The organism is Candidatus Schekmanbacteria bacterium RIFCSPLOWO2_02_FULL_38_14 (genome assembly GCA_001790855.1).
In the GTDB taxonomy this organism is placed as follows: domain Bacteria; phylum Schekmanbacteria; class GWA2-38-11; order GWA2-38-11; family GWA2-38-11; genus 2-02-FULL-38-14-A.
The window spans coordinates 1-57671 of record MGDH01000011.1 but is presented as its reverse complement, the minus strand read 5'-3'; the positions used below and the strand labels follow the sequence as shown (position 1 = coordinate 57671).

Here is a 57671-nt window from a genome sequence, read left to right as displayed (position 1 = left end):
TCTGCTGAGACAAGTACTGATGAAGCGGTTTTGTAACGTGCCTGAGCAGCATCAAAAATAGATTTTGATATAGTTCCGTCAGAGACAAGTTTTTTTTTACGCTCATAATCCGCCCTTGCATCCTCAAGCTCAGCCTTTGCCTGATTGATGTTTGAGGAAGAGACCATAAAGTTTTCTTTTGCCCTTGCAAGTGATGCAGACATATCATCGTTTTCAAGTCGTGCAATTATATCTCCCTTCTTGACCTGACTCCCTTCTTCTACCGCAAGATATACAAGACGGCCCGTTCCTTTTGAGGCAACCGCTGCTTGACGCTGTGCAACAACATAACCGCTTGCATTCAGCACTGTTTTTGCCTGATAGGGATAAAATGAGGAGACAGTGGAAATCTCAACTTTACGAGAGGAAGAAAATATACCGGTTTTAAAAATAATAAAAATCACTATCAGCAAAAGAATAGGGACAATAATTTTTATTAAATTGCTGCGTTTCTTTTTTTCGTTGTAACTGTAAGAATCATCCCGCCTGTTGATTTTCAGCATGGAAAGGTCTGTCTTTTCTTTCTCATCACTCATCTTTGTCTTTTCCTTTCATCAATATTATTTTTATAGCAGATTTCTAAAATTTCTCCAAGATAATCTATTTGTCAAGGTTTTTATGAAAATAAAACCCTGAATCCCCCTCACCTTAAAGGCTGTGTCATAACCCCAGTTTTGGTAGGCGCAGGTTTTAGCCTGCGGTAAAAATATATTGTAAATAAAAGAGTTTCGCAACCTAAAGGTTGCGGCTACTAGTCATCTTGGCAATTTCGACACAATTTATTAGAATAGAGGGAAGGGTGAGGGGGATATTCAAATCAAAAATATTTATTGAATAAATCATATAAATTAGCAATATTGAGTTTCAAGATGTTAAAGAAAGCAAGGTTTAAAAAAGAAATATCTCCTTCCATTATTTCCATTGGGACTGCAATTCCTGATAACAGCTATACACAGAAAGAAATATATAATCTGAGCGGATATAAAAGCAGAAGAATAGAGTCGCTGTTTCTTAACAGCGAAATATCCAAAAGGCATATGTTTTTTACCGGCAACGACAATATTCCTCATGAGAATCCTGATGAACTGATTAAAAGATACAAGAGAGGGGCAGTTCAGCTTGGCAAAAAAGCAATCAGGAGATGTCTTGCAAAGAGAGGGATAAAAGCAGATGAGATAGATTTTATAATAACAGCCTCCTGCACCGGATATCTGTGTCCGGGACTATCATCAATTATGGTGAAAGAACTTAAACTGAAAAAAAATATACAGCGTACTGATATTCAGGGAATGGGATGCTGCGGGGCAATGCCGGCGCTTCAGAGGGGATATGACCATGTAAAGGCTTATCCTGAACATAAAGTTCTCGTGCTTTGTGTTGAGATATGTTCAGCAGCTTATTATATAGACAGCTCAATGGAAACAATAATAGGAAACGCAATTTGCGGGGATGGCGCAGGAGCAATGCTTATTGGAAACGGTTTTTCATGTGAGGGGATATATATTCTGGATTTCCAGTCAACTGTTGACTCTGACTATCTTGATTCCGTTGGATTTGTTTCCAAGGATGGAAGGCTGAAAATCGTGCTCGGAAAGGAGATTCAGAATATTGCTGGTCCATCGGTTAAAAAAACTGTTGATGAGCTTCTGAAAAGAAACAGGATTGAAATGAAAGAAATAAAACACTGGATAATCCATCCGGGCGGAAGAAATGTGATTGAAAATATCAAAAAAGAGCTTGGTTTGGATGAAATTGAAATACGCCATTCAAAATCGGTACTGAAAAACTACGGAAATATGTCATCACCAACAGTAATCTTTGTTCTTGAGCAAGTAATTAAAAAGGGAGCTCCTTTGAAAGGGGATTTAGGGATTATGATTGCCCTTGGTCCGGGACTTGCTGCTGAAACAGCATTGTTGAAGTGGTAGTAGAAAATTCTAAATCCTAATTTCTAAACTCTAAATAAATTCAAAAAATATAGGATTTCGAATTTAGAATTTGTTTACCTCTGCGGTTCTATGATTACCTTCATGGATTCGTTTGCCTCTGCCACGAGTTTAAAGCCGAGTGCTGTTTCTCCCAGACTCAGGCGGTGGGTTATCATATCACTGACAATAACTCTTTTTGCCCTGATTAATTCTATTGCAGAAACTGTGTCTTCAGGGGGTCCTGCATAGGACATTGCAAGGGTTATGCCGTCGCGCCAGAGATTCCACATATCAACAGGAATTTTAACCCCGGGCTCAGTTGGCGCAAAAAATAAAATTGTCCCGCCCCTGTCAGCAGATTGTAATGCCTGTTTTATTGCTGACATCGCGCCAGCGCAGAGGATAACAATATCTGCAAGTCTCCCGTTGTTTTTCTCACAAAGCTTTTTTGCAGAATACTCTTTTGCGTTGATTACTGCATCAGCTCCAAACTTTTTTGCTGATTTAAGGCGATATTCATTAATATCCATTGCAATTATTTTCCCTGCACCCAGTGCTCTGGCAAGCTTAATGTGAAGCAAGCCTGATATTCCGCTTCCAATTACAAGCACGCTGTGTCCGGGTTTTAGTTTTGCAATTCTTTGTCCGCGAAGAACGCAGGCTAATGGCTCTGCAAATGTTCCGTCTTCATATGAGACTTTATCAGGTAAAAGAAAGGTTCCGCGGTCAACATTTATCTGCGGGATTCTGAGATACTCTGAAAAGCCACCAGGGTCAAAATTTGTAGAACGCAAAGTATCGCAGACTGAATAATTCCCATTCAGACAGTAATGGCAGGTGTTGCATGGAACATGGTGGGAAACAGAAACCCTGTCTCCAACTTTAAAGCGTTTTACCCCATTGCCAACTTCAACGACTTCTCCTGCTATTTCGTGTCCGAGCACAAGAGGAGCTTTTTTGATTCGGTACCACTCCATTACATCGCTGCCACAAATACCGCTTGCTATTACCTTGACAAGAAGTTCTCCGGAAGCAATCTTTGGAATTGGCATTTCTTCAATTCTTATGTCTTTGTTGTTGTAATATTTTGCGACTCTCATAATATTGTTTTCAATAAAAGTAGTTTTAGGATTCTATTGGTCAAACGGATTGCCTCTGACCGTTCCTTTCCAAATGTAGGGACAGCCTTTACGGCTGTTCGCGGACAGGGATAAACCCTGTCCCTACGTTTTTGGACTTCTCTCGAACCATCGACTTCGAACCCTTAATTTTATTATTCTTTCCTACTCTTAAGGCTATTGAACAAGTCATTTGCTTGTTTTGCATTTGCCTTTTCGTGAATGATTGAACGCAAAGCCCTTATCATTGGAACAGGATGAGGGTTCTGCCAGATGTTTCTTCCAAGGTTTACTCCAATGGCACCTTTCTGCATTCCGTCATAAACAAACTCGAAGACCTCTTTATCTGTGTCAACTTTAGGACCACCTGCCATGACTACCGGAACAGGACAGCCATTCACGACTTTGTCGAAATCTTCGCACCAGTAGGTTTTTACAACTTTTGCCCCAAGCTCTGCAGCAATGCGGCAGCAGAGCGAAAGGTAGCGTACATTCCTTTTCTCTAGTTCCTTTCCAACTGCTGTAACTGCCATTACAGGAATCCCGTATTCCTCAGCATCATTCACAAGATTTGCAAGATTCAGCAAGGTCTGTTTTTCATAGTCGCTTCCAATAAATACAGATATCCCAACGGCTGAAACATTAAGACGAATAGCATCTTTTATTGAAGTAGTCAGTCCTTCGTCTGCCAAATCTTTTCCAACCACGCTTGTTCCGCCTGATACCCTGAGGATAATTGGCGGAGTATTTTCAGGCAGAATACAGGAGCGCAGAACCCCTCGTGTAACAAAGAGTGCGTCAGAGTAGGGGATAAGAGGTTTTATTGTTTCGCCCGGTTTTTCAAGGTTCTTTGTCGGACCCTGAAAATACCCATGGTCTATTGGCATAAACAAACAGTGTCCGTCAGATTTTATCAGTTGCGATAAACGGTTTTTCATTCCCCAGTCCATTGTATTGTTCCTCCTTTATTTTTGTAAAAGGGTTCTAGTGGTCAAGGGTTCAAGGGTTTGAGTGAAGTTTAAAATCATCTCTTGCATCACTTGAACCCTTGAATCCTCAAACCCTTGATTCCTACTTTTCCTTCCTCACAATCAGATATCCTTTCTGCATTGTCCAGTGATGAAATTCATATGTAGTATGGATGCAGGCTATTTTGCAGATGTTTCTTATTCTTTCGTATTCTTCAGAACCTTCTTTCTGCTTGTCAAGGTCAAGCTGTACAGGACATTTTATGTCCTTGCAGTATTCCCTGCGCTTATAGTCTGTATAACCTTTTATTGGCACTGTATGACTCCCAGTTCTCAGTTTACTTCTAATCTGCTTAATTAAAATATTAAAGAAGATAATATATAACAACATAATTTTTCAAGCGAAAAATTAGTCTTTCTAAGAAGCATCATTGACACCATGAATTTTTTTATATAGAATAAAAATGTTTGAAAGGGTTAGGAACGAGATGGGGAAGATCAAGCTTCCGGAAAAGGCAAAACTTTTTTTCGCAATAATGTATGCTGATGATGGCATTTATAAATCAGCCCTAAAGGATTTAAATGAAAAATTTGGTGAGATTGATAAAGAAAGCAAAGCCTTTGAGTTCAATATGACAGGGTACTATGAAGGAGAGATGGGCAGGGGATTATTGAAGAGGTTTGTTACAGCAAAGGATTTAATAGATAAAGAAAGGCTTGCAGAAATAAAAAATCTGACAAACTCAATTGAAGAAAGCTATGCAAGGGAAAACAGAAACCGCACAATCAACATAGACCCGGGCTATATAACTTCTTCAAAACTTGTTCTTGCAACAACGAAGAATTACAGCCACAGAATTTATTTAAGAGACGGAATTTTCGCTGAAGTGACATTCAATTTCAGGAAGAACAGCATTGAATTTAATCCGTGGACATATTCTGATTACAAGCTTTCCGTGACAACTGAGTTTTTTATTGAAACTCACAGGAAGTATATGGAGGCATTGAAGGGTAACTAATTGGAAAATACTAAATTCTAAGCACCAAATTCTAAACAATGATCAAAGTCCAAAATTCAAAATTTGATGACAGAAAAAATGCGGGGTTAAAAAACCCCGCCTATCGATAGGCGGGACATTCTTGTCCCACAGCGGAATGACTGACTGCTGAAAGCGAATTTGAACGGAATTAATGATGGACACAGCTAACTGGAAAATATATCCTCAAAATACTGCGCTTCAGGAAGAACTTGCAAGCACCCTTCTGATTTCAAAAATAACAGCACAGGTTCTTATAAACCGCGGCATAACAAACATCAGGGAAGCAGACTTCTTTCTAAATGGAAATTTTAATAGTATGCACGACCCATTTCTTATGAAGGGAATGGATAGGGCTGTTGAGAGGGTTTTAAGGGCAAAAAGAGATAACGAAAAAGTGCTGGTATTTGGGGATTATGATGCTGATGGAATAACTGCAACATCTGTTCTCTTAATGACATTAAGGGAACTCGGGATGGAACCTTCATTTTATATCCCAAACAGGCTGACTGAGGGATATGGGCTGAATCAGGATGTAATAAAAAAATCAAAAGAACAGGGTTTCAGCCTGTTGATTACTGTAGATACCGGTATAAGCAATTTTAAAGAGGTTTCTTTTGCAAAAGAAATAGGTTTGGACCTGATTGTTACTGACCATCATATTCCTGATAAATCAATATCAGAGGCTTTTGCTGTTTTGAATCCAAAGCAGAATGACTGCAACTATCCTTTTAAGGAACTGGCAGGTGTTGGCATAGCATACAAGTTTGCAATGGCTTGTCTTGGAAACAGTTGCTCTGAATATGTTTTAAACCAGATAATTGCTTTGGCAGCCTTTGGAACAATTGCTGATGTCTCCAGTTTGTCTGGTGAAAACAGGATACTTGTGAAAACAGGCCTTGATATAATGAAAAGGAATGAATTCCCGTGGATAAGCGAATTGATACGGGCATCAAGGCTTGGAAGGAAGGAACTTACTGCTTGGCATATAGGTTATATTCTTGCCCCGATGATTAATGCTGCAGGGAGGCTTGGAAGTGCAAATTGTGGAGTAAACCTTATGACAACAAGAAAAAGAGAGATTGCTGAAAAAATTTCAAGCTTTCTTGACAGAGAAAACCGCACAAGGCAGGCAATGGGAAAAGAGATGATGAGTGAAGCATTAGAGAGGATTGAGAAAACAATAAACCTTGAAGAAGATATGGTGATTATCCTGTCAGAAAACAAATGGCATATAGGATTGCTTGGCATTGTTGCATCAAGGATTTCTGAGCGCTATAGGAAGCCCGTGGTTTTAATAGGAAGCAATGGCAAGGGTTCTGCAAGGTCTGCAGTTGATTTTAATTTATATGAGGCTTTTAAATACTCTGAAGATTGCCTGAAGGGGTATGGAGGTCATAAGTCTGCAGCTGGTTTGACCATTGAAGAGAAGAATTTAAAAGAGTTTTCTGAAAGAATGAACCATTACGGGAGAAAAAAATTATACGGGAAGGATTTGAGCTCAACCATCTGGGCTGATTGTCAGATAAATTTCAAAGATATATCCTTTTCACTTATAGAGGAAATCCAGAAACTGGAACCTTTTGGAACATCAAATCCAGAACCAAATTTTATATCAAATGATGTTGTAGGAGAATCAAAGGTAGTTGGAGGTGGAGGTGAACACCTGAAAATGGAAATGCAACAGGAATCTTTTTCCTTTGGTTCCATATGGTTCAATTTCAAAGAGGAGGGTGGTTTTAAGATTGAAAATAATGGCAGAAATTATGATGTAATTTATTCACCTCATATTAATACATGGAACGGCAGGGAAGAGATTCAGCTTAAAATTAAAGGAATAAGGGGGAAAAGGCTTTAAATACAAAACTTTTTTCTTGCTTTTTTTATCCAGATAAATTATTTTAAATTAAACTCAAGGACTAAGCTTAAAAAGAGTGGGTTTTCCCGCTCTTTTGTTTTTTGAATTATGTTTTCAATGGTAATGTGCTGATTTTTTGTACACAATTAGAGTTTAGAAGCTGCTAATGCTTGATTTTACTGAGAAAGTCAAAGAACTTCTTGAGCCTATTCTTTTATATGAAGGGATAGAATTAGTTGAGATAGAGGTGAAAAAGCAGAAAACAGGACATCTTTTGAAAATTTTTATTGATAAAGAAGGCGGGGTAAAGCTGGATGACTGTGAGAATGTAAGCGAGCAGTTGAGCAGGATACTTGATGTTGAGGATATATTCCAGTGGAAATATGTCCTTGAAGTTTCATCTCCGGGGATTGACAGGCCATTAAAGACTCAGAAAGATTTTAAAAGATGTATGGAAAAACTGGTAAATGTTTCAATTAAGGAAAATGAAAAAATTTCAAGAGTTGTAGGAAAGGTCGTAGATGTTACTGATTCATCAGTTGTTCTTGAAACAGAGAAAAAAAGGGAATCTCTTGAAATATCATTTGAGAAAATTTTGAAAGCTTCAATAGAAATAAGGTTTTAATTTATGGCAAGTGAATTACTTCAGGTAATAGAGCAGATAGGAAGGGAGAAAGGCATTGATAGGAAAATTTTGATCAATGCCATTGAAACTGCTGTTTTATCTGCTTCGAGGAAGAAATATGGAAACGCAGAGAATATCTTTTCCAGATTTAATGAGAAATCCGGATTAGTAGAGATATTTCTTCTCAAAAAGGTGGTTTCAAAAGTACAATCTCCGAATGAAGAAATCTCAAATGAGGAAGCAAGGGCAATAAAACCTGAGGCTTGCGAGAATGACAATATAGAAGTAAAGGCAGAAACTGTTGAATTTGGAAGAATTGCTGCACAGACAGCAAAGCAGATAATTGTTCAGAAAGTAAGGGAAGCTGAAAGGGACCATTTATACACCGAGTTTATAGAAAAACAAGGTCAGATAGTAAATGGAATAGTGCAGAAAATTGAACGCGGGAACATTATTGTTGACCTTGGAAAATGTGAAGGGGTAATTCCTCCAAGGGAACAGATACTAAAGGAAAGATACAACAAAGGAGAAACTATACGAGGTTATGTTTTAGAGGTTAAAAGTGGCTCAAGAGGAGTTCAGATACTTCTTTCAAGAAGCCATACTAACTTCTTGATAAAGCTGTTTGAAATGGAGGTCCCTGAGATACACGATGGGGTTGTTGAGATAAAAGGTGCATCAAGGGATCCTGGTTGGCGTGGGAAGATTGCTGTTTTATCACACGACCCAGATGTTGACCCGGTAGGGGCATGTGTTGGAATGAAGGGCTCAAGGGTTCAGTCAATTGTCAGAGAGCTTAGTGGAGAGAAGATTGATATTGTGAGATGGTCACAAAAATATCAGGATTTTATAACCAATGCCCTGAGCCCAGCGCAGATAACCAGCATAAAAATCAATGATAGTAATAAAACTGCTGAGGTCATTGTTCCTGATGAACAGCTTTCTTTAGCAATAGGAAGAAAAGGGCAAAATGTAAGGCTTGCGTCAAAACTTACAGGGTTGCAGATTGATATTTTCTGTAAGAGTGAGAGGGAAAAAGAAAAAAATGAAGGTGTAAAGAGTGAAGATTCAGAAACAGATAATTCTCAAAAACAGGAAAGTGTGCAGGGAAATACTAGAGAGGAGAACAAGTAATTGAAGGGAACAAGGGTATATCAATTAGCTAAAGAGCTGAACATATCAAGCAATGATTTAATGGAAAAGCTTAAGGCTAAGGGTGTTGAAATCTCCAGCCATATGAACGTTCTTGATGAGAAAACCTGTAAGCTTGTAGCTGATATATTTGGAAAAGAGAAAAAAACAAAAGTAAAAAAGCCAAAGGCTGAAAAGGCTGAGAAACCGGAAAAGGGAGAAAAGCCTGTTACTGTTGCTCCAAAGAAGAAGCTTGCTGAGAAGAAAAAAGCAAAAGAAAAAGCCGGGGTTAAAGCAGAGGTTAAAAAGGTAGAGGAGCCAGAACTTCATAAGCCAAAGAAAGAAGCAAAAAAGGAAGCAAAGCCTGAAGTAAAACAACAACCAAAACTGGAACCGAAACCTGAGCAAAAAAAAGAGGTAACACCTGTTGAAGTTAAAAAGCCTGACAAGTCTGCTCCAGCACTGGTTGCTGATGTTAAGGAAAAGCCAGCACCAGTTCCAGAGAAAAAAGAAAATTTAATAGAGCTAACTGATTCTATAACGGTAAAAGAATTGTCTGAAAAAATAAAAAAGGAGCCTAAAGATATTATAAAAAGATTGATAACAATGGGAGTTATGGCATCAATTAACCAGATTATTGACCTTGAAACAGCTAAGGGCCTTGCAAAAGAGTTCGGATATGAGGTTGAAGTAAGTTTAGCAGAGAGCGAACTTTTTGAATACGAGACTAAAGATGATGAAAGCAAACTCCTGCCAAGACCTCCTGTTGTAACAATAATGGGGCATGTTGACCATGGAAAGACATCGCTTCTTGATGCTATAAGGCAGACAAATGTAATTGATAAAGAATCAGGCGGAATAACCCAGCATATTGGTGCCTACCACGTAGAGCTTTCTAAGGGAAATATAGTTTTCCTTGATACACCGGGTCATCAGGCTTTTACAGCAATGAGAGCAAGAGGGGCTCAGGTTACAGATATAGTGGTTCTTGTTGTTGCTGCAGATGACGGAGTAATGCCTCAGGCTGTTGAAGCAATTGATCACGCTAAAGCTGCAAATGTTCCAATAATAGTTGCAGTTAATAAAATTGATAAACCCAATGCAGACCCGACAAAAGTCAGGCAGGCATTGACTGAATACAATATCATTCCTGAGGAATGGGGGGGGGAGAATATATTTGTGGATGTTTCAGCCAAAAAGAAAACAGGGATTGATGACCTTCTTGAAATGATTTTACTTCAGGCAGAAATGCTCGAGCTAAAAGCAAATCCAAGCAGAAAGGCAGTTGGAACCGTAATAGAGGCAAAACTTGACAGGGGCCGGGGACCTGTTGCGACAATTCTTATCAGGGCAGGAACACTGAAAATAAGCGATCCCTTTGTAACAGGTGTTCACTGGGGCAAAGTGAGGGCAATGATTAACGATGAAGGAAAAAAAGTTCACTTTGCCACACCATCAATACCTGTAGAGGTATTAGGGTTTTCAGGAGTCCCTCATTCAGGAGACTCATTCATAGTAGTTGAAGATGAGAGAAAGGCAAGACAGATAAGTCTTTTGAGGGAACAGAAACAGAGAGAGGCATCGCTGGCAAAATCAAGCAAAATAACCCTTGAAGACCTCTATAACCAGATAAAGCAGGGTTCTGTTAAAGAACTTAAGATAATATTAAAAGCTGATGTCCAGGGTTCTGTTCAGGCTTTGAGAGATTCTCTTGAGAAACTGTCAACAAGCAGCGTTAAGTTAGAGGTTATCCATGCCGGAACAGGCGGCGTTACTGAAACAGATGTTATCCTTGCTTCAGCATCAAATGCCGTAATAATTGGTTTTCACGTAAGGCCTGAGACAAAGGCTTCACAACTTGCAGAAAAGGAAGGCATTAATATACGCTTTTACTCAATTATTTATGATGTTGTTAATGACATAAAAGCTGCAATGGAAGGTTTGCTTGATCCTGTTTATAAGGAAAAGGTTATTGGAAGAGCAGAGGTAAGAGAGCTTTTTTACATACCTAAGATTGGAACAATTTCAGGAGCATATGTTATAGACGGAAATATTGCAAGAAGTTCTCAGGTCAGGCTTATAAGGGACAATGTTGTTATATATGAAGGGAAGATTTCCTCTCTTAGGCGTTTCAAGGATGATGCCAAAGAAGTGCTTACAGGCTACGAATGCGGAATAGGAATTGAAAATTTCAACGATATTAAGCTAAATGATATCATTGAATCATATATACAGGAAAAATTTGCAGGAAAACTCTAAACCGGTTTTTATTGGTAAACCATTAGCAATTTTGACCTTTGCCTGTGTTTTAACGTACCAGAAATAGGCGAGCTTATTGATTACACTGTAGAGATTTTATAAATCTTCCAAAAATTCCTTTAGAATTCACTCATATTTTTTTATATATTCGCTCTATAAAAATCAGGAAAAACAGCAAACTGCTGGGAAAAAACAATTTTAATTTAATATTTTAGTTTGAAATTTCTTTAAAATTTAGTATTCAAAAAATTGATTATTTATTATTTTTAGAGATTACTGTATGAATTACAAACGTGTTGATAGAATAAACGAACTGATTCTTGAAGAAATATCAGATATTCTTTTGAAAGAAATTAAAGACCCAAGAATCGGATTCGTTACCATAACCGGAGTTGAAACAAGCGTTGACTTGTCTTATGCAAAGGTTTCAGTGAGTATTATTGGAGAACAGGAGAAAAGGGAATCAGGAATAGAGGGGTTAAAAAGCGCAAGCGGTTATATAAGGCTTTTGCTTAAGAAGAGAATAAGCGTAAGAAGGATTCCTGAGATAGAATTTGTATATGATTCTTCTATTGAGTATGGTGATAGGATAAATAAGATTTTGCAGAAGCTAAAAAACGAAGAGGAATGGGAAAAATGAAAAAAGCTGTAGAAGCGATTAATACATCCAGAAACTTCCTCATAACAACCCACCGTAATCCTGACGGTGATGCAATCGGTTCAGAGCTGGCGCTTGCAAACGCATTGCTGAAACTTGGAAAAAATGTAAGCGTGAAGAATCTGCACACTGTTCCTGAGAATCTTATGTTTCTGCCAAATACAGAAAATATTATTCAGTGCAATAGAATCAATGAAACATATGATGTGGTAATACTCCTTGACTGCGAAAATTTGGAAAGGTGCGGGAATATCTTTAACAATGAGAATTATAAAACAGTATTGATAAACATTGACCACCATCTCTCCAATCAGAATGGAACAGACTATGACATTGTCAACCATAATTCTTCTTCAACAGCTGAAATGGTTTATGAACTGATTAATGAATTGAATGTAGAGCTTGACCATGACATTTCATTGTGCTTGTTTACAGGAATTTTCTCGGATACAGGAGGATTCAGGTATTCTAATTCAACACAGAGAGCTTTTGAGATTGCATGCGACTTAATGAAACACAATATCAGCCCGTGGGAAGTTTCTCTTAACCTTTTTGAAAGCAAATCCTTCAGGTCTCAGCAGCTTCTCGGACTTGCGCTAAACAGCCTTGAAATAAGCAATGATAACAGAATATCATGGTTAACTCTTAAAAAAAATATCTTCAAGAAAACCGGTACATCGCCTGCTGATGCAGAGGGTTTTATTAATTTTGCAAGGGAAATAAAGGGTATTGAGGTTGCTCTGATGTTCAGGGAAATGGGAGACTGCAAGGTTAAGGTAAGTTTCAGGTCAAAGGGAAGGGTCAATGTTGCTGAGATTGCAAAGCTCTTTGGAGGAGGGGGACACAGAAATGCCTCTGGATGCGTTATGAACGGAACTTTGAATGAAGTACAGGACATGGTATTAAATTCTATAAAATTGTCTGATTCCAAAATCTGATTTTTTAATCCTGCCGTTAACAATGAATAAATTTCATTTTCAATCCTCATTTAAACCATCAGGTGACCAGCCAAAGGCAATCAGACGCTTGAGCCTTGGACTAAGGGAAAATAAAAAGCATCAGGTTTTGCTTGGAGTTACTGGTTCAGGTAAAACCTTTACTATAGCAAAAGTAATAGAAGAGGTTCAAAAACCAACCTTGGTAATTGCCCATAATAAAACCCTTGCAGCACAGCTTTATGCTGAGTTTACCGAATTTTTTCCTGAAAATGCTGTTGAGTACTTTGTCAGTTACTATGATTACTATCAGCCGGAGGCTTATGTCCCTCAGACTGATACTTATATAGAAAAAGAGACATCAATAAATGAAGACATTGACAGGCTTCGTCACAGAGCAACTAAATCTCTTTTTGACAGGAGAGATGTAATAGTTGTTGCAAGCGTTTCCTGTATCTATGGGCTGGGCTCTCCTGAAAGTTATTATAAGATGCATCTGTTCATTGAAATAGGGAAGAGAATAGAAAGAAGTGAAATATTAAAAAAGCTTGTTGAGATGCAGTATTCTCGAAATGATATAAATTTTAGCAGGGGAACATTCAGGGTTCGCGGGGATATAATTGAAGTTTTTCCTGCGTATGAGGACAGCCCTCTCAGAATTGAACTTTTTGGCGATGAAGTAGAAAGAATTGTTAAGCTTGACCCGATTAGGGCAAAACCAAAAGAAGAGATAAGAGAAGTCGCAGTCCATCCAAACAGCCATTATGTAACATCTCCTGAAAGGATGAAGATTGCCCAGAGAGAAATCTTGAAAGAGACGGATGAGAGGATTGAATGGTTCAAGAATCAGAATAAATTTCTTGAAGCACAGAGACTCTATCAGAGGACAATGTTTGACATAGAGATGATTAAAGAGATTGGGTTTTGCCAGGGCATTGAAAATTATTCCCGTTATATAGATGGAAGGAAACCCGGAGAACCTCCCTATACTCTGCTGGAATATTTTCCTGAAGATGCATTGTTTATCATAGACGAGAGCCACGTCACAATACCTCAAATAGGTGGAATGTACTGGGGTGACAGATCAAGAAAAACAACCCTTGTTGATTATGGCTTCCGCCTCACCTCTGCCCTTGATAACAGACCATTGAACTTTGAGGAATTTGAAGACAGAATAACACAGGCAATATATGTTTCTGCAACCCCGGGACCATATGAGCTTGAAAAATCAGGAAATGATGTGATTGAGCAGATAGTAAGACCAACTGGTTTAACGGATCCGGAGATTATTGTGAGGCCTGTCGCTTCACAGGTTGATGATCTTTTAAATGAGGTAAGAGAGCACGCAGAAAGAAAAGAAAGGGTTCTTGTAACCACCCTTACAAAAAAATCAGCCGAGGATTTGACAGATTATTACAAGGAAATGGGTGTGAGAGTGATGTACCTTCATTCAGAAATAGAGACACTTGAAAGAATAGAGATTATAAGAGATCTGAGGCTTGGAAGGTTCGATGTTCTAATAGGAATAAATCTTCTGAGAGAAGGACTTGATATCCCTGAAGTAACACTTGTTGCAATACTTGATGCTGACAAGGAAGGTTTCCTGCGTTCCACCACTTCCCTGATTCAAACTGCCGGAAGAGCTTCAAGAAACATATCAGGGAAAGTCATAATATATGCAGATACACTTACAAACTCTATAAAAAGGGCTATAGAGGAAACAGGAAGAAGGAGAGAAATTCAGAAACTTTACAATAAAGAAAATAAGATTACTCCTGAATCTATCAAAAAATCTATTTCCGATGTTTTCACAAGTATTTATGAAGCAGACTACTATACAGTTCCTCTTGAAGTTGAAGAAGATGAGAAACCTGTTTATGGAGACATTGAAACACAGATTATAGTCCTTGAAGAAAGCATGAAAAAGGCTGCAAAAAAGCTCGAGTTTGAAAAGGCAGCCATAATAAGAGACAAAATCAAAGAGCTAAGAAAAACTTAGGAGATTTTACTTGACGATACCCTGTTTTTTCATTAATTTATTAGTAATTATAGTGAACGACACAAGTAACATCCCATACGATAGGCGGGACATTCTTGTCCCGCCGAGACGGGGTTAGAAAACCCCGTCTATCGGGATTTAGATATGTCAATTTATTTATGTCGCTCACTATAGATGGAGGTAAAAAATTTGGATGACTCATCAATAGACTGGGGGATGCCTTTCGGGATAATCATCTGTTTGATACTCTCAATAATATTTTCAGCTTGTGAAACTGTTCTGACTTCATTAGGGCATTCAAAAATTAATCATCTCATAAAAAGCGGAAAAAAAAGAGCAGAATTATTACAACTATGGCTTGATAACCCTAACTTAATTCTTGCGACGGTTTTAGTCGGCAATACTATTAGTAATATACTGGCTTCTTTCTTAACAGCCATATATGCATTTAAGTATTACGGTAAAATAGGTGAAAGTATAGGTTTTGGATTGCTGACATTCGTTATTCTTGTGTTCTGTGAAATATCTCCAAAAACCTATGCAAAGCATCACGCGGAGAAACTGGCTATAGTTGCAATAATTTTAATGAAAATGTTTGTATGGCTTCTGTATCCAGTAACAATGGTTATGATGAGAATTTCAAGAGGCTTTATAAAGATGCTTGGAGGAAAGGTTTCAAAAGAGGGACCTTTTATAACCCAGGAAGAGATTGAATACTTAATTGATGTAAGTGATAAAGAGGGTGTAATTGAATCTGAAAAAAAAGAGATGCTCAGCAGTATTTTTGAACTCAGTGAAATATCTGTAAAAGAGATAATGGTTCCAAGGACTGATATGGTAAGCATAAGCAGAAAAACCAATTTTGATGAAATGATTAAACAGGTTGTTGAATTTCAATATTCCAGGTTTCCAGTCTATGACAACAAAATTGATGATATAATAGGAATTCTTCATGCCAAAGACCTTTTGCAGTACTGGTATAAGGGTGAAAAACCTACAGATATCAGAGAAATAATGCGTAAGCCATGTTTTGTTCCGGAATCAAAAAAAATTGATGAACTTCTCAGAGAGTTTCAGCAAAATAAAATTCAGTTGGCGATTGTTGTTGACGAATATGGAGTTACTGCGGGTCTTGTGACAATAGAAGATATTCTGGAAGAGATAGTAGGAGAAATTAGAGATGAGTATGATGAGGAGATTGAACTCATATCAAACCCGGAAAAAGGAGTTTATGTGGTTGATGCAAAAATTAATCTGAATGAACTTGAAGAAAAGATAGGAGTACAGTTTCCTAAAAATGATTACGAAACTCTTGGTGGTTTTGTGTCTGACCTGATGGGCAGGATTCCCAAAAGGGGAGATGAGACACGATTTGAAAATTTAAAAATTACCGTTCAGGAAGCAGACCACAGAAGAATACTTAAACTGAAAATCCTAAAAGAAGAAAAGAAAAAGGAAGATGAAAACAGTCAGCAAACGTAAAATATTTGAAAAATCAGAAAAAATAAAATATTGAGTAGACAAAGGAGAATATAATGTTAGAAATGAAAGTAAACGGATTGATGTTGGACCCCGTCTCAAAAACTCCAGTCGTTATATTAAAGGACATTGAAAAAAAGACAACGCTTCCAATATGGGTTGGATACTTTGAGGCTACAGCAATTGCCCTGGAGATGGAAAAAACTGTTACACCAAGGCCAATGACGCACGACCTTCTGAAAAATATGATTTTAAATCTCGGTGGCACTGTACACAAAATAGTAATAAACGACTTGAAGGACAACACATTTTATGCGCTGATAAGCATCCATGTTCCTTCAGGAAACATGGAAATAGATTCAAGGCCAAGTGATGCAATAGCTCTTGCTCTAAGAGTTAATGCTCCAATATTTGTAGAAGAAGAGGTTTTGCAAAAAGCAAAATCTTTTGATATGTACAAAGACTCTGTTGATAAAAACGACAAGTTAAGGGAAATTCTTGAAAACTTAAAACCCGAGGATTTTGGAAAATACAAAATGTAATCTGCGATGAATTTCCAGCATATTTTTATTAAAAAGTTCTTCACTGAAAATCTTCCTTTATAAAAACTTCTTGTTATGGAAATAGAGAAAAAAGTTAAAATTGCCCCGGATACCCCAGGTGTTTATCTTTTAAGGGACAAAAACGGAAATATAATCTACATTGGTAAAGCAAAATCTTTATCAAAAAGAGTTAAGTCTTATTTTACTCAAAGAGATGGAAAACCTCTAAAGACTCATGCACTTTTAAAAAAAATTGAAGACATACAGTACATTACGACTCATAACGAACTGGAGGCGCTCCTGCTGGAAAATAATCTGATAAAACAGCATAAACCTATTTATAATATACGTTTAAAAGATGATAAAACATATCCATACCTGAAACTCACAGTAAAGGAAAAATTCCCAAGGCTTGTTATAACAAGAAAAATCAAGAAAGACGGCAGTCTCTTTTTTGGACCCTTTGCACCTGTTTGGGAAGTAAAAGATAATTTGAAGACATTGTCAAAAATATTTCAGGTATGCACATGCAAAAAGCCAATCAAAGAAAAATCATCAAGGCCATGCCTGAATTATCAGATAGGTTTATGTTCTGCACCTTGTTCAGGTTTTATTTCAACGGATAAATATATGGATTTTGTGGGCAAATTAAAATCATTTTTAGAAGGCAGGGTTGAGGAGGTTTTAAAATATTTCCGGAGCGAGATGGAAATAAGCGCAGATTCCCTGATGTTTGAAGTTGCTTCGCGCTACAGAGATGCAATTAACTCCATACAAAGAATGGTTCAGAAACAGAAGGTGATTGGATTGGGAGGCAAAGACAAGGATGCCGTAGGATGGAAAATCGCTAATAACAGAATTGCATTCTGCGTTCTGAAAATACGAGACGGGAGATTGGTCGGACATGTAGAATACTCATTTGAAAGCATAGCATATATTGATGATATAGATGCGTGTGAATCGTTTTTAAGACGTTATTATGAGCGTGAAACATCGATACCAGAAGAAATTCTTGTCTCGAGAGATATCAGAGATAAAGAGGTGATACAGAACTGGATAAAGGATAAAAAGACAGCAGGCGTTAAAATTATTAATCCAAAGACTGGTAAAAGATTTGAGCTTATTAAAATGGCTCAGGAAAATGCTGCCGTTGCATTGAAACAATACGAGGATAAGTCTGCAGATACCATGAACAAACTTGAGAAAATGAAGGATATCCTGCGGCTTGAGAAAATCCCTCAAAGAATTGAGGGTATTGACATATCAAATATTTCAGGAAAAATGGGAGTTGGGTCAGTTGTCGTATGGGAAGAAGGAAAATTAATCAAGGATAACTACAGGAAATTCAAGATAAAGACTATATCAGCACAAAATGACTACCAGATGATTTCTGAAGTGGTTACAAGAAGATACAAAAGGCTTCTCGAAGAGAAGAAACCCCTGCCTGAGCTTGTTTTGATTGATGGCGGAAAAGGTCAATTGAATATTGCAATAAAGGCGTTTAATGAATTAGGAATTGATGGAGTGAACATCATATCAATTGCAAAAGGGAAAAGCATTTTAAAGAGAACAGGAAGAGAAGGTTTGAGAGAATATTCACAAGAAGAAGTTTATACACCTTCAAGCGATACTCCCCTGAAGTTCAAAAAAGATTCTCCTGTTCTTCATGTGCTACAGAGTATAAGAGATGAAGCTCACAGGTTTGCCATAAGATACCACAAAACCCTCAGGGAAAAGAAACTGCGTTATTCGGTTTTGGATGAAATCCCAGGAATAGGGAAAAAAATAAAAAAAGAGTTGCTGAAATACTTTGGGAGTGTTGAAAAAATCAGGAAAAGCTCTGTTGATGAACTATGTAAGATTAAATACATTAAAAGTAAAACTGCCATTCAGATAATGGACTATCTTGAAACAGGCCAAAACTGAAGAAAAAAATTTTTATAGAATTCGACGATAAGAGACTTTGACTGCTTGACAATAATTTATTATTATTATTTAATGTATTGAGAGATATTGACAGGTGGAGAAATGAGAAAAACAGAAATAAAAATAATTTTTGTACTAATCTGCGCAGTTTTATTAATGATTGCTTCTTACAGTGAAGGCGCAAAAAAAGCTACAATAACTTTAATTCCAAAGACAGCAGCAGTTGAATCAGGAAAAACCAAAAAATTTGTTGTAAAGAAAACCGGAGGAATAAGCAAGAATGTGAAGTGGTATGTAAAGATTGATGAATCATTAGGAAGCGGAGACGGGATAACTACAGGCTTTACTCTTGGGAATCAGAACATTCAGGAAAACAGTGAAGTGATAAGTGTTGGAGGAGTAAAACAAATACAGAATACAGATTATACTATTGACTATGTTCTGGGGACTGTTAATTTTATTATTACTGCACCTCCTAATGGTATTGAAATTACTGCAAGTTATTTTGCAGAGGGCGGCAGCACAAATGTAGGAATCATTGACGGGACCGGGATTTATACTGCTCCTGATAAGGCAGTGCTTACCTCCAATCCAATGAGAGTTGTAATAAAAGCAGTCAGCGTTGACAATCCGGAAATTTCAAAAAAGGCTTTTGTAAAGGTCTACACTCCTCCTGTTATACTTTCTCTTAAAATTTCACCAAATGAAACCAGCATTGCGGTTTCTGATAAGTTTATAAAGGAAAAAATGGATTTTACGCTTAAGGCAGTAAAAAAAGGTAAAAAAAATGTCACTGTTGAATGGTATATAAATGATGTTGAAGGAGGAAACAGCACGGTTGGAACTATTGTAGGAACTGGACTTATAAAGGGAACTTACACAGCTCCTTTAAAAGTCCTTGCAAAGCCTGTAACAATCAAAGTTGTGAGCAGTTTAAATGAAAACATCTTTGCAAAAGCTACAGTAACTGTAAATGACCAGTTAATTGCAAACGGTATTCCCACAAGCGTATATTTTGGAGAAGTTATAATAGGAAAAGATATAACTAATCCAATACAGGAAATATTTACAATCACAACAAGAACAGAGGAAGCTGTAGGTTGGCAGGCTACAAGTGTTCCTCAATGGCTGGAAATCATTCCACGTTCAGGAACAACCCCTGACCAGGTGGTTATGCAAGTAACTGATACAGGACGACTAAATGATGGACTTCATACAGGAACTCTTATATTCCAGTCAACAAAAAAGGGAGTCAATCCTCTTACTTTTTCTGTATCGATAAATGCGAGATCTGAATTTTAATTAGTATGTTTTTCCGATAGTTAGCTGCTATTGTTTAAAGTAAAGTTAAAGCACTCCGTTATACCTTGTCAAAATCAATCCTGTTTAGTCTTTTAGCAAAAAATGATTTCCCTTGACAATCAGGATGGTCTGATATAGAAAAGTGTAAAAAATTAGTCGGGCAAGTGGACTAATGAAGTCCACTTTTTTCTTTTATTAACAACATCTTGAAAGAAAATATCACTTCAAGATTAGTTTTATGATAAATGGCGCTTTAAACATTTACAAGGAAAAGGGGGTTACCTCTTTTTATGTTGTCAAAGAAATAAGAAAAATCCTTGGTGTTAAGAAATGCGGCCATGCAGGTACTCTTGACCTTTCTGCTGAGGGTGTATTACAGGTCTGTATCGGAAAAGGAACAAAAATGGTACCCTTTCTTCAGGAAGAAGAAAAAACATACGAAGCAGGAATAAGGCTCGGAATTTCTACAGACACTCAGGACTCTGAAGGAAAAATAATAAGACAGTGTGATGATATAAAAGTTGACAGAGAGAATATATTAGCAGTACTGAACCGCTTTACAGGGGTTCAGGAACAAATACCCCCGATGTTTTCTGCACTGCGATTCCACGGCAAAAGATTATATGACCTCGCAAGGCAGGGGATTGAGGTCCCGAGAAAGCCAAGATTAATTAAAATATACGAGATAAATCTTCTTGATTTTAGTGTTCCTTATTTCAAAATCCTTGTAAAATGCTCAAAGGGAACATATATAAGGACGCTGGCATCAGATATTGGAGAATTCCTTGGATGCGGTGCTTATCTTCATTCCCTTAAAAGGATTAAAATTGGAAAATTTATGATAGAAAATTCCCTCACAATTGAAGAGGTTAAAAAACTTGCCAGAGAGGGAAAAATTGAGGAAAAAATCTATTCATCTGAAGAAATGTTAAACGAAGCAAAATCATTTTGTCTGAATAACCAAAAAAACTAAAGGAGGTGAGATTTTGGTATTAACAAAGGATAAAAAGTCTGAACTAATAAACAAGCATCAGCATCGTGATGGCGATACCGGGTCTACAGAGGTTCAGATTGCGCTCTTTACTGAAAGGATTAACTATTTAACTGAACATTTTAAAACTCATAAAAAAGACCACCACTCAAGAAGGGGACTCCTTCAACTAGTTGGTAAAAGAAGAAGACTTCTTGATTATCTAAAAGATAAAGATTTTCAAAGATACAAGAACATTGTTGAAAAATTAAATCTGAGAAAATAAGACCACTGAACATATAGACCAAAGGTTATTAATTAATGATTAAAAAAGAGATAAATCTAAATGACTTGATGCTAAGTATTGAAACCGGAAGATTGGCAAAACAGGCTGATGGCGCAGTGCTTGTCAGATATGGCGATGTAATGGTGCTTGTCACAGCAGTTGCCGCAGACACTCCGAGAGAGAATATAGATTTCCTCCCTTTTACTGTAGACTACCGAGAAAAGGCATATGCCGCAGGTAAAATACCGGGCGGGTTTTTTAAGCGCGAGGGAAGACCTCAGGAAAAAGAAATTCTTACCTCAAGGCTGATTGACAGGCCTTTAAGACCTCTTTTCCCTGATGAGTACTACTATGAAGTACAGGTGATTGCCACAGTCCTTTCAGCAGACCAGCAAAACGACCCTGATGTTGTAGCAGTAATAGGGGCTTCTTCTGCTCTTTTGATTTCAAAAATACCTTTCACCACGCCTGTTGGAGCTGTAAGGGTTGGAAGAATCAACGGAGAATTTATTATTAATCCATCCTACAAACAGATTGAAGAGAGTGATGTCAACATAGTAGTGGCGGGGACAAAAGAAGCAATAATGATGGTTGAAGGCGGAGCTAATGAGATAAGTGAAAAAGATATGCTTGATGCTATTCTGTTCGGTCATGAGCAGATTAAAAAAATAATTGCTTTACAGGAAGAGTTTGCGTCAGCAGCCAACCCGCAAAAATCTGAGACAATTGTAATACCGGATGACCCGGATTTGAAAGTTAAGGTTAAAGAACTTTCTCTTGAGAAAATCAACAGGGCGGTGAGGATTGGGAGAAAACAGCACAGAGAGGAAGCGCTTGGCAAGATTCTGGAAGAATTACTTGCAATAGCAGGAGAGGACAAGCAGAAAGGACTTCTGATAAAAAAATATTATCATGAAGCAGAAAGAGAAGAAATGAGAAGGGTAATTCTCGAGGAAGGGATTAGAGCTGACGGAAGAAGCGTAACAGATATAAGACCAATAACCTGCGAGGTTGGGGTGCTTCCGCGAACACACGGCTCAGCTGTATTTACAAGGGGTGAAACGCAGGCGCTGGTTGTTACAACCCTGGGCACATCACAGGACGAGCAAAGAGTTGATGCCCTTGAGGGTGAAAGCAGAAAAACATTTATGCTTCACTATAATTTTCCTGCATTCAGTGTTGGTGAAACAGCCTCTATGAGAAATCCCGGAAGAAGGGAAATAGGTCATGGAAACCTTGCTGAAAGGTCATTGCTTGCAGTGCTTCCAAAAGATAAATTTCCTTATACGATCAGGATAGTGTCAGATATTCTGGAATCAAACGGGTCTTCTTCTATGGCTACAGTATGCGGTGCGACTTTATCTCTGATGGACGCAGGTGTTCCTATAAAGGACCCTGTTGCAGGAATCGCAATGGGTCTTATAAAGGAAGGAGAGAAAGTTTCAATACTGTCAGATATCCTGGGAATTGAAGATCATCTTGGCGATATGGATTTTAAGGTTGCAGGAACAAAAAAAGGCATAACAGCATTTCAGATGGATATAAAAATATTTGGTGTAACAAAAGAGATTATGGAAAAATCCTTGGAGCAGGCAAGGGTTGGAAGAATACATATACTTGATGAAATGGAAAAAGCAATATCAAAACCCAGAGAAAACCTTTCAGTCTATGCACCAAGAATACTTACCCATTATGTAAGACCTGATAAAATTGGTGAAATCATAGGTCCCGGCGGTAAGATGATAAGAAGTATCATAGAAAAAACAGGTGCAAAAATTGAAATAGACGATAGCGGAAGGGTAAACATTTCTTCAGTCAGCGAAGAATCAGCAAACAAAGCATTAGAGATAATAAAAGATATAAGCCAGGAACCTGAAATAGGCAAGATATACTTTGGAAAAGTAAAAAAGATTATGGATTTCGGGGCTTTCGTTGAAATATTTCCAAAAACAGAAGGGCTTGTTCATATCTCACAGCTTGCTGATTACCGGGTAAATAATGTTTCTGATGAAGTCAGGGAAGGTGAAGAAATTGCTGTCAAATTAATTGATATAGATGAACAGGGAAGACTGAAACTGAGCAGGAAGGAAGCATTAAAAGAAGGAAAGAAGAGTTGATTGAATACAAAAAAGAACAATTTCAAAATGGATTAAGGGTCATTTCTGAAGTTGTTCCAAATGTTCACTCAGTTTCTGTTGGAATCTGGGTGATGAATGGCTCAAGAGACGAACAGAAGGAAATAAGCGGGGTTTCACATTTCATTGAACACCTTCTGTTCAAGGGCACAGAGAACAGGGATGCAAAAAATATTGCCTTTACAATAGACAGCATAGGAGGACAGTTTGATGCATTTACCACCCGTGAATATACCTGCCTTTATGTAAAGGCGTTAACCCAGTACCTTGACGTTGTCATGGAACTTCTTTCGGACATTCTGCTGAACTCAACTTTTGATGGTGAGGAATTTTGCAAAGAAAAGCAGGTAATTATGGAAGAAATCAAAATGTCTGAGGATATGCCTGATGATAATGTACATGACATGTTTTTTAAAACTTTCTGGGAAGACCATGGCCTTGGAAGACCTATCCTCGGGACATTGGAGACCATAGGGGCTCTCACGACTGATGTTCTGAAAAATTACTTTAAAATATCCTATCAGCCTCAGAGAATGATAATCTGTATTGCTGGAGATTTCAAGCACGAAAACCTCATGGATTTGATAAAAAAGAATTTCATATTCAAATCTTCAGAGCAGAATAATTTTCCAAAAAGAGAAAAGCCGGTTTATAAATCCGGAAGCTCGCTTAAAGCAAGAAAACTTGAGCAGGTACACTTCTGCATAGGAATGCCCGGATTGAGGCAGACCAGCGAAAAAAGATTTGTAAAATACGCCCTCAACCTTATTCTTGGCGGAAGCATAAGCTCAAGGCTTTTCCAGAAAATAAGAGAGGAAAAGGGGCTTGTCTATGCTATATGTTCTTTTTTTTCTTCATTCAGTGATGCCGGGATTCTCGGGATTTACGGAGGAGCAAGCCCCGGAAATATTGAAGAGATACTAAAATTAGTTATGAATGAATTTGATGAAATAATAAACAAAGGGATTTCTTCAAAGGAAATGAAGATAGCTAAAACCCATTTAAAGGCTAATTTCCTTCTGGCGCTTGAAAACACAAGCAACAGAATGAGCAAGCTTGCAAAACAGGAAATCTATTTCAACAAGTTTTTTACAATAGAAGAAACACTGAAGGGAATAGATATTGTGAAGAAAGAAGATGTTCAGGAACTGAGCAAAAAGCTCTTCAGAAAAGAATCAATAGTTTTTGCAGCCACGGGTCCGTTAAAAGAGGACCTTGATATCAGGCAGTTTTATTAAAATAATTGAAAATCAAAAGTAAAACATAAAAAATAAAATTAAATTTTCATAGATATCTTTTTGTGGAGACTTAAGATGATCCCTCGCTATTCGAGAAAAGAAATGAGCAGAATCTGGGAGCCAGAGAGCAAGTTTTCGAAATGGCTGGAGATAGAAATTCTGGTGTGTGAAGCGCTCGAAACATCAGGAGAGATTCCAGAAGGAACCACAAAAAAAATCAGAGAAAAAGCAAAATTTAATGTAGCCCGTATAGACGAAATAGAGAAAAAAACAAAACACGATGTAATTGCTTTTCTTACAAATGTAGCAGAGAATGTCGGTGAGGAGTCAAGATTCATTCATTTAGGCATGACTTCTTCAGACATTCTTGATACATCCCTTGCCCTCCAGCTCAAAGAAGCCTCTGAACTGATAATTGCTGATATAAATGATCTCCTTCCCCTTCTTAAAAGAAAAGCCTTTGAACATAGGGATACTGTTATGATAGGGAGGTCTCACGGCATCCACGCTGAACCAATAACCTTTGGACTGAAAATAGCGCTCTGGTACAGCGAGATGAAAAGAAACCTTGATAGGATGGAAAGAGCAAAGGAGAATATAAGCTACGGAATGATTTCCGGGGCTGTCGGAACGTTTGCACATATAAAACCCCGGGTCGAGGAATATGTGTGTGAAAAATTGGGATTAAAACCTGATCCTATAACTACTCAGGTAATCCAGAGAGACCGTCATGCAGAATTCATGCTTGCTCTTGCAATTATTGCAAGTTCTCTTGATAAGTTTTCAACAGAACTGAGGCATCTGCAACGCACTGAAGTGCTTGAAGCTGAGGAATATTTTTCAGAAGGGCAGAAGGGGTCATCTGCAATGCCACATAAAAGGAATCCCATCACAGGTGAGCAGATATCAGGACTGGCAAGGGTGATAAGAGGAAATTCCCTTGCAGCGCTTGAAAACATACCGCTGTGGCATGAGAGAGATATCAGCCATTCTTCTGTTGAAAGAGTTATTTTCCCGGACAGCACAGTTCTTATTGATTATTTGCTGGTAAAATTTAAAAATCTTGTTGAAAACCTGTTTGTGTACCCAGAAAAAATGAAAGAGAACCTTGAGAAAACAAAAGGGTTAATATTTTCCGAAGGGGTTTTGCTTTCACTTGCAAAAAACGGAGTATCAAGAGAAGATGCCTATGTAATGGTTCAAAGAAATGCAATGAGGGTATGGAAAGAGGGTTTAGATTTTAAAAATCTGCTTATGTGTGATGGAGAGATAAGAAAATATTTATCAGAAAAAGAAGTTGAAGAATGTTTTAACTTAGGGCACCATTTAAAAAATGTTGATATTATTTTTGAGCGTGTATTTGGCAGGTAATTTCCGGAGGAATATGAATTGTCACAAGCCAGAGTTTATGTAACATTGAAACCGAGTGTCCTTGACCCGCAGGGAAAGGCAGTCAAAAGTGCGCTTGTCTCTCTTGGGTTTCAGGGGTTGAAAGATATACGGGTTGGTAAATACTTTGAAATAAATATTGATGAGATTTCAAAAGAGACTGCTATAGAAAAAATAAAAGAGATGTGTGAAAAATTGCTTGCTAATACTGTTATTGAAAACTATAGGTTGGAAATAGTAGAATAAACTTTAAGAAGAAAACTTTTTTTATTATGTCATTGCGAGCAAAGCGAAGCAATCTCATTCAAATATGAGATTGCCACGTCGCTAACGCTCCTCGCAATGACTGATAAATGAATTGCATAAAGATGGGTAAAAAGGAGTTATATAAATGTCTTCTGAAGAATGCGTGCTAAAAACAAATTTTGCAGACTTAAAGCTTTTTAAAAGAGGGAAAGTAAGGGATGTTTATGATTTTGGCGACAGGTTGCTGATAGTTGCAACAGACAGAATATCTGCTTTTGATGTTATCCTGCCAAACGGAATTCCATGCAAGGGAAAGGTCTTGACTCATATAACAAAATTCTGGTTTGACCAGCTAAAAGATATAGTTCCGACACATTTTATTACAATGAATGTTGACGAGTATCCGGAAGAATGCAGAGTGTACAGGGATATTCTTGAGGGCAGAAGCATGATAGTTGAAAAATCAGAGCCTCTTCCTGTTGAGTGCGTTGTCAGAGGTTATCTCGCAGGCTCAGGGTATTTTGAATACAAAGAATGCGGTTCAATATGCGGAATACCTCTTCCAAAGAATTTACTTGAATCAGGCAAACTTGAAACTCCCGTATTCACTCCTTCAACTAAAAGCGAAACAGGCCATGATGAAAATATTTCATTTAACAGGGTTGTGGAAATTCTTGGGACTGAGCTGGCTGAGAAGATAAGGGAGATAAGCATAAAAATATATATGAGGGCAAGGAACATTGCAGAGAAAAAAGGAATAATCATAGCTGATACTAAATTTGAATTTGGAATACGCGGAGGCAAATTATTCCTTATAGATGAAGTCCTTACCCCCGATTCTTCAAGGTTTTGGCCAAAGGATGACTACAGGCAGGGAAGGGCACAAAAGAGTTTTGACAAGCAGTTTGTGAGAGATTATCTTCTGACTCTTGACTGGGATAAAACTCCTCCTGGGCCTGAATTGCCGGAAGAAGTTGTCAAAAAAACTAGTGAAAAGTATCTTGAAGCAATTAAAAAACTTGCTGATATAACACTGAGATAGATGTAATTGTCATTTAATAAAGTTCAAAAACCAAAGTTCAAAGCTCAAAAGAAAAAAGTCAAAGAGTTGAAATTTTGAATTCCTCAAATCCGGAACTCTTAAACTTATTCTGATGTTTGGATTTTGATATTTGAACTTTTTATATTTTCAGAAGGTAATTTGGCATTGAAGAATTCTTAATTTTATTCAGTTCAAAGTTTTAATGATATGAAGTTTGGAATTATTGTTTTCCCAGGTTCAAATTGTGACCACGATTGCTATCATGTAATCAGGCATATTGTCAAAGAAGATGCAGAATACATATGGCACAAGAACGAAAAATTAAGCAACTATGACTGCATTATTGTTCCCGGAGGATTTTCTTATGGAGATTATCTCCGAACCGGAGCAATTGCACGCTTTTCTAAAATTATGAAGCCCGTAGAAGAATTTGCAGGAAGAGGCGGATTTGTAATCGGAATCTGTAACGGTTTCCAGATTCTTCTTGAAGCAGGACTTCTTCCGGGAGCAATGATAAAAAACAAAACACTGAAATTCATTTGCAAGCATGTGCACGTAAGGGTTGAAGATATTGATACACCGTTTACCAATAGTTATAAAAAAGGTGATGTTCTTAAAATTCCAATTGCCCATGCTGATGGAAATTATTTTGCTGATCCGGAGACAATCAAAATATTAAAACGTGACAATCAGATTATCTTCAGATACTGCAATCCTCAAGGTGAGATTACAGAGGAGTCAAATCCAAATGGTTCTCTTGAAAATATTGCAGGCATCTGCAACAAAAAACGGAATGTAGTCGGAATGATGCCGCACCCTGAAAGAGCATCTGAAAAGGTTCTTGGGAGTGATGACGGGATTAAAATATGGGAATCAATTGTGAGGTTAGTTAAGGATAATAAATAAACAAAGGGTTACAGGCTAACCGAGAATGTCATTGCGAGGAGCAAAGCGACGAAGCAATCTCATCTTTTAGCTGTTAGCTGTCAGCTTTTTAATGAGATTGCCACGCTCCCTTAGGTCGCTCGCAATGACAAAATGGAATTTTCGGTCGGCCTGGTTAATCTGATTGCAAAGATTGAATAAAACATCTGCGTAATTAAGATACAATCCCAAGGAGAACATATTTTGCGTGAGCCAAAAGTAACAAAAGAGCTTATAGAAGCGCACGGCCTGACTGAAGACGAATACAAAAGGATATGTGAAATTCTCGGAAGAGATCCAAATTACACTGAACTCGGAATATTTGCTGTAATGTGGAGCGAACACTGCAGTTACAAAAGCTCCAGAGTGCATCTGAAAAAATTTCCAACAAAAGCTCCTTGTGTGTTGCAAGGTCCCGGAGAAAATGCAGGAGCAGTCGACATCGGTGACGGGCTTGCAGCAGTGTTCAAGATTGAAAGCCATAATCATCCCTCATTCATAGAACCATATCAGGGAGCCGGTACGGGAGTTGGAGGAATCCTGAGGGATATATTCACAATGGGCGCAAGACCCATTGTGAATATGAATTCCCTGAGGTTTGGAAGACTTGATAAGCCTAAGAACAGGTACCTTCTTGAGGGTGTTGTTGGAGGCATTGCCGGATATGGAAACTGCATGGGTATTCCAACAACTGGCGGAGAAATATATTTTGAAGAATGCTATGACGGGAATCCTCTTGTTAATGCCTTTTCTCTCGGCATTGTGAAAAAGGATAAAATATTTTTAGGAACTGCAAGAGGAATCAATAACCCTGTTATCTATGTTGGCTCGAGAACAGGGAAAGACGGCATTCATGGCGTAACAATGGCTTCAGAGGAATTCAGTGAGGAAGCACAGGAAAAAAGACCAACAGTTCAGGTAGGAGACCCTTTTACAGAAAAGCTCCTTCTTGAAGCCTGCCTTGAGCTGATGAAAAAAGACTACATAGTCGGAATCCAGGATATGGGAGGTGCGGGGTTGACTTGTTCATCCTGTGAAACAGCAGCAAGGGCTGGAAACGGCATAGAGATAGATATCGATTTGGTGCCTCTCAGGGAAGAGGGTATGTCACCATATGAAATAATGCTTTCAGAATCACAGGAGAGAATGCTGATTATAGCAAAGGCTGGAAGGGAAAAAGAGGTTAAGGAGATATTTGACAAGTGGGATTTGGAGGCTGCTGTGATTGGCAGGGTAACAGGGGATGGAAATATGAGAGTTATGAAAAGTGGTAAAGTAGTTGCTGAAATCCCGGCAAAAGCCCTTGCTGATGAAGCACCCCTGTATAGCAGACCTGTTAAAAGACCTGAGTATCAGGACGAGCTGAACAGCCTTGCAATTGAAAAAATACCAGAACCTGAAAACTTCAATGAAGTTTTTCTTAAAATCCTTTCTTCATTAAATATTTCAAGCAAAGCCTGGGTTTATGAGCAGTATGACCATATGGTCAGGGTAAACTCAGTAGTTCTGCCTGGTTCTGATTCGTCTGTAATAAGAATTATAGAGAGCGGTAAGGCTTTAGCCATGACCCTTGATGGAAACAGCAGATACTGCTTTCTTGACCCATTTGAAGGGGGAAAAATAGCAGTTGCAGAGGCTGCAAGAAATATTTCCTGTTCAGGGGCAAAGCCTCTTGCAGTAACAAACTGTCTGAATTTCGGAAATCCTGAAAAACCTGAAATAATGTGGCAGTTTTCTAAATGCGTAGAAGGTATGGTTTCTGCATGCGAAGCCTTTCAGGTTCCGGTTATAAGCGGGAATGTGAGCCTGTATAATGAAACAATGGGAGAAGCAATATACCCGACACCGGTTATTGGAATGGTTGGCATCATTAATAAATCAAAACCATATTGTACCCAGTGGTTTAAGGATGAGGGAGATTTAATACTTCTTCTTGGTGATAACAGGGAAGAACTTGGCGGGACAGAGTATCTGAAAATAGTTCATAAAATGGTAAAAGGATTTCCTCCAAGATGTGATTTGGAAGCTGAAAAAAATATCCAGAATGCATGCATGTCAGGGATAGAAAAGGGGTTTATAAAATCAGCCCACGATTGCTCGGACGGAGGCATAGCGATTGCGCTTGCTGAAAGTTGCATAACAGATCCTGAAAAATCTCTTGGAGCTTCTGTTTCACTTGAGGATGAGATAAGGCTTGACAGTTTGCTTTTTGGAGAAACTCAGGGGAGAATAGTTGTAAGCCTTGAGCAAAGAAATCTTGACAAATTTACAGAAATTTCTAAACAGTTTGGTATAAAACCAAAAATCATTGGCAGGGTTGGAGGAAAAAATTTTAATATAGAGGCAAAAGGAAGAAATAACAAGAAAGTAAATATTGAACAACCCATTGATATGATAAAAAATATCTGGAAATCATCTCTAAAAAATGCTCTGCAAGTGAAAAATGTTTGATAAATTTCACGAAGAATGCGGTGTATTTGGCATCTATGGCCATTCTGAAGCATCAAATTTAACCTATCTCGGCCTTTATGCCCTACAGCACAGGGGACAGGAGGGCGCCGGAATCTGTTCTTCTGACGGAAAGATTCTTTACACTTCCAAGTCAAGAGGCCTTATAGCTGACATATTTACAATTGAGAAACTGAAAAAACTGCAGGGGCACATAGCCATTGGTCACAACCGCTATTCTACAACAGGGACAAGCCAGCTTAAAAATGTTCAGCCTTTTTATGCGCGGTATTCATTCGGGCAGATTGCAGTTGCTCACAATGGTAATCTTATTAATGCCGGAGTTATCAGAGAAGAACTTCAGAAAAACGGAGCCATTTTTCTTTCAACAAGTGATACTGAGGTTATCATCCACCTTATGGCTCAGTCAAAAGAACACAATCTTATTGACAGGATTGTTGATTCTTTAAAGCAGGTAAAGGGAGCCTACTCAATACTCTTCTTGACTGAAAAAAAGCTCATAGGAGTCAGAGACCCTAACGGATTCAGGCCATTGATTCTTGGAAAATTAAAAGACAGCTTTGTCCTTGCTTCTGAGACCTGTGCGCTTGACCTTATCGAAGCTGAATATATCAGGGATATTGAGCCCGGGGAAGTGGTTATCATTGATGAGAATGGATTGCAGAGTATTAATCCTTTTAAAAAAACACACCTTTCACAGTGCATATTTGAATTTATATATTTTGCAAGACCTGACAGTAATATTTTTAAAAGAAATGTCCACATGGTGAGAAAGGAATTTGGACGGATACTTGCAAGAGAATCTCCATGCAAGGCAGATTTTGTCATTCCTGTTCCGGATTCAGGTGTTGTTGCAGCCATTGGTTTTTCAGAGGTTTCAGGGATTCCTTTTGAAGCCGGACTTATCAGGAACCATTATGTCGGAAGAACCTTTATAGAGCCGCAGCAGTCAATCAGGCATTTTGGAGTAAAAGTAAAACTGAACCCCGTTAAAAAAGTTATTGAAGGCAAAAAGGTGGTAATAATAGATGATTCAATTGTAAGGGGAACAACAAGCCAGAAAATAATCAAGATGATTAGAGATGCAGGAGCAAGGGAGGTTCATATGAGAATCAGCTCGCCTCCGACAGCTTACCCTTGCTTTTACGGAATTGATACTCCAACAAGAAAAGAGCTCATAGCATCATCCAAAAGCATATCAGAAATAAAGGACTTTATAGGAGCAGATAGTCTGGCTTATCTCAGCCTTGAAGCATTAAACAGAGCTGTTGAAGCCCTTGACCATGAATTCTGCAATGCCTGCTTTACGGGGAACTATCCTGTCCCGATTCTCAAAGAGCAGATGGACCAGATGGAACTGTTTCAAAAAGGCTGTTGAAAAACGGGCTTTTCAACTTAAGACTTTAATTTTCCACCATTGCTTTTTATATATTCATAGGTAAATTCCGCCTTAATTATTTAAATGTTACTATAAAAACTATGAAATTACCAGATGACTACCTGAGTATAGTCCAGAAGCCTTCAAGGTATATTGGAAATGAGATAGGAAGTGTAAGAAAAAATCCTGAAGAGGTAGACCTTTTCTTTGCCCTTGTTTTCCCTGATGTATATGAAATAGGAATTTCCAATCTCGGATTGAGAATTCTCTATCACATTCTTAACAGGATGAAGGGAGTGCAGGCTGAAAGGGTATATTCTCCGTGGATCGACCTTGAAGAAATACTTGTGAAGGAAAAGATTCCTCTTACAAGCATCGAGAGCAAAAAGCCTTTAAAGGAATTTGACATAGTAGGCATTACCCTTCAGTATGAGATGAGCTACACAAATATTCTGAATATTCTAAGATTGGGTTCAATACCTTTAAAATCTGAAGAAAGGGAAGAGGGAATGCCTCTTGTGATTGGTGGAGGTCCCTGTGCCTTTAACCCTGAACCTCTTTCTCAGTTTTTTGATGCTTTTGTGATAGGCGATGGAGAAGATGTCATAATTGAAATAGTAGAGGTATACAGGAGATGGAAAGTCTCAAAGGCAAAAAAAAATGATTTGTTGAAATTCTTAAGTGAAGTTGAAGGTGTTTATGTCCCTCGCTTTTTTGATGTGTTGTACAGAGATGACAGAAGGATAAAAAGCATAAGCAATGTAAATCTTAAGGGAAAAGATTTTGTATGCAAAAGGGCTGCTGAAAGTCTGGAGAAAAATGATTTTCCAGTCCAGCCCATCATTCCTTACATTGAAGCTGTACATGACAGAGTAAATATTGAAATAGCAAGGGGCTGTCTGAGCGGATGCAGGTTCTGTCAGGCGGGAATAATTTACAGGCCATTAAGGGAAAGAAAAGCTGATGAGATAAAGGAGCTCATAAAGCTATCACTGAAAAATTCAGGATACAAAGAGGTTTCGCTCACTTCCCTCAATACCGGAGAATATTCAGGAATAGATCTCCTTATCCCGCAACTGATGGATTATTTTACTGCAAACAAGGTATCTCTTTCCCTTCCATCACTAAGGCCTGATAGCCTCAATCAAATCATAGCGTCAGAGATTAAAAGGTTTAAAAAAACAGGATTTACGATTGCTCCTGAAGCAGGTTCTCAGAGGCTGAGGGATGTCATAAACAAACAAATAACAGAGGATGAGATACTCCGAGCAGCTGAGATAGTTTTTAAAGAAGGGTGGGGAGCTTTAAAACTTTATTTTATGATAGGGCTTCCAACGGAAAAAATGGAAGATATTGAAGAAATAATAAACCTTGTAAGAAAAATAAGAAAATTATCATTTAAATCAACAGGAAGATTTAAGCGTCTTTCAGTATCAATCTCTCCTTTTGTTCCGAAATCCCACACCCCGTTCCAGTGGGCTTCACAGCATCCACATGATGAGATGAATGAAAAAATAAGATTCATAACAGGAAGCGTTAGAGACAGAAGAATTGATTTTGAATGGCACAATCCGCAATTAAGTTTTCTTGAGGCAACAATTGCAAGGGGAGACAGAAGGGTTGGGGATATTATTGAAAGGGCTTTTAATAAGGGATGCAGGTTTGACGGATGGAGCGAGCAGTTTGATTTCAATAAATGGATGGAGGCTTTTTCTGAAGGGGGAATTAATCCCGCTTTCTATTCCACAAGAAAAAGAGAAATCGATGAAATATTCCCGTGGGAGCACATACACACAGGAGTAAGCAGGAAATTTCTTGAAGAGGAATACATAAAGGCAACGCAGGAAGTGATTACGAGAAGTTGCAGAGAAAAGGGATGCAATTTCTGCGGGCTTGAAACACGCGGTTGTCATCCTCTTCCTGGTAACAGCAAATACAGCTGTGTTCTGAAAGAGGAATCAACGGATGGCAAAGAAAGTGTTGAAACTGACGATGCCGTAAAAACCAGAACAAGATTCAGGGTAAAATTCAGCAAAACAGGACTTTCAAAATATCTGTCTCATCTTGAGTTCCAGAATCTCCTCATTCGTTCTCTGTCAAGGGCAGATATCCCTGTTGCCTACTCAAAGGGATTTCATCCCCATCCTGCGTTTTCATTTTCTTTTCCGCTTCCTGTTGGATGCGAAGGTTTGGAAGAGTATTTCGATATAGAAGCAGAATGCGCAATAGAGCCGGAGACTTTCTGTATGAGAATTAATGAGCAGTTACCTCTTGGCATAAAGTTTCTTGAAGCACATCTTTTAAAACAAGGGGACAAATCACTGATGAAAGCAATTTCATCCTTTGAATATGAAATTGATGTTCCCAAAAAATTGATTAACGCCAATGATGAACAAAAAAAATGGAATGATGAAATAAAAGACGGGGAGTTAAAGGAACTAATCAAATGGATTCAGGTTAAAGAAGAGGAGGAATCTGTAAAAATAAAATATGAAGCAAAAATGACTGACAACAACTTTTTGAAACCAAAAGAGGTTCTAATGAGATTTTCTGGTTTGAATTGTGATGATTTCAAAAAGTTTAATCTGAAAAGGACAAGGATAATACTTGGTGAAGGATGAGATGATGTTATCTGAAAATAATCTTAGTGCTGAAATCTGTTGTCTTCATGCAATGAAACTGATAAGCTTGGTTCAAATAGCCGGAGGTTCATTTTATGTCTCGTGAAATAATTATAAATTCAACTTCTCAGGAAACCCGCATTGCAGTTCTTGAGAATAATCTTTTGTCAGAAATATTTACAGAAAGGAAAAAAGAAAAGGGGATTAACGGAAACATTTACAAGGGAAAAGTAAGCAAGGTTCTTCCGGGAATGCAGGCTGCTTTCATTGACATAGGAATGGACAAGGCTGGTTTCCTTCATGCAAGTGACATAGCTGATGATGCAAGGGCATATGAAAAGTTGCTGGACGAGGATAAGGATATATCTCAGGATAAACTTGATGATGAGATTTTTGAAAACGAAGAAGAAGTTTCCATTAGCAAAGACAGTTCTCTTCAGATTGAAGACCTTCTGAAAAAAGGGCAGGAGATTCTTGTTCAGGTTTCAAGAGAGCCAATTGGTTCAAAGGGGCCACGTCTGACTTCATATATAACTCTGCCGGGAAGATACCTTGTGTTTATGCCGACTGTTAACCACATGGGAATCTCAAGAAGGATAGAGGATAAGGGAGAAAGGGCAAGGCTTAAGGGCATAATGAATGATTTGAGAACTCCAAACTCAGGATTTATAGTAAGAACTGCCAGTGAGGGAAAATCACACGAAGATTTTATGTCTGACATGAACTTTTTAAAAAAACTATGGGGAACAGTTCAGGAAAGACACGATAAACGTCAGGCTCCCTGCCTTGTTCATGCTGATATGGATTTGGTTTTCAGAATCCTCAGAGACCTTTTCACATCAGATATTGAAAGGATTCTTGTTGATTTCAAGGCTGATTTCGAGAGGTGCCTTGATTTTGCTGAAAAATATCTTCCCCAGCATTCTGGCAGGATTGAATTCTATGAAGGGAAAGAACCTATCTTTGATCTCTTTGGAATAGAGATAGAGATTGACAAGGCTCTCGGTAGAAAAATCTGGCTCAAGTCAGGAGGTTACATAGTGATTGACCAGACTGAAGCCCTTGTTGCAATTGATGTCAATACCGGAAAGTATGTTGGAAAGAGAAATCTTGAGGAAACAATACTGAAAACAAATCTTGAAGCGGTAAAAGAGATTGTTTACCAGATAAGGCTGAGGAACCTTGGAGGAATAATCATAATTGATTTTATAGACATGGAAAAGGAAGAGAGCAGGGAAAAGGTTTTTCATGCGCTGGAAAATGCAATAAAGGGAGATCGCTTAAGAACAAATATCCTTAAAATCTCCGAGCTTGGTCTTGTTCAGATGTCAAGAAAGAGGATGAGGGAAAGCCTTAGCCAGTCATTATGCCAGCAGTGTATTTATTGCGATGGCAAGGGATTGATAAAATCATCAACCACCATCTGTTATGAGATTTTCAGAGAGATTGCAAGGGTTGCCATTTCAGAACCCGGAAAGAAAATTATGGTAAGCGTTCATCCTGATGTTGCTGATATGCTTTATGATGAAGAAAGTGCAGGAATTGAAGAGCTGGAAAAAATCTGCCAGAAAAAAGTAATAATAAAAACTGATTTTGACAATCATATTGAGCAGTATGACATTGTGGCGATGTAGAATTTATATTACAAGGAATTGACTTTTCTAAAGATTCTTTACCTTACATATCCTGAGTTTTTGAACCATTAAACCACTTAATCTATATAGACATCTGTCCAAAAGGGTTTTAAAATGAAGCCTTAATCAGATTCGATTTATTTTAAACAGCAGTGTATGAGGGTTGATTGACTTTGTTAAAATGGTGTAAAATTTAAGCTTTAATCTTGAGAAAAATGTTAAAAAGGAATAAATTTTAAGAGGAGAATTTTGTGTTTGATATTGCTGAAGAGATAAAAATCCCTGTGAGAATACTTATGGGTCCTGGTCCAAGCAATGTTCATCCACGGGTATTAAAGGCAATGTCCATGCCAATGATAGGACATCTTGATCCTGTTTTCCTGAAAATAATGGATCAGACCATGGAGCTTTTAAGAAAGGTATTTCAGACAAAAAACTGCCTGACAATTCCTGTTTCAGGAACAGGAAGCGCCGGAATGGAAGCCGCGTTTGTAAATTTTGTTGAAGAAGGGGACAGGGTTGTTGTTGGAATAAAAGGAGTATTTGGTGAAAGGATTGCAGACCTTTTAAGACGCTTAAAAGCTGAAGTCGTAGAGGTCAGGGAAGAATGGGGAAAGCCAATTGACATAAGCAGAATCGCAAATGAATTAAAGAAAAATAAAGCAAAAGCTGTTGCCATAGTCCACGCTGAAACTTCTACAGGAGTGCTTCAGCCAATAGAAGAACTCGGAAAATTTGTGAGAGAGAGTGGTTCGCTGTTTATAGTTGATACAGTGACATCTTTGGGTGGCGTCCCTGTTAAAGTTGATGAGTGGCTTATAGATGTGTGCTACAGCGGAACACAGAAATGCCTTAGCTGTCCCCCCGGAATCTCACCACTTACCGTAAATGAAAGAGCAATAAATGTTATGAAAAGCAGGCGCACAAGAATACCGAGCTGGTATCTTGACCTTACAATGATTGAAAAATACTGGGGCTCAGAAAGGGTATATCACCATACAGCTCCTGTATCCATGATTTATGCCCTGAGAGAAGCTCTCAAACTGATAATTGAAGAAGGGCTTGAAGAGCGGTTCAGCCGTCACAAGGAGAACTACAGATACCTTGCAGAAAAACTTGAAGGCATTGGGATTAAATATCTCGTAGAAGAAAAATACAGGCTTCCAACATTAAATTCCGTACTGATTCCTCAGGGAACAGATGATAAGGATGTAAGGAAAAAACTCATTGAGGAGTATGGTATTGAAATTGGAGGAGGACTTGGGAATCTTTCAGGAAAGATATGGAGAATAGGTCTGATGGGTTACTCGTCAAATAAAGATAATATCAATCTTCTTATAAGTGCCTTAAAAAAAATACTGTCAAAGCAATAAGGTATAGGCTTTAAGTTTTTATGTTATAAGTTATCAATTGTTAGTCATTAATTAATTTTTTGGAGGGAAAAATGCCTAAAAGTTCTGATTGTATTCTTGGAATTGATATTGGAACATCCATGGCAAAAGCAGCTTTGTACACTGTGGGCGGAAAACTTCTGATTGAAAACTCTGTAAGTTATTCCTTCACCTCTTCTTCAAAAGGATGTGTTGAGGAAGACCCGGAAACACAGTGGTGGAAGGCAACTATTGAAAACATAAAAAAGATTACAAAAAATAAGGTTGCAAAAGGAAAAAGAATTCTGGGAATAGGGGTTTCCTGCACAAATGCACTCGTATGCGTTGACAGGGACGGGAAATCTATTGCTCCTGCAATTATGCAAATGGATAAGAGGTCTCAGCATGAGGTTAAGTACATAAGCGATAAGATAGGTGATGAAGAAGTGTTCTCTATCACCGGTAACAGAATTGCTCCGGGTGCTTTTTCCCTGCCATCAATTCTCTGGCTTAAAGAAAACAGAAGCAGTGTTTTTAAAGGTACATATAAATTTCTTTCCCCTTCAGGGTTTATTGTTGGCAAATTAACAGGCAAATTCAGCATTGATACAACAAGAGCCTGTACAACACTTTTATATGATGTAAGACAGAAAAAATGGTCAGTGGAAATATTGACAGGGCTTGGAATACCTCATGAAAAACTTCCTGATGTTTACAAATCCTCTGAAGTGGTTGGAGAGACAGATGACAGAGCATCAAAAGTTACAGGACTGAAGCAAGGAATACCTGTGATTTCCGGAGCTATGAATAGTGTTGCCGCAGGCATTGCTTTGAATGTAAAAGTAAGGGATGAGGGCTTTATTATCCTTGGGACTGTTGGAAGGCTTTGCAGAATTGTTGCAAACCAGGCGCTTTTAAAGAAAGAGTTTTTGAATACTCTTTATTCAGATGACGGGAAATATCTTTCTGTTGCCTGTATGGATGGGACAGGTATGTCCGCAGAATTGTTTGCCAGGGAATTTGGGACAAAGCCTGCAGGAAAGAATCTGTTTGAAGAGCTTGAAAAGGAAGCTCAAAAATCCTTGCCATGTGCAGGGGGATTGATTTACCTCCCATACCTTATGGGTGAGAGGTCTCCTGTATGGGACCCCTATGCAAAAGGAGTGTTTTTTGGAATATCGCCATCATCTACCAAGGGTGATTTTTACAGGGCTATGTTTGAAGGGATAGCATATTCTTTAAGGACAAATCTGGAAGTTTTTGAAAAAGATATGGTTTCTGATATAAGAGTTTTAAAAATATTTGAAAGCGGATTAGGTAAGAGCAGATTCCTTCAGCAGATAATCTCAAATGTTCTGAAAAAGGAGATTGTGCCTTGCAGTGTTGAATCTCCTGAAACTTTTGGCATCAGCGCGCTTGCAGCGCTTGGAATCGGAGCCATAAAGAATACTGAAAAGTTTGTTAAGAGCGGGATAAAAGTTGGAAAACCTCTTAAGCCTGACAAAGAGAACGGAAAAAAATATGACAACTGCTTTTTGATGTTTAATAAACTCTATGATGATTTAAAAGGCGACTTCAGAATAATGTATGAAATCCAGTAATTTCAAATACCCCATCAGCACTTTCAACCCAGATTAAGAATAATCTGTTTTATCTTTTTAAAGTCGTTATTCCCAAGCCCAAGGCTTGCAGCAGAAGCAATATGTGTTGCCTGCGGTGAAACTGAATTCAATCCCTTCTCTTTTCTTTTGCTTTCAACTATATTCAGCCCGCATGTATCTAATGCCACCATATCAGAGCTTATGATTATCTTGTTTTCAATCCATTGCGGAGGGCCATAGGGACCTCCATCATAAATTCCAAGAATTGCGTCACAAATACTTATTTTTGTTTTCTTCCTTATAACAGGAGATGCATTGAGTTCTGCAATCTGCGGATTACAGTTGTTGACGTGCATTGCTTTCATATTCTCCATTGCAGTAAAGAACTTGAATTGCCAGAACTGGTCATTAAGAGGAATATACCCATAAGCATTTTTCAGCGCCAGGGTTACACCGGCAAAAGCCTTGAACCCGCTTTCTTTCGAAGGGGTTGCATTCTTCAAAACAGGAGCATTGATGATATAATCGCAGTGCTGGGTAAGAATTTTGCTAAAAGGCAGTTCAATGTTCGCTGATGGTATCTTAACTTTAACTGAGTCATCATATCCTGCCCCCCATCGGCTTGTACCAAAACAGAGATAGCTGAATTCTTTATCATTTATGTTATAACCTGATTTAATAAGATTTTTTTCATAACAGTCCCATATCAAAATATAATTCTCCTTGTAGCCATTGTCCCTGAGGCTGTCTGCAACCGAGTAGGTGAATTCAGGATGGGTAGGAAGCTGGTAGTTGGCAGAATTGACTTTTATACCTATAATCTCACTGTCAAGATGCTCAGGGAATATTTTCTCCCACGCCTCTTCAACAGTCTTTGAATTAGTAACTGCTTTAAGTCCCTCATCAATCATAAGGCGTACTATTTTTCTGTTGATTTTACCATTCTGGTATGATGCCTTGCTGTGGGAAACTATTGCTACTGTGGAAAAGCTCTCATCCGCACCATTCAGGTCTTTATTGAAATCCTCTCTTATTTCTAACGCTGAAAGCGCAGAGGGATTGAGGCAGAAAGTTCCTGCGCAGATTCCTGCTGCTTTAATAAAATTTCTTCTTTTCATTGCAATATTTCCCTGCGAAGAATTCTCAGGCTAAAGAAAACCAGAATTTCTGTAATGGCAAGCAGAGTAAAAATAGCCAAGGCATAAGATATTGCTGATAGATTTATAAGTCCGGAGATTGAATCAGGAAAAAAATCTTTAAGAATAACTACTCCTATAAACAGCATATAAAGGATTGGGGCAGATTTTCTGAAAATGCTTATCTCCGGAATGATATTCTCTGCTGTATTTATTTTAGACATCAGAATAAACTCAATGAAAAATATTGAATAAACAACAACCAGAGCAAAAGGGATAATCTTTAGAAAACAGAAAAGCAAGAAAGATGAGAACCTGAAAAAGAAATCTGCAGAAACATCAAAATACATTCCAAAGGTACTTGCAACTCCTTTTTTCCTTGCCATATATCCATCAAGTATATCAGTCAGGCAGATAACAATAAACAAAAATATTGCAAAAATCCCAAAGAAATTTTTTTCTGCTGAAAAAAAGTAGATGCAGAAAAAAATTAGAAATAGCGGAGTAAGAATGAATCTCAGAAAAGTTAAAATGTTTGGAAGATTAACTGCTATTTGAGATTTTATTATCATTTTATCTTTATTTAAAAGCTAAAAATCCTATACATTGAATACTATCATCTTTATATCTGTCATCTCTTCAATGGCATATTTTAATCCCTCTCTTCCTATTCCGCTGCTCTTAACTCCTCCATAGGGCATTTGGTCAACACGAAAGGTTGGAACATCATTGATTATAACACCGCCAACCTTTATTTCTTTTGCTGCCATAATGGCATTCCTTAAGTTGTTTGTATAAACTCCTGCATTCAAGCCGTATATTGAGTTATTGACCATTGAAACTGCTTCCTCGAAATTTTTGAATGGGATAATTGATACCACAGGGGCAAATGTTTCATCCTTTATAACTTTCATATCAGCAGTTACATCAGTTAGAACTGTTGCCTGAACAATTGAGCCGTTTCTTTTACCGCCTGTCAGAACCTTTGCTCCCTGTTTAACTGCCTCATCAATCCATTCTTCTATTCTTCTCGCTTCTTTCTCATCAATCATTGGTCCAAACTCGACATCGCTGTCAAGGGGATTTCCAACATTTAATTTTTTTATAGAGGCTACAAATTCTTCAGTGAATTTTTTCTCAATGCTCTGGTGCACATAGATTCTCTGGACAGAAATGCAAACCTGACCAGAGTTTGCAAAACCTCCCATAATGCATCTTGGGACTGCCTGCCCGGGATTTACTCCCTCATCAATTATTACTGCCGAATTGGAGCCAAGTTCAAGGGTAACAGGCTTTATTCCTGCCATGGATTTAATCCTTTTTCCTACTTCAAGGCTTCCTGTGAAAGTTATCATCGCTATTCTGTCGTCAGTCACAATCCAGTCCCCTAATTCAGAACCCCTGCCTGTAACAATATTTAAAACTCCTTTTGGGAGACCTGCCTCAATCATTATTTCACCGAGTTTTATTGACGTGATTGGAGTTGCAGTAGCAGGCTTTAAAACTACGGAATTTCCTGCTGCAATTGCAGGCGCAACCTTGTGCGCTACAAGATTGAGAGGAAAGTTGAATGGCGTTATTGCTCCAATAACTCCTTTTGGAACCCTGAGAAAAAATCCCATTCTGCCTTCCCCTGCCTTTGATGCGTCCATTGGAACAGTTTCTCCGTGAATCTGCTTTGCTTCTTCAGAGGCAAACTTAAAGGTTTCAACAGATCTGCTAACTTCCATCCTTGAATATTTTATTGATTTTCCTGCTTCAAGGGATATGGTTCTTGCAATCTCCTCCTGCTGTTCTTCTATCAGCCTTGCGGTATTTTCAAGTATTTTTGAACGCTGGTATGCCGGCATTTTAGAAATGACTTTAAAGCCTTCTTCAGCAGCTTTTATCGCATTATCCAAATCACTCTTTGTGGCTTTTGGAACTGTTCCAAGGACTGTTCCGTTGTATGGATTTAATACTTCTATTTTCTCGTCACTGCTTACCCATTCACCGTTAATAAGCATTTTATAGTCTTTAGACAACTTTGCACTCCTCAACAAAAATAAATTCTAAATCCTAATATCTAAATCGTTCGACTGATACTTTAAGATTTTTCTGCCTTACAGCTATAATCTTATATTGAAAAAATCACTTTAGTCAAATTTTTTGATTAAAAAGAATTCCTCGATGCTTTGCCTGCCTACCGTCAGGCAGGCATCGGGGTAAAAAATAATATTAACGGTCGTCATTGACCCGAAAATCCCATCGGACAGGCGAGGCGCCTGCCTGCTCTGGCTTTGTTGACAGAATTTTCTCTGTGTGCTAATAAAAAAACGAGGTATGGGTTCCTCCATCACTTCCGGGAAGTTATTAAAAGAAGTTGAGATAAGGGATAAGGTTTACTTATGGTTTATGACCTAATTGTAATCGGTGCGGGACCTGCAGGGCTTGTTGCAGCAAAAACCGCTTCTGAAAAAGGCTTGAAAGTTTTGCTTCTTGAAAGAAAGCCTGATCCAAAGGTTTTTAAAAGATCTAATACCTGCATGCTTGTTGCTACACCGGGTTTTAACGGAGAAGAGGTTAGGGTAGAAAAAAAATCTGAAAATTCTTATCTGTTTAAATTCCCGAGAAATGGATTTTCAGTAAATTATAATGGCCCTTTATATGAAGTACCCGACCTTATAAGTTTCTCTCCCTGCGGCAACAAGGTCCATGTCCATAATACAAAACAGCCGCTTTATTATCTTTTTGACAACAAAGCCCTTCTCTCAGGATTGATTGATGAAACAGTAAGGACAGGAGTAACACTGAGAAGCGGTTCTCTTGCAATTAAAGCTGAGAACAGGGAAAACAGTGTCAGAATATGTGTCAGGGAAAATAATGGGGAATCGTGGATTGAAGGTAAAAAGGCAATAGTTGCAGAGGGACTGAAATCAGGGATTGCAAAAAATATAGGATTAAACAACAGCAGGAAAATTTTCGGAAGAGGTCCAAGCCTTCAATACATTATGGAGGGTGTAAAACTGCCTTATAAAAATAAGGCATTCATGAGCTTTTATGGTTCTTCGTATTCAAAAGGCGGCGGCTTGGTTTACGTTGCTCCCTGCGCAGAAGGAAAAGATTATTTTTATGCAGGAATTAGCGGGGTTAACCCGGGCAAATACTGCAAGATTTTTCTTGATGAATTCATTCATAAAGGAAAATTCAGCGACTGGTTCAAAGACGCAAGGATTGTCGAGTATACCGGTGCTGTTGTCCATCTGATATCCCCTTCTCAAGAACCGTTTTCAGGAAATATTCTCTTTGCGGGTGATTCAATAGGTTTTGCAGAGACAATGTATCAGGGGGCTTTTATGTGCGGCTATAATGCTGCAAAGGCAGTTTGCGATGAGTTGAACGGTAAAAGCGGTCTGAAAAATTATTCAGATTTCTGGAAGGGTTCTTTTAAATGGAATAAAACTGCGCAGGCAATGGCGGATTATTTAAAAATTGGTCTTCTCTTTCCCTTTTTCTCAGATGAAGAGCTTGATTATATGTTTGGCCTTGTGGACGGGAAGACCTTTGAAGGCGCCATGAATCCCTATGAGCAGATAAATGCGCTTTTTGGCATTATTGCAAAGACTCCTGAGATAAAGCCTGAAATGGCACAGAAAATAGCAATGTTTCAGAAAATCACAATGGAAGACATAGAAAAAATGATAATCCAGAAAAGGCAGTTTGCGAAAAATAGCCAGAGTTAGACGTGAAATTCCTTGCAAAAATATTAAGGAGTTTGTATTTATAAAAAATAGAGATTTAATTGAGCGGTTTACGATATTTGTAGAAACAGACCTTTAGGTCTGTTATTAACAGGTCTAAACAGGCTGACCGAGAATGTCATTGCGAGGAGCAAAGCGACGAAGCAATCCGACCCGAAGGGTCGTTACGAGAGCCGATTTATCGGCTCGTGGTAATCTCATTAGATTGCTTCGCTTAAGCTCGCAACGACTTCGTCGGATTGCCACGCTCCCTTCGGTCGCTCGCAATGACAAAAAGGGAATTCTCGGTCAGCCTATAAAGACCTGTTTCTACATCTTTCAGAGAAGAACAGAGTAGGGAGGTGGTCACGTAAAAAAAATTAATTGATAAAGTTAATTCAAGCATAAATTAATAATTAAATAAATAATTTAGGAGGCAAAAAAATGGCTGATGATTTTGGTTTTCCACCGGAGGTAGTTGAGTTTGCAAAAGAGGCTGTCCGGAAAGACGGAAGATGGATGGCTTTGATGGTAAAGGCAGTCCATGAGAAATGGGGAAGAGAAGCAATAGATGTTCTCTGCAAGGCTTTTTATGAATTTGGAATAGAAGAGGGAAAAAGGTATAAAAAGGAGTATGGCTATGAGGGAAGGGAAAATGAGATTGATGTAGCAGTTGCCTTAAGAGATATCTACCCCAATGTCCATAAGCATTTGGGAGCTGCAGGGCTTGCGATTGAGAGAATAAAATTCTGTCCCACAGAGAGTGAATCTCACATTCCAGAGTGCTCAATATTTGATGCATGGAAATCTATCTGGGATAAACCCTGGTTTATGTGCGAGATAATGTCAAAATCCCATGATGAAGGTTTTATGAAGGGACTTAATCCAAAGCTTGAGTGGACCCATCATGCAGAGAAGAATGGGCAGGAAGGGCTTGCAAGAGGTGCAGGGTATTGTAAGATGAGGCTGATTCTGAAGAAGTAAGAACTTCCAGATTCAAATAGATAGGGTTCAAGGAGTCTTGGATTCGAGGATTCGAGGGCTTATTAATCCCCCCACAGCCCCCCTTTATCCCTCAAACCCTTTTAACAATCCTCTTTAGAAAAGATGCAAAAAGAGGCTTTGGGAGGAGGAAAATAAATGCCGGTTAAAATTAATATACCAGAATGCATAGGATGCGGAACTTGTGTTGATGAATGCAAGGAAGGGGCTCTCTTCCTTTCAGGAAATGTCGTTATCCTCAAGGAAGAGGATTGCACAAACTGCGGTGACTGCGTTATGATATGCGTCACAGGCGCGCTTTCGCTATAGCCTCTATGCTCGTTGTTTAAATAACATATCACTCTTAATAAGATTCCTCTCTTTGCCTGTTATGTTTCCCTGTGAAGATATAAATAAAATAAAGCGCAAGAACTCCAGTGAAGGATAGAATATCAGCAACCCATCTGATAAATGTATTCGTGAATATTACATCTATCAGAGGAAAACCTGAAAAAGTTATCTTTAATTTTAAAAATTCATTTTTCCTGAATATGATTTCTGAAATCAGAATTGATACATTTATTTTATAAAAAATGATATAAATAAAGTTGAAATAACGATTTTTAAACTCCTTGACAGTTTAACCCTTATATGGCAAATGTTAAAGTGTCAGATTAAGAGTGTTGCAATTAACTTGATATCCCAAAACTAAAACAAAACTTTAAAACTTACTCTTCTGGAGGTTCAAATGGCAGAGTTTGACTTAACGCAACTGCGCAATATCTGTGTTCTGGGACATGGAGGTGACGGAAAAACCTCCTGCTGTGATGCAATTCTGTTTTCCGCCAAAGCTGTTGACAGGTTTGGAAGAGTTGACAACGGAACTTCAAAATTTGATTTTGACCCGGATGAAATCAAGAAGAAACATACAATCAACTCCTCGCTTGGATTCTGTGAATGGAAAAAACATAAAATCAACATAATTGATACTCCCGGAGATGCAAATTTTGTCGGAGAAACAAAAAGCTCAGCAAAAGCCTCTGATGCTGCAGTGATTGTTCTTGATGCGCATTCAGGCGTGAAAGTACAGACAGTAAGGACATGGGAATTTGCTGATGAATTCCGTTTGCCAAAAATTGTCTTTATAAATATGATGGATAAAGAGAGGGCTGATTTCAACCGTGTGCTGGATAGCCTGAAAAAAACCTTTAAAGCATCATTCATACCTCTCACCTACCCAATAGGTGCTGAACAAACATTCAGGGGAGTTGTTGACCTTCTCGCTGGCAAAGCACACATTTACAAGGGAGGAGAAACCGGAGATTTTTCCACTGAAAATATTCCTGATGATATCAAAAGAGAATGCCAGAAGCTGAAGGAAAAGCTTATTGAGTCATCCGTGGAACAGGATGAGAAGATGATGGAAAAATATCTTGAGGGAGGAGAGATAAAGGAAGAAGATTTACTACCGCTTCTCCGCAAAGGAATAGTTGATGGAGATGTGGTTCCTGTTCTCTGCGGTTCTGCAATAAAAAACATAGGGATGAAAGAGCTTCTCGATGCAGTGGTCTCTTTATTGCCATCGCCATCAGAAAGACCCGCTGTAAAAGGGAAATCTGCTGACAATAAGGAAATAGAAAGAAAGCCGGATTTAAAAGACCCGTTTTCTGCTCTTATCTTTAAAACAATAGCTGACCCCTTTGCCGGCAAATTAACCCTTTTCAGGGTTTATTCAGGAAAACTCGATTCTGACTCTCAGTTCTACAACTCAAAAAAACAAAGGATAGAAAAATTCGGACAGATATTTTTTATGCAGGGAAAAGACCATATTCCAGTAAAGCAGGTAAAGACTGGAGACATTGCGGCATTTGCAAAATTAAAGGAAACAGCAACAGGAGACAGTATCTGCGATAGTGATAAAAATGCAATTGTTTATGATTTCATAACACTTCCGGCTCCTATGATTTCTTTTGCCATTGAACCAAAAACAATGGGGGATGATGAAAAAGCAAGTTCAAGTCTTGCGAGGCTTTGCGAAGAAGACCTTACGCTGAAACTCAAAAGGGAATCTCAGACAAAGGAGCTTCTTCTCTCAGGAATGGGAGTTTCCCACATTGAGCTTGCTGTCGAGAAACTCAAAAGAAAATTTGGAGTAGAAGTTGTAATGAAAACACCAAAGATACCATACAGGGAAACAATCAAAGCATCTGCACAGGCTCAGGGAAGATACAAGCGTCAGTCAGGAGGACGGGGACAGTACGGCGACACACATATAAAAATCGAACCTCTTCCCCACGGCAAGGGATTTGAATTTATTGATGAGATTAAGGGGGGATCAATACCTAAAAACTACATTCCATCAGTAGAAAAGGGAATTGTTGAAACAATGCACTCAGGAGAACTTGCTGGATTTCCTGTGGTAGATATCCGTGTCAGACTCTTTGATGGTTCCTTCCACGAAGTGGATTCATCTGATATGGCTTTTAAAATCGCAGGTTCAATGGGTTTCAAGAAAGCCTTTATGGAAGCGAAACCTGTGCTTCTTGAACCGATTATGAATATTGATGTGATTGTTCCTGATGACTGTATGGGAGATATAATAGGAGACATTAACAGCAGGAGAGGAAAAATGAAAGGTGTTGAACCAATGGGGAAAACACAGGTTATTAAGGCATCAATACCTCTTGCTGAAGTCCTTAGCTATGCCCCGGACCTAAAGTCAATCTCAGGCGGAAGGGGATACTTTACAATGGAACCTTCTCATTACGAGGAAGTTCCGGCTCATTTGTGCGAAAAAATAATTGCTGAAAACAAGAAAGAAAAACAAACCGAGGAATAATTAATGTCAGACAGAACCGAAGAACTGCCTCTTTTAAAAGATAAAGCAGAAACAACTATTCCTGACAAAATGTTTTTTAAAATCGGTGAAGTGGGTAACATTGCAGGTGTTGAAACACACGTTTTGCGGTTCTGGGAATCTGAATTCAAGCAGTTAAAGCCGACAAAAAACAGAAAAGGTCAGAGAGTTTACCAGAAAAAAGATATTGAAACTGTACTTCATATCAAAAAACTTTTATATGAAAAAGGATATACTATTGCAGGCGCAAAAAAGTGGCTCAAAGAAAACTCTCTTGAGAGCAAAAGGGGTGAGAAGGAAAATGTTGTTACTGGTAACAGAGAAGAATTGCTTGCAATAAAAAAAGACCTGCAGGATATTCTCTCTGTGCTGAAAAAGAGAGTGTAATGAAATTAACTCGGGGCGTGGCGCAGCCTGGCTAGCGCACTTGCATGGGGTGCAAGGGGTCGGAGGTTCAAATCCTCTCGCCCCGACTAAAATAAAAGTTTACATACACATCAGTAAAAATAATACCACAAAGTTGAGTTTTGCGTAATTCTCAGGTTAAAAATAAATTGAATATTCTTATTTCCAATGATGATGGAATAGAAGCTCTTGGTTTGAAGAGTTTAATAAAGGCTTTTTCAAAATCACATAAAGTAACTATAGTTGCTCCAGACAGGGAACAAAGCGCAACATCTCACTCATTAACTCTCCAAAGGCCCCTGAGGGTAAAAAAAATCAATAAGAACATCTACAGTGTTGACGGCACTCCGACTGACTGCATCAATCTTGCAGTAAACGGCATCCTTGACAAGAAGCCTGACCTTGTCGTATCCGGGATAAACCATGGGCCAAACTTAGGTGATGACATAACCTATTCAGGGACTGTTTCAGCAGCAATGGAAGGAACGCTTTTAGGAATTCCGTCAATTGCTGTATCTGTTGTTGCGAGGGAAAAGTTCAACTTTAACGTTGCCGCAGAGTTTGCTGTCTATCTTGCTAAAATTATTTTCAAGAAAGGTCTGCCGCCTGATACGCTTCTGAATGTCAATGTTCCAAACCTTCCAAAAAAGATGATAAAGGGAATGGCAATCACACATCAGGGAAAAAGGATATACGAAGACCTTGTTTTCAAAAAACACGACCCGAGAGGAGTAGAATATTACTGGATTGGAGGAGGAGAGGCAAAATGGGAAAAGAGTATTGGCACAGACTTTGAAGCAATAGAAAACGGGATGATATCAATAACCCCTCTGCATCTTGACCTAACAAATTACCGAGCGTTAAACATCATAAAAAACTGGGATATGGAGTTTTGACAGAGTAAAGAAAAAATCAGCGTCAGGATTAATAGCCGCAACAGAGATTTTGAGAAGAGTAGGGGATGAATGAAAAACTATAATGCAGCAAGAGAAAGAATGGTTGAGACACAGTTAGAGGGAAGAGGCATTACTGATATAAAAGTCCTCTATGCAATGAGAAAAGTCCCTAGGCACCTCTTTGTGCCAGAGCCTTTGAGGTCAAGGGCATACGAGGACTGTCCTCTGCCTATTGGAGAAAACCAGACTATATCTCAACCCTATATGGTGGCCTTGATGACACAGTCGCTTGGGGTTAAGAACACAGATATTGTGCTTGAAATCGGTACAGGTTCGGGTTACCAGTCTGCAGTTCTTGCAGAGATAGTAAAGCAGGTCTATTCAATAGAAAGGATTAAGGAGTTATTAATTCAGGCAAGAAAATCTTTTGATGAATGGGGATACACTAACATAGCCACAAAAAACTTTGACGGCACTTACGGCTGGAAAGAAAAATCACCATTTGATGCTATAATCGTTACTGCAGGCGCTCCAGAGATTCCCCAGCCTCTTGTCGAACAGTTAGCAGTTGGCGGAAGGCTTATCATACCAGTAGGAGACAGTTCATCACAGATTTTAAAAAGAGTCAGAAAAAAAGAGAATGAAGTAGAGATTGAAGAATTATGTGGTTGCGTTTTTGTAAAGTTGATTGGAAAATACGGATGGACTGAAAAAAATGGAAATTGTGAAATGTAAAACTATTTTATATCCTATGAATCCGTCTGGAAACTTTTTTTTGTCATTGCGAGCCACCGAAGGTGGCGTGGCAATCTCAATTAGAGCTGACATTTTTAAATTTGCATTTTTAAATTTTAAATTTACAATTCCATTTACGGGGCGTGGCTCAGCCTGGCAGAGCGCACGGTTCGGGACCGTGATGTCGCTGGTTCAAATCCAGTCGCCCCGACTTTTTTAAACAATTAAGAGTCCTCAGATGAATACAGACTACTGCTCTTACCTCGATATTGAGACAACAGGTTTAAATCCCTGTTCTGAAAATTTAACTGTCATTGGATTATATCTGGAAAATGGCAGGGAAAACAGGTTTATTCAATTAGTTGGAAATGAAATATCTTCTTTAAAATTGTCTGAGACAATGGAGGATGTAAAGGTAGTTTATACCTATAATGGTTCACGCTTTGACCTTCCTTTTATCAAGACAAAATTGGGTATCAACCTTTCAAAACTTTTTAAACATAAGGACTTGATGTTTGATTGCTGGAAAAGGAATCTCTTTGGCGGGTTGAAAAATGTTGAAAGGGTTTTGAGAATAAACAGAGAACTTAAAAATGTAGACGGGAAGATGGCTGTATTACTCTGGCAGAATTATAAACTTTACGGCGATAAAAAATCTCTGACAACTTTGCTGGAATACAACAGGGAAGATGTCTTGAACCTACGAGTTCTCAGAGAAAAATTGCAAGTCTGAAAAGAGAACCGTCCTGTAGATTATTATAGAGGCAACCCTGAAGATATCAAAGAACTCAGGGATGAGAAACTGGCAATTGCCAAAGAAAGAAGGAGGCAAGACAATAGCTTTGATTAAGAATTTTAAAATGTCAGGAAAATTCCATCCAATTGCTTTCTTAATCATCCTTCTAATTGGAATAATAGTTTATAAAAACTCCTTTAATGTTCCTTTTATATACGATGATAAAGATACGATTGAGTTAAATTATCATATTAAAGGGTTAAAGAACTTCTTAAAAGATTTCTCATTTAATAGCAATAGGCCAATCCTTATGCTTTCCTTTGCTCTAAATTATGAGTTTGGGGGTTTAAAGCTTTTTGGATATCATTTAGTTAATATAGTTCTTCATATTTTCACCTCCTTCCTTGTGTATTTGATTATATCTATAAGCATAAGAAATTCCTTATATCATAAAACCATATTATTGAGTTACCTTATACCCTTAATTGCTTCATTGTTTTATTTAACCCATCCCCTTACAACTGAATCTGTAACCTATCTCTCAAGCCGCTCTTCAATATTAAGCGCCTTCTTCTATGTCCTTGCTCTTTTTCTTTTTATTAAGGGTAATGAGGAAGGTAAAAACTATATAATTTATTCACCACTCTGCCTTATCTTTTATCTTTTATCAATCTGGAGCAAGCAGATAGGAATTACACTTCCGGCCATGGTATTTTTTTATGATTATTTTTTTATAGCAAGAGGGAACTTACAGGATATCAAAAAAAGATTTGCCCAGTATTATTTTCCCTTAATTGTTGCGTCATTCCTAATTGTACTTATGAGTTTAAGTTTTGCCATAACCCTTAAAAGCCCTGATTCTGCTCAGAGGGAATTTTATCCACATATTTTAACAGAAGTTACTATAGCCTTCTACTATTTGAAACATTTTCTGTTTCCAATTAATTTAAATTTCGACCCGTATTTTCCTTTAATTGCATCATTGCTTCAGAGTAAATTTATTCTTTCTCTCTTTTTCATTCTTTTGCTTATCTTCATAGCAAAAAAGTTGTTTAGAGACTCTAAGCTTATATCATTTGGCATAGTTTGGTTTCTCATAACAATTTCTCCACATCTTCTTATTCGCTTGCAGGATTTGATGTGTGAACGCTGGCTTTATCTTCCTCTTATAGGCATTACCTTTTTTGTAGCAGGGATATTGATTAAGGTTATGGAGTTTGGTTCTGGTAAACATTCCTTTTTGCTTTTTTGTTCAATTCTACTGATATTGATTTTTCTCTCAGCAGGGACAATAAAAAGAAACGAGGTTTATAATGATGAAGCCCTGCTTTGGAGTGATGCTATGAAGAAATCTCCTGATAAAGCCCGACCCTATCACAACTTGGGGGTTGTATATTTAGGCAGGAATAAAAATGATGAGGCTATTGAGCTTTACAAAAAGTCAATTTCTATTGAGCCAAACTTTCCTCAAAGTTATAATAATCTTGGAGCAGCTTATATTAGAAAGGGAAAAACCGAAAAAGCCTTAAAGTTTTTTAAGATAGCAGTGAAGATGGCGCCAGATTATACTGATGCGATTAATAATTTAATTAACTCCTATTTTAGAAAAAATCAGATTGATGAGGCATTGAAAATCTATAAAGATGCTATTAAAATAGTTGCTAATCCAGCAGAGATTCATAATATGCTTGGAATGACTTACTATGAAGTAGGTTTATTAGATAATGCAATTGAGATGTTTGGTAGAACTATCCAGTCTGCGCCGGTCTATGCTCAGCCCTATAATAATATGGGAATGGCTTATGATGCAAAAGAGTTATCTGGTAAAGCAATTATCCTTTATAAAAAAGCAATTGAAGTAGATCCTTATTATGCGAAGGCTTATAATAATTTGGCAAGACTTTATGCAAGCAAGGGTAAAGTCAATGAAGCTATAGAACTATATAAAAAAGCAATCAAGATAGACCCGACCTATACAACACCCTATAATAATCTTGGCATTGCTTTCCATGCCTTAGGCAAATACGATGAAGCTATTAGATTATTTAAAGAAGCTATCCAGAAAAAGCCTGATTATACAAAGGCATATAATAATTTGGGAACAACATATTATAGAAAAGGTCAAACAGACTTAGCAATAATGTTCTATAAGAAAGCAATTGGGTTAGACCCATATTATCCAAATGCTTATAATAATTTAGGGGAGGCATATTCTTCAATTGGAAAGCATGATAATGCCATAAGGGTTTTAAAGAAGGCAATTATGATAGCACCATCTTATGCTAATGCCCATAATAACCTATCAAGGGCATATATGAAAAAGGGATTGGAAAAGGAGGCAAAAGATGAAATGAGTTTATATTTAAAATATGGCAAAAAACAGGTGAAAGAGGATTAAGTAGAATTTTAAAAATACATCAAAATATTTAATTGACAATATATATTTTATTGAATATTATTTATAAATTATGTAAAATGGTTTATAAAAAAATAAAACAGGAGTTGGAAAAATGGATGATGGAAAGAAAAAACTAAGCAATCATGTAGAAGGAAAGGGCTGGAAGGGAAGCATGAATGAGTCAGAGAATAAAGAAATCCCTACATACATTCCTCCTGAAGTCATAACATATTCAAGTGATGAAATCTTAGAAGAGCTTGGAACGGTTCAGGCATGTAATAGTTATGATTCCTCTTGCGGTGTCCTTTATAACATGCAACAGGACAATGCAGGATTTTGAAATAGATTCCAGAAAATTTAACAAAAACAATTTATGAAAGAATTTCTTCCAACATATGTTCCCAGGATTAGTGGGAATTTTTATCATGAGAAAAAGGAGGAATTCCATATTTTGCTCCATCGAAAAAATCCACTCTGGGCAGTGGTCAATGATAGAGGATTTGAGATTATAAAGCATTGCAATGGAACTAACTCTTTAAAGGATATCGAAAGAATAATTGCATCAAAATACAGGATAAGCTCTGAAAATATATGTAATGATATAATACATTATCTAAACAAGCTAAAGAGGAGCTTTTCAGCTAAGGGTGAGGAGCTTTATGAACAGGCTACTGATATAAAAAGTCTCTTTCTTCATATTACAAATGGCTGCAATCTTAAATGCAAACATTGCTATTCCTTTGATAACAAAAAAACCACAGGTAATCTTAAAAAGAAAGAGATTATTAAATTAATTGATGAATTTAGAGAATTGGGGGGTAAAAAATTAACTATAAGCGGTGGAGAGCCTTTGCTTCGGAAAGATATCTTATCAATTTTAAAATATGCATCCCATAGTTTAGAAGTAATGCTATTGACAAATGGGACATTGATTAACGAGAAAATAGCTAATTTCCTTTCAGAGAATCGGATTTCTGTGCAAGTTAGTCTCGATGGATCTGAGGCTATGGTTAACGATAAAATTAGAGGCAATGGCTCTTTTAATGCAACTATGAAGGGGATTTCTCTTTTAAAGCGATATGGCTTAAAAGATAAGCTAATAATATGCACAACCATAACAAACCATAACATAGAAGATATTCCCAAGCTCATTAAGCTTGTAAAGGAGCTTGAGATTCCTGTGCTCCGTTTTCTTCCATTGCATAGGGTAGGCTCTGCCCTGCGAAATTGGAACAAAGTAAATGGAGATATTTCAGCTGATGATTATATAAGGCTTTATAGATTTCTTTTTTCTCAGAGGAATGAGAATATAAAGATAACAAGTGGCTTGAACGGGTTAGTTTTAAGAATGAGAAACAATAGAACATGGTGCCCAATTGGCAGGACAGCTGCAATAACTTCAAATGGCGATATCTATCCCTGCGCTCTTTTAATGGAGGATAAATTCTACTTAGGGAACATTAGAAAAGATTCTCTATCTGAGGTGCGAAATTCCACAAGATTTAAATCAATTATAGAAATATCTCTTTCAAGAAGAGAGAAAATTGAGAAATGTAAAAATTGTTCCTGGAAGAATCTATGCCAAGCAGGATGCCCGGGCATAAGTTTGATGTCCAAAGGAACTATATGGGCAACGGATGATTTTTGTGATTTGCGAAGAGAGCTCTACAAGGAAATAATCTTTAACATTTCTGCTAAAAAATACGGAGAGAAAGCCCTCCCTGCATGGCAAGAGTGTTAGAGAATTGGCTTACCTGCCTGCGGTAGGCAGGTAGCTTATAGCAATTTAAAAGTTTTTTAGAGACATTAAAGAAAGAGATAAAGGGAATTTTAAAATATGTTGCAAGAACCAATTAAAGAAACTATACCTTATAAAAACGAAGCTTCTTTTGAGGAAAAATATAGTTTTTTTGATACTAAATTCAAAATCACCACTGACTCTATGGAGCTAATTGATAGATTCAGCCAGATTTACAGGCGCTTTAGAATTCCATTAGAGGAAAAGACAGACCTTTGTATTTCTGTAATCACAAGTAAATACCAAGCAGACACCCCTTTTCTCGCAATAGGGGAAGAAAAATACAGGCTAATGGATGAAGAGCTTATAGCTGAGAATGCTTTTATGGCTATAATTGAAAAAATAGTGAATAAAGTGAAAAGCCATTATATATTCCATGGGTGCGCAGTATCCTTTAATGAAAAGGGAATTATGATTATTGCTCCTTCTTCTTATGGCAAGACCTCATTAGCTTCAAAATTGGTTGAAAAAGGATTTAATTTTATAGCAGAAGAATTTGTAGGGTTAAATAGAGTTACAGGAATGATTGACCCATTCCCAAGAGCTCTTGGAATCAGGACAAATAATAAGGGTTCTTTTGAAAAAAGCTTCATTGATGTTGCAGATATCTATGACCATATAGGTAAATCCTGTTTTCCTCAGTATGTAATTTTTTTGGGTAATCCATTAAGAGCAGGGGAACAAAAAAATTACAGGAGGAACTTAGTAGAGGTCATATTAAAAGAGCCTGATAAAGAGTTTGTATCAGGTTTAAATAAACTTAAAGATGTAAGAATTATCTCAACTGCGTTGCTCAAAGAGCATCCTGTGTTCACCCTCTCTATTAAAAGAGATAAAGGGTTGATTAATGAATTTCAACTTTTTTCTAAAAGATTTAAAAACCTCATTCTCTTTATGGGGAAAATACCTGATGGCCCACCTGATTTTAATGGTCCTGCTTTTTTAAGCCCCGTTACAAAATCAGAGGCTTGTGGCTTACTTTTAGAAAATTTAAGAAATATGAATCCCCAGAGTCATTTACTCCAAGATTTTGAGAATAAACCATCTTTGCTTTTATTTAAATTGATAGAGATAATCTCTGAAACCGAGTGCTATAAATTAAAGCAGGGGAATCTGGATGAGATGGCAGAGCTTGTTTACAGTTTATTTAGAAATTAAAATGCTATATATAAGGAAAACGGACATGAAGCATAAAATAATAATAAATAAAGGACTTAATCTTCTTTTTATAATATCAATAATCTTTTTCTTGTTTCTTGTGGTTTTTACAAAGAGAACTTATAGTATAAGCTTTGAAACTCCAGCAACAAGTTTTGGTAGCCCTGACCAAACTGGAAAGGGAATTGCTATTGGAGATTTTGATAGCGATGGTAATAGAGACATTGTTGCATTAGCAAATTCTTCTCTTCAGAATATTCGTATATGGAAGAATCCAGGCTCTACTACCGCATTTAGCGTTTTATGGGCAAGTAGAAGTGTAGGAGCTATGGCTATAACCCTAAGTGCTGTGGCATTAGCTGACCTTGATAATGACGGCTCTATTGATATCGTCACAGGGAATTCTAATGCAGCAAATTCAACTGTTTATGCATGGAAAAACCCTGGTCCATCTGTAGCTTTTCTTACAACAACTGTTTGGGCGTCAAGTTTAATACTTTCGACGAATACGGGTGTGAATGCTTTATTCATGGCAGACCTTGACAGCACTACTAATAAATTCCCTGATATCATAATAGGTGGAGCAAGTAAAAATTTGCAAATAGTTAGAAATCCAGAAACCAATGTTTTTAGCACATCGCCATGGCCCTCAGCTACAATAATCTACTCTAAAACTGGTGCTGACATAGTTGGTGTATGGGCAGGTAGGATTGATAGTGATAATACACCTGATATTGTAACTGGAGCAGGGGCTGCAACAGCGGGACCTGTTCAAGAAGTACATATTTTTAAAAATCCAGGCTTTGCTTCTGCTTTTGACTCTCCAAGCGTGTGGGATAGCAATCCTGTAGCTAACCTCTCTGTTAATGTATTTCCAGTTGCCTTAGCTGATTTAGACAAAGATGGCTCAAAGGATATAGCTGTCGGAATGGCAGCTAGTACGCTTATGAACAGTGCGGTTGTCAGGATATATAGAAATCCAGGCTCAACTATTGCCTTTACAGCTACTTGGGTTTCATCAAACGCTGTAGGATATAGTCTATCATCGGAATCTATAGGTGGGGGACAGCAATCACTAAAAATTGCAGCCCTTGACGGGGATGGAGATATAGATATAGCTATAACAATGGACTATAATAGTAAAAGAATTACAGTATATAACAATCCTCTTAATCCCCCTACTAATAATGACCCCTTTACAACAGCATGGGTAACTGACTTTTCACTTATTTTTTCCAACACTCCAAATTATTTAGCTCTTCAGGATATAAATAGTGATAACAAGGTTGATATTGTTTCAAACCATACTTTCACCACTCCTTTTTATGTGGTTAAGGGATTGAAGAATACTACTGCAGAGACAAGAATTGAGCTTCTTTATTTTATGGCAATTCCTTCGGATGGGAAAGTTACTCTTAAATGGAAGACAGAGACAGAGATTAATAATTACGGGTTCAATATTTACAGAAGCGAAGATAAAAATGGTGGAGATGAAAAGATTCACTATAAATCAGCAAGTGGAAACTTAGGAGGTGAACTTTACAGCTTTGCAGACACAGATGTAGTTAACGGAAAGAGATATTACTATAAGCTTGAGGATGTTGATACTAATGGAGAGACTGAAATCCATGGTCCTGCTTCAGCAGTGCCAGATAAAATTGCCCTGATAGAGCTTGAGTATGGAGGAAAACTGAGCAAACAAAGCAGGTTTAAATGGAATTCAAATGAATATACCGGGTTTAAAC

At 37.9% G+C, this 57671-nt stretch carries 45 protein-coding genes, 2 tRNA genes and 1 pseudogene (1 of these 48 running past the window's edge); 41 read left to right on the top strand and 7 right to left on the bottom strand.

The features are described from left to right. Positions 1-575, bottom strand: the beginning of a protein-coding gene (locus A3H37_02810) for a hypothetical protein (protein OGL50761.1). It extends 667 nt beyond the left edge of the window; only the first 575 of its 1242 coding nucleotides appear in the window; its start codon is at positions 573-575; the stop codon falls past the left edge of the window. A 333-nt stretch (positions 576-908) separates the two neighbouring features. Between A3H37_02810 and A3H37_02805 the strand changes: the two genes are divergently transcribed. Then, the gene (locus A3H37_02805; protein OGL50760.1) at positions 909-1967 is read left to right on the top strand and encodes a hypothetical protein; all 1059 of its coding nucleotides are present in this window, start codon (positions 909-911) and stop codon (positions 1965-1967) included. 74 nt (positions 1968-2041) lie between these two features. On the opposite strand, the gene A3H37_02800 is transcribed toward A3H37_02805, so the two are convergent. The 3 genes from A3H37_02800 to A3H37_02790 all read right to left on the bottom strand — a co-directional run bounded on the left by A3H37_02800 (position 2042) and on the right by A3H37_02790 (position 4369). Next, positions 2042-3067: an alcohol dehydrogenase gene (locus A3H37_02800; GenBank protein ID OGL50759.1), complete on the bottom strand. Its 1026-nt coding sequence runs from the start codon at positions 3065-3067 to the stop codon at positions 2042-2044. Positions 3068-3240: 173 nt separating this feature from the next. After that, positions 3241-4035 carry an autoinducer 2 aldolase gene (locus A3H37_02795; GenBank protein OGL50758.1) on the bottom strand — a complete coding sequence of 265 codons (795 nt, stop codon included), beginning with the start codon at positions 4033-4035 and terminating at the stop codon, positions 3241-3243. A gap of 121 nt (positions 4036-4156) precedes the next feature. After that, complete coding sequence (locus A3H37_02790; GenBank protein ID OGL50757.1) at positions 4157-4369, bottom strand: hypothetical protein; 213 nt, start codon at positions 4367-4369, stop codon at positions 4157-4159. Positions 4370-4517: 148 nt separating this feature from the next. On the opposite strand from A3H37_02790, the gene A3H37_02785 reads away from it, so the two are divergent. The 26 genes from A3H37_02785 to A3H37_02660 all read left to right on the top strand — a co-directional run bounded on the left by A3H37_02785 (position 4518) and on the right by A3H37_02660 (position 39107). Beyond that, positions 4518-5072, top strand: a complete 555-nt coding sequence (locus tag A3H37_02785; GenBank protein ID OGL50756.1) for a hypothetical protein — start codon at positions 4518-4520, stop codon at positions 5070-5072. Positions 5073-5244: 172 nt separating this feature from the next. After that, positions 5245-6948 (top strand): single-stranded-DNA-specific exonuclease RecJ, encoded by a 1704-nt coding sequence (locus A3H37_02780; protein ID OGL50755.1) that lies wholly within the window; start codon positions 5245-5247, stop codon positions 6946-6948. 166 nt (positions 6949-7114) lie between these two features. Then, entirely contained in the window at positions 7115-7573 is a 459-nt protein-coding gene (locus A3H37_02775; protein OGL50754.1) for a hypothetical protein, read from the top strand. 3 nt (positions 7574-7576) lie between these two features. Beyond that, complete coding sequence (locus A3H37_02770; GenBank protein OGL50753.1) at positions 7577-8707, top strand: hypothetical protein; 1131 nt, start codon at positions 7577-7579, stop codon at positions 8705-8707. Positions 8708-8767: 60 nt separating this feature from the next. Next, positions 8768-10963 (top strand): translation initiation factor IF-2, encoded by a 2196-nt coding sequence (locus A3H37_02765; GenBank protein OGL50936.1) that lies wholly within the window; start codon positions 8768-8770, stop codon positions 10961-10963. A 280-nt stretch (positions 10964-11243) separates the two neighbouring features. Continuing rightward, positions 11244-11603, top strand: a complete 360-nt coding sequence (locus tag A3H37_02760) for a ribosome-binding factor A (protein OGL50752.1) — start codon at positions 11244-11246, stop codon at positions 11601-11603. After that, the gene (locus A3H37_02755; protein OGL50751.1) at positions 11591-12559 is read left to right on the top strand and encodes a hypothetical protein; all 969 of its coding nucleotides are present in this window, start codon (positions 11591-11593) and stop codon (positions 12557-12559) included. The genes A3H37_02760 and A3H37_02755 overlap by 13 nt, the downstream gene beginning before the upstream one ends. 22 nt (positions 12560-12581) lie before the next feature. Beyond that, a complete protein-coding gene (locus A3H37_02750) occupies positions 12582-14555 on the top strand; it encodes an excinuclease ABC subunit B (GenBank protein OGL50750.1) in 1974 nt (657 codons plus the stop codon). 174 nt (positions 14556-14729) lie between these two features. After that, positions 14730-16037 carry a hypothetical protein gene (locus A3H37_02745; protein OGL50749.1) on the top strand — a complete coding sequence of 436 codons (1308 nt, stop codon included), beginning with the start codon at positions 14730-14732 and terminating at the stop codon, positions 16035-16037. 53 nt (positions 16038-16090) lie between these two features. Beyond that, positions 16091-16576, top strand: coding sequence for a hypothetical protein (locus A3H37_02740; protein OGL50748.1), 486 nt, complete (start codon positions 16091-16093; stop codon positions 16574-16576). A gap of 75 nt (positions 16577-16651) precedes the next feature. Further along, positions 16652-18502, top strand: coding sequence for an excinuclease ABC subunit C (locus tag A3H37_02735; GenBank protein ID OGL50747.1), 1851 nt, complete (start codon positions 16652-16654; stop codon positions 18500-18502). An 87-nt stretch (positions 18503-18589) separates the two neighbouring features. Then, positions 18590-19804, top strand: a complete 1215-nt coding sequence (locus A3H37_02730; GenBank protein ID OGL50746.1) for a hypothetical protein — start codon at positions 18590-18592, stop codon at positions 19802-19804. Positions 19805-20042: 238 nt separating this feature from the next. Continuing rightward, on the top strand, positions 20043-20777 hold the full coding sequence (locus tag A3H37_02725) for a tRNA pseudouridine(55) synthase TruB (GenBank protein OGL50745.1): 735 nt from the start codon (positions 20043-20045) through the stop codon (positions 20775-20777). A 13-nt stretch (positions 20778-20790) separates the two neighbouring features. After that, a complete protein-coding gene (locus A3H37_02720; protein ID OGL50744.1) occupies positions 20791-21060 on the top strand; it encodes a 30S ribosomal protein S15 in 270 nt (89 codons plus the stop codon). A gap of 35 nt (positions 21061-21095) precedes the next feature. After that, the gene (locus tag A3H37_02715) at positions 21096-23177 is read left to right on the top strand and encodes a polyribonucleotide nucleotidyltransferase (protein ID OGL50743.1); all 2082 of its coding nucleotides are present in this window, start codon (positions 21096-21098) and stop codon (positions 23175-23177) included. Further along, positions 23177-24433 (top strand): hypothetical protein, encoded by a 1257-nt coding sequence (locus A3H37_02710; GenBank protein ID OGL50935.1) that lies wholly within the window; start codon positions 23177-23179, stop codon positions 24431-24433. Before A3H37_02715 ends, A3H37_02710 begins: the two co-directional genes overlap by 1 nt. A gap of 75 nt (positions 24434-24508) precedes the next feature. Then, positions 24509-25804: an adenylosuccinate lyase gene (locus tag A3H37_02705; GenBank protein OGL50742.1), complete on the top strand. Its 1296-nt coding sequence runs from the start codon at positions 24509-24511 to the stop codon at positions 25802-25804. A gap of 18 nt (positions 25805-25822) precedes the next feature. Beyond that, positions 25823-26068: a phosphoribosylformylglycinamidine synthase gene (locus A3H37_02700; protein ID OGL50741.1), complete on the top strand. Its 246-nt coding sequence runs from the start codon at positions 25823-25825 to the stop codon at positions 26066-26068. A 145-nt stretch (positions 26069-26213) separates the two neighbouring features. Next, positions 26214-27110: a phosphoribosylaminoimidazolesuccinocarboxamide synthase gene (locus A3H37_02695; GenBank protein OGL50740.1), complete on the top strand. Its 897-nt coding sequence runs from the start codon at positions 26214-26216 to the stop codon at positions 27108-27110. Between the two features lie 207 nt (positions 27111-27317). Beyond that, positions 27318-28016, top strand: a complete 699-nt coding sequence (locus A3H37_02690) for a phosphoribosylformylglycinamidine synthase I (protein ID OGL50739.1) — start codon at positions 27318-27320, stop codon at positions 28014-28016. Between the two features lie 222 nt (positions 28017-28238). Continuing rightward, positions 28239-30485 (top strand): phosphoribosylformylglycinamidine synthase II, encoded by a 2247-nt coding sequence (locus A3H37_02685; GenBank protein OGL50738.1) that lies wholly within the window; start codon positions 28239-28241, stop codon positions 30483-30485. Further along, positions 30478-31881: an amidophosphoribosyltransferase gene (locus tag A3H37_02680; protein ID OGL50737.1), complete on the top strand. Its 1404-nt coding sequence runs from the start codon at positions 30478-30480 to the stop codon at positions 31879-31881. The genes A3H37_02685 and A3H37_02680 overlap by 8 nt, the downstream gene beginning before the upstream one ends. 101 nt (positions 31882-31982) lie before the next feature. Further along, on the top strand, positions 31983-34502 hold the full coding sequence (locus tag A3H37_02675) for a hypothetical protein (GenBank protein ID OGL50736.1): 2520 nt from the start codon (positions 31983-31985) through the stop codon (positions 34500-34502). A gap of 95 nt (positions 34503-34597) precedes the next feature. After that, positions 34598-36136: a ribonuclease G gene (locus A3H37_02670; GenBank protein ID OGL50735.1), complete on the top strand. Its 1539-nt coding sequence runs from the start codon at positions 34598-34600 to the stop codon at positions 36134-36136. Between the two features lie 251 nt (positions 36137-36387). Next, positions 36388-37509, top strand: a complete 1122-nt coding sequence (locus A3H37_02665; protein OGL50734.1) for an alanine--glyoxylate aminotransferase — start codon at positions 36388-36390, stop codon at positions 37507-37509. Positions 37510-37580: 71 nt separating this feature from the next. After that, complete coding sequence (locus tag A3H37_02660; GenBank protein OGL50733.1) at positions 37581-39107, top strand: hypothetical protein; 1527 nt, start codon at positions 37581-37583, stop codon at positions 39105-39107. Positions 39108-39130: 23 nt separating this feature from the next. On the opposite strand, the gene A3H37_02655 is transcribed toward A3H37_02660, so the two are convergent. The 3 genes from A3H37_02655 to A3H37_02645 are packed head-to-tail and all read right to left on the bottom strand — an operon-like array spanning position 39131 to position 42249. Beyond that, the gene (locus A3H37_02655; protein ID OGL50732.1) at positions 39131-40225 is read right to left on the bottom strand and encodes a hypothetical protein; all 1095 of its coding nucleotides are present in this window, start codon (positions 40223-40225) and stop codon (positions 39131-39133) included. Beyond that, complete coding sequence (locus A3H37_02650) at positions 40222-40815, bottom strand: hypothetical protein (GenBank protein OGL50731.1); 594 nt, start codon at positions 40813-40815, stop codon at positions 40222-40224. The genes A3H37_02655 and A3H37_02650 overlap by 4 nt, the downstream gene beginning before the upstream one ends. A gap of 27 nt (positions 40816-40842) precedes the next feature. Then, positions 40843-42249 carry an aldehyde dehydrogenase gene (locus tag A3H37_02645; protein ID OGL50934.1) on the bottom strand — a complete coding sequence of 469 codons (1407 nt, stop codon included), beginning with the start codon at positions 42247-42249 and terminating at the stop codon, positions 40843-40845. Positions 42250-42630: 381 nt separating this feature from the next. On the opposite strand from A3H37_02645, the gene A3H37_02640 reads away from it, so the two are divergent. From A3H37_02640 to A3H37_02575, 14 genes and pseudogenes are all read left to right on the top strand, one after another. Continuing rightward, on the top strand, positions 42631-43965 hold the full coding sequence (locus A3H37_02640; protein ID OGL50730.1) for a hypothetical protein: 1335 nt from the start codon (positions 42631-42633) through the stop codon (positions 43963-43965). Between the two features lie 441 nt (positions 43966-44406). Continuing rightward, entirely contained in the window at positions 44407-44946 is a 540-nt protein-coding gene (locus A3H37_02635) for a hypothetical protein (protein OGL50729.1), read from the top strand. Positions 44947-45691: 745 nt separating this feature from the next. After that, positions 45692-47782 carry a translation elongation factor G gene (locus tag A3H37_02630; GenBank protein ID OGL50728.1) on the top strand — a complete coding sequence of 697 codons (2091 nt, stop codon included), beginning with the start codon at positions 45692-45694 and terminating at the stop codon, positions 47780-47782. Positions 47783-47785: 3 nt separating this feature from the next. Then, entirely contained in the window at positions 47786-48187 is a 402-nt protein-coding gene (locus tag A3H37_02625; GenBank protein OGL50727.1) for a hypothetical protein, read from the top strand. An 11-nt stretch (positions 48188-48198) separates the two neighbouring features. Continuing rightward, positions 48199-48276 (top strand) — tRNA-Pro (locus A3H37_02620). A gap of 78 nt (positions 48277-48354) precedes the next feature. Next, the gene (locus A3H37_02615) at positions 48355-49101 is read left to right on the top strand and encodes a 5'/3'-nucleotidase SurE (GenBank protein OGL50726.1); all 747 of its coding nucleotides are present in this window, start codon (positions 48355-48357) and stop codon (positions 49099-49101) included. A gap of 69 nt (positions 49102-49170) precedes the next feature. Further along, positions 49171-49836: a protein-L-isoaspartate O-methyltransferase gene (locus A3H37_02610; GenBank protein OGL50725.1), complete on the top strand. Its 666-nt coding sequence runs from the start codon at positions 49171-49173 to the stop codon at positions 49834-49836. Between the two features lie 137 nt (positions 49837-49973). Beyond that, a tRNA-Pro gene (locus A3H37_02605) sits at positions 49974-50047 on the top strand. 27 nt (positions 50048-50074) lie between these two features. After that, positions 50075-50569, top strand: a complete 495-nt coding sequence (locus A3H37_02600) for an exonuclease (protein OGL50724.1) — start codon at positions 50075-50077, stop codon at positions 50567-50569. 61 nt (positions 50570-50630) lie between these two features. After that, a complete protein-coding gene (locus A3H37_02595) occupies positions 50631-52970 on the top strand; it encodes a hypothetical protein (GenBank protein ID OGL50723.1) in 2340 nt (779 codons plus the stop codon). A 112-nt stretch (positions 52971-53082) separates the two neighbouring features. Further along, positions 53083-53310, top strand: coding sequence for a hypothetical protein (locus A3H37_02590; GenBank protein ID OGL50722.1), 228 nt, complete (start codon positions 53083-53085; stop codon positions 53308-53310). A 33-nt stretch (positions 53311-53343) separates the two neighbouring features. After that, positions 53344-54711 (top strand): hypothetical protein, encoded by a 1368-nt coding sequence (locus A3H37_02585; protein ID OGL50721.1) that lies wholly within the window; start codon positions 53344-53346, stop codon positions 54709-54711. 96 nt (positions 54712-54807) lie between these two features. Further along, positions 54808-55926, top strand: coding sequence for a hypothetical protein (locus A3H37_02580; GenBank protein ID OGL50720.1), 1119 nt, complete (start codon positions 54808-54810; stop codon positions 55924-55926). Then, positions 55886-57671: pseudogene (locus A3H37_02575) on the top strand (hypothetical protein). The gene A3H37_02580 and the pseudogene A3H37_02575 overlap by 41 nt, the downstream one beginning before the upstream one ends.

Bases quoted from the DNA above. Each gene is read 5' to 3' on its own strand.
- A3H37_02715 (OGL50743.1), top strand. From the start codon at position 21,096: ATGATTAAAAAAGAGATAAATCTAAATGACTTGATGCTAAGTATTGAA.
- A3H37_02775 (OGL50754.1), top strand. From the start codon at position 7,115: ATGCTTGATTTTACTGAGAAAGTCAAAGAACTTCTTGAGCCTATTCTT.
- A3H37_02800 (OGL50759.1), bottom strand. From the start codon at position 3,067: ATGAGAGTCGCAAAATATTACAACAACAAAGACATAAGAATTGAAGAA.
- A3H37_02680 (OGL50737.1), top strand. From the start codon at position 30,478: ATGTTTGATAAATTTCACGAAGAATGCGGTGTATTTGGCATCTATGGC.
- A3H37_02780 (OGL50755.1), top strand. From the start codon at position 5,245: ATGATGGACACAGCTAACTGGAAAATATATCCTCAAAATACTGCGCTT.
- A3H37_02690 (OGL50739.1), top strand. From the start codon at position 27,318: ATGAAGTTTGGAATTATTGTTTTCCCAGGTTCAAATTGTGACCACGAT.
- A3H37_02760 (OGL50752.1), top strand. From the start codon at position 11,244: ATGAATTACAAACGTGTTGATAGAATAAACGAACTGATTCTTGAAGAA.
- A3H37_02770 (OGL50753.1), top strand. From the start codon at position 7,577: ATGGCAAGTGAATTACTTCAGGTAATAGAGCAGATAGGAAGGGAGAAA.
- A3H37_02745 (OGL50749.1), top strand. From the start codon at position 14,730: ATGGAGGTAAAAAATTTGGATGACTCATCAATAGACTGGGGGATGCCT.
- A3H37_02640 (OGL50730.1), top strand. From the start codon at position 42,631: ATGGTTTATGACCTAATTGTAATCGGTGCGGGACCTGCAGGGCTTGTT.
- A3H37_02630 (OGL50728.1), top strand. From the start codon at position 45,692: ATGGCAGAGTTTGACTTAACGCAACTGCGCAATATCTGTGTTCTGGGA.
- A3H37_02660 (OGL50733.1), top strand. From the start codon at position 37,581: ATGCCTAAAAGTTCTGATTGTATTCTTGGAATTGATATTGGAACATCC.
- A3H37_02585 (OGL50721.1), top strand. From the start codon at position 53,344: ATGAAAGAATTTCTTCCAACATATGTTCCCAGGATTAGTGGGAATTTT.
- A3H37_02755 (OGL50751.1), top strand. From the start codon at position 11,591: ATGGGAAAAATGAAAAAAGCTGTAGAAGCGATTAATACATCCAGAAAC.
- A3H37_02750 (OGL50750.1), top strand. From the start codon at position 12,582: ATGAATAAATTTCATTTTCAATCCTCATTTAAACCATCAGGTGACCAG.
- A3H37_02645 (OGL50934.1), bottom strand. From the start codon at position 42,249: ATGCTTATTAACGGTGAATGGGTAAGCAGTGACGAGAAAATAGAAGTA.
- A3H37_02765 (OGL50936.1), top strand. From the start codon at position 8,768: ATGGAAAAGCTTAAGGCTAAGGGTGTTGAAATCTCCAGCCATATGAAC.
- A3H37_02595 (OGL50723.1), top strand. From the start codon at position 50,631: ATGAGAAACTGGCAATTGCCAAAGAAAGAAGGAGGCAAGACAATAGCT.
- A3H37_02740 (OGL50748.1), top strand. From the start codon at position 16,091: ATGTTAGAAATGAAAGTAAACGGATTGATGTTGGACCCCGTCTCAAAA.
- A3H37_02735 (OGL50747.1), top strand. From the start codon at position 16,652: ATGGAAATAGAGAAAAAAGTTAAAATTGCCCCGGATACCCCAGGTGTT.
- A3H37_02805 (OGL50760.1), top strand. From the start codon at position 909: ATGTTAAAGAAAGCAAGGTTTAAAAAAGAAATATCTCCTTCCATTATT.
- A3H37_02795 (OGL50758.1), bottom strand. From the start codon at position 4,035: ATGGACTGGGGAATGAAAAACCGTTTATCGCAACTGATAAAATCTGAC.
- A3H37_02675 (OGL50736.1), top strand. From the start codon at position 31,983: ATGAAATTACCAGATGACTACCTGAGTATAGTCCAGAAGCCTTCAAGG.
- A3H37_02600 (OGL50724.1), top strand. From the start codon at position 50,075: ATGAATACAGACTACTGCTCTTACCTCGATATTGAGACAACAGGTTTA.
- A3H37_02705 (OGL50742.1), top strand. From the start codon at position 24,509: ATGATCCCTCGCTATTCGAGAAAAGAAATGAGCAGAATCTGGGAGCCA.
- A3H37_02580 (OGL50720.1), top strand. From the start codon at position 54,808: ATGTTGCAAGAACCAATTAAAGAAACTATACCTTATAAAAACGAAGCT.
- A3H37_02625 (OGL50727.1), top strand. From the start codon at position 47,786: ATGTCAGACAGAACCGAAGAACTGCCTCTTTTAAAAGATAAAGCAGAA.
- A3H37_02650 (OGL50731.1), bottom strand. From the start codon at position 40,815: ATGATAATAAAATCTCAAATAGCAGTTAATCTTCCAAACATTTTAACT.
- A3H37_02590 (OGL50722.1), top strand. From the start codon at position 53,083: ATGGATGATGGAAAGAAAAAACTAAGCAATCATGTAGAAGGAAAGGGC.
- A3H37_02610 (OGL50725.1), top strand. From the start codon at position 49,171: ATGAAAAACTATAATGCAGCAAGAGAAAGAATGGTTGAGACACAGTTA.
- A3H37_02785 (OGL50756.1), top strand. From the start codon at position 4,518: ATGTTTGAAAGGGTTAGGAACGAGATGGGGAAGATCAAGCTTCCGGAA.
- A3H37_02670 (OGL50735.1), top strand. From the start codon at position 34,598: ATGTCTCGTGAAATAATTATAAATTCAACTTCTCAGGAAACCCGCATT.
- A3H37_02725 (OGL50745.1), top strand. From the start codon at position 20,043: ATGATAAATGGCGCTTTAAACATTTACAAGGAAAAGGGGGTTACCTCT.
- A3H37_02695 (OGL50740.1), top strand. From the start codon at position 26,214: ATGTCTTCTGAAGAATGCGTGCTAAAAACAAATTTTGCAGACTTAAAG.
- A3H37_02635 (OGL50729.1), top strand. From the start codon at position 44,407: ATGGCTGATGATTTTGGTTTTCCACCGGAGGTAGTTGAGTTTGCAAAA.
- A3H37_02655 (OGL50732.1), bottom strand. From the start codon at position 40,225: ATGAAAAGAAGAAATTTTATTAAAGCAGCAGGAATCTGCGCAGGAACT.